Raw genomic sequence first — 54,915 nt, forward strand, 5'->3', positions numbered from 1 at the left:
AGAACGAGGTGCCGGTGGTGGCCATCGTGGGCTATACCAACGCGGGCAAGTCCACTTTGCTCAACAAGCTGACCGGCTCGGATATCCCCGCCAACAACCGGCTGTTCGATACCCTGGACACTACCACCCGTACTCTGGAGATTTCCGATACCTGCACGGTGCTTCTCAGCGACACAGTAGGCTTCATCCGCAAGCTGCCCCACCATTTGGTGGAGGCTTTCAAGGCCACCCTGGAGGAGCTGTCCTACGCCGACCTGCTGCTCCACGTCATCGACACCTCCAACCCGGAGTGGCGGGAGCAGGCCGAGGTGGTGGAGAAGCTGATCTGTGAGCTGGGGGCGGAGCAGACCCCCCGTATCGACGTGTTCAACAAAATCGACCGCTGCCCCAGCGAGATTCTGCCCCACGGGGAGGACATCGTGTCCATCTCTGCCAAAACCGGCCAGGGACTGGACGAGCTGCTCAGCAAAATCGGCGACCGGCTGGATACCGGCGCCCACCGGGTGGTGCTCCACATCCCCTATGACAAGGGGGGTATTGTGGATCTACTCCACCGGGAGGCCAAGGTGGAGCGGGTGGACTACGGCGAGTCCATCGAGGTGGAGGCCGTGTGTACCCCCATCCAGCTGGGCCGCCTGAAGGACTATATTGTGTCCGGCTGGACGCCTCCCAAGGAGTTTTGGGAAGATTAAGGAGGGCAACGCCATGAAGCCACTGGAGACTGACCGCCTGCTGCTGCGCCCCTTTACCGAGGAGGACGCGGCCGGCCTGTATGCCTATGCCAGCCACCCGGAGGTGGGTCCCTGGGCGGGATGGAAGCCCCATGCCGACGAGGCGGAGAGCCTGCGGGTGATCCGGGAGATCTTCCTGCCCTCTGACACCCTGGCGGTGCTTCAAAAGTCCGACGGGCGGCTCATCGGCTCCGCCGGGTTTGTGGGCAAGCACCGCACCGAGCTGGGCACGCCCAGCGAGGAGGTGGGCTACTCCCTGGCCCGGGACTGCTGGGGCCAGGGCCTGATCCCCGAGGCAGTGGAGGCTATCCTCCGCCATTCCTTTGTGGACCTGGGCTATGCCGCCATCTGGGCCGCTTACTACGACGGCAACCGCAAATCCAAGCGGGTGATGCAGAAGTGCGGCATGACCTACCGCCTCAGTCGGGTGGAGCCGGTGGAGCAGCTGAATGAGACCCGGTTGGCCCACTACTTTGCCATCACCAGAAGGGAGTGGGAGGCCAGATGACGGAATACTATATCCCCACCGCCCTCTCGGAGACAGAATTTGTGGAGAAGCGCTCCCGGTTCATCGGCCATGTCTGGCCGGTGGAGAGTGAGGAGGAGGCCCGGGGTTACATCGAGGCCATGAAGAAAAAATACTACGACGCCCGCCACAACTGCTGGTGCTACCGCATTAAGGAGGGTGGCGTGGAGCGCTACTCCGACGACGGGGAGCCCCAGGGCACCGCCGGTCAGCCCATGCTCAACGTGTTCCAGCGGGAGGAGGTCACCAACGTGTGCTGCGTGGTGACCCGGTACTTCGGCGGCATTTTGCTGGGAGCGGGCGGACTGACCCGGGCCTACACCAAGGGGGCCAAGGACGCCCTGGACGCGGCAGGCATCAGCTGTATGAGCCTGTGGACGCTGTGGGACGTGCCCTGTACTTATCCGCTTTACGAGCGGCTGAAGCTGGAGATCGAGTCCTGCGGCGGTGTGATCCGGAATACGGAGTACGGCGCGGATATCCGGCTGCGGGCAGCGTTTCCGGCAGGCGGAGCGGAGCGGTTTGCCCCGCGTCTGACAGAGCTCTCCGCCGGCGGACTTTCCATGGCGGCAGCCGGGGAGGAGTTTTTGCCCGGGCCGCGGCAATAAAAAACATCCGGGAGAAATTTCTCCCGGATGTTTTTTGTCAGTCTGCAGCGACCAGTGTCTGGACTGCGTTGTGGGCGGAGCCGCCGGAGAGTAAAAACACGGTGTAGCGGACGCCGGCGCGTACCTGCAAATACAGGCTGGCTACCGTGTCCAGTACGGGAGAGGCGCCCACGAAAGCGCTGTCCATGGTCTCCACGTCCTGCCACAGCGGCATGGCCTCCAGATCGGTCTGAGCCATCAGGAATTGATACCCGCCCGGATAGATCCGCTTGAAGGCGGTGGTCTGCTTGAAGGACACGTCCGCGAAAACGGTCCTGCCGTCTGCCAGCAGAACGTCCAGGGGACTGCTGTTTCTGGCCAGGTTGCTGACGCGGATGGTCCCCACGCCGCCGGTGGGAGTACAGCAGCTGTCGTGGATCTGCAGAAGATCCAGCCCGCCGGCGGTATTGATGACGGCCACGGTGGAGGGAGTGTCTGTCTCAAAGGGCAGCGTCTTTTTCAGATAAACATAGCCGTCCAGTCCTGCTACGGTGATGGTCTGGTAGCCGGAGGAGATATGTCCGTAGCCCGTCAGGGCGCCGTACCGCAGCCGGGAGACGGCCTGGCGGCCATTGACCAGAATCCGGAAGGGCGGGTAGCCGAACGCGGCATGGAGAAATCGGGTTCGGGTCGTGCGGGGATAGATGGGGAGGAAGGGGGGCGTGTTGTCCGCCACCGGACCGCCTGCCCCCAAGTCAGGCAGGGGAATGACGGGAGTGGCCCCGTCAGACGGGGGATTGTCCAGATCCGCCACCGGACCGCCTGCGCCCGGGCCGGGCAGGGGGATCACGGGAGTCGCGCGGGTTTTGTTTTCCATATGATGAACCGGCTTCAAAGCCGGTCTGCCTCCTTTCTGCGATGCTCACTCCAGCATATGCTGCTTCCGAGGTCGCTGTTCCGGAGACAGAAAAAACCGGAGCCGGGAAAACCGGCTTCCGGTTGGAACGTACATCGGGAGTAAAAAGACACCGGAGCAAAGTTTCCTTCACTCCGGTGTGGTACGCCGTGAGGGATTCGAACCCCCGGCCTTCTGGTCCGTAGCCAGACGCTCTATCCAGCTGAGCTAACGGCGCTTGTTGCTGTGTTTCTGTGCGTCTCACAGACAGCTTGATTATAATAGCATGTCTTTTGAGAAATTGCAAGCTATTTTTTAAAAATTTTCACTTTTTTTCTTGGACTTGTAAAAAGAGGGGTTCTGTGCTAAAGTGACATAAATGAAAAAGAGTGAAACCGGGGTGCAGAAAATGGAAAACAACACCTTTAAGAGCGTGGCGTTCGGCGGCTTTGCCAAGCAGGACGTCATTGACTATATTGAGAAGATGGCGCGGGAGTCCGCAGCCGCGCAGGACGACCTCCGCAGGGAAAATGAGGAGCTGAAGGCCGAAGCGGAAGCTCTGCGTGGTCAGGTGGATGGCCTGAAGGCCCAGCTGGAGGTGCTGAACACGGAGCACGATCGGCTCACGGCCGCGCTGGAGGAGGAGTCCTCCCGCTGCAAAGAGCTGGAGCCCTCCAAACCGGAAGCGGAGCGTCTTGCAAAGGAAGTGGAGCGCCTGCGGCCGGACGCAGAGGCTTACGCCCAGTTCCGGGAGCAGATCGGCGCCATTGAGTGCGAGGCACGCAAGCGCGCGGCAGATCTGGAGGAGTCCACCCACGCCAAGCTGCGGCAGCTGGTGGAGCAGTTCCGGGAGCAGTACACAGCCCTGACCGCAGCCTTCGATGCCACAGCCAGCCACGTAAACGGTGAGCTGCGGAAGGTGGAGGTCACCTTGACCCAGCTGCCCCGGGCACTGGATCACGGTGAAACCGAACTGAAGGAGCTGGCCTCCGTATTGGAGCGGCACCACGACAAATCCTGATGCTGATGCAGGAGGCCGCTTGCAGGCGGTCTCCTGCTGCTTTTTTGGCAATTTCATGCATGATGGGGCCCGGCGGCGCAAAGAATAGGGCGAACCGTGTACCGCAGATGGTTTCTATGAAAAGCAGGATATTTGGAGCGCACACGTTTGCGCTCTCTGGAAAAAAACAATGCCGACCTTTGTGCAAAAGGAAGAAAGCGGGGAGGGAGGGGAAAAATCTTCTTGCACTGACCAAGAGGTTGCCCTATACTGAAGCGTATAGGAGGGCACCGCGGCCACAAGGTGTTGCGGCTGCCTGAGAACGAATATCCAACAGGATGTTCGTAACCATCCCGAAAGAAGAATCGTCGGGAGAAATGAGGGTAAGCGAGAAAAGAGACAGGAGAGAAGGTGAGTAGGAATGTCCCTGGAAGCAATTGAAAAAGTCTCACAGGCCGAGACAAAAAACCGGGAGCGCAAGGCTGCCGCAGAAGCTGAGGCGAAGCAGAAGATCGCTGATGCGGAGCGGGAAGGGCTTGCGCTCTTACAGCAAGCGCGGGCAGATGCTGACCGGGAGGGAAAGGCGCTGATGCAGCAGGCGGAAGCGCGGGCCGCCGTCCGTACGGAGGAGATTTCCCGTCAGGCCGAAGCGGATGCCCAGGCTCTGCGGCAGGCTGCCGGGCTCCATCTGGAGCAGGCGGCGGAGTTTATTGTGGGAAGGGTTGTGAAGCACTGATATGGCCATTGTAAAAATGAAAAAGCTCTGCGTGATGGCCATGGCCGAGCAGCAGCAGCCGCTGCTGGACGGGCTTTTGCGTCTGGGATGCGTAGAGATCAGTGAACCGGACGGCAAGCTGGCCGATCCGGCGTGGGCGGCCCTGCTCAAGCGGGAGAATTCTCACTTGCTGGATAGAAAAAGCGAGATTACGGATGTCAATGCTGCGCTGGCGGCAATCAAAAAGTACGCAAAATTGAAAGACGGCTTGTTCATCCAGCGCCATCCCATTTCAGAAGCAGAATTTCTCAGCAGCGGAACAGCAGAGCACGCCAAGGCTGTAAGCCAGCGGATCGGATCGCTTTTGCAGACGCTCACCCGCCTGCAAAACGAAGAGAGCCGTCTGCGGGCCAAGCGGGCGTCGCTGGAGCCGTGGAAGGCGCTGGATCTGCCTCTGGAGGCCCAGGGAACGGCCCATGTGCTCTACCGGTTGGGGGTGTGCCCCGGCCGCACGGACACCGGCGCGGTCCGGCAGGCGCTCTCAGAGCGCGCAGCGGAGATCTTCGAGGTAGGCGCAGACAAGCAGCAGGCCTACTATCTGCTCTTGTGCCACCGGGCGGAGGAGCAGGAAACCATGGAGGCCCTGCGTCCGTTCAACTTCAGCGCTGTTACGTTCCAGGACATGACCGGGACCCCCGGCGAGAACCTGCGGGCACTGGATGCCGCTCTGGAGGAGAATGCCGAGGCGCAGAAGGCTGCTGAGACGGAGATCGTGAAAAACGGACCGGAGCGGGACGCCCTGCGCCTGTATGCCGACCGGCTGGGCGCCGAGGCCGCCCGGGAGAGCAACACAGAGCGGCTCCTTACCGACGGCACCATTGTCTTTTTTGAGGGATGGGTCCCGGCGGAGCGCATGGAGCAGGTACGCGGACTGCTGGACCGTCTGGGCTGTGCCTGGGAGGCACGGGACCCCACTGAGGAGGAGTACCCCGCCGTCCCTGTACAGCTCAAGAACAACTGGCTGACCCGTCCGCTGAACATGGTGACGGAGATGTACTCTCTGCCTGCCTATGACAACGTGGACCCCAACCCGCTGATGGCGCCGTTTTTCATTTTGTTCTACGGCATCATGATGGCGGACATGGGCTACGGACTTTTGATGATCCTGGCATCGCTGCTGGTGACGAAGAAGTACCATCCCAAGGGCACCATGGGCCATCTGTTTTCTCTGATGGGGCTGTGCGGCGCCAGCACCTTTATCATGGGTGCTATCACCGGCGGTTTCTTCGGAGACTTCCTGACCCAGGTTGTGTTGCTGACCACTGGTAAGGACTTTGCCCTGCCGTCCCTGTTCACCCCTCTGGACGACACGCTGATGATCCTGGTGGGCGCCATGTGTCTGGGCTTTATCCAGATCGTCACCGGCATGATCATCAGTTTGGTGCAGAAGGTGAAAAAGGGACAGTTCATGGATGCGGTGTGGGAGGAGATCACCTGGTTTGTGGTCTTTGCCGGCATTGCGCTCATGGTTCTGGCGGGCTCTCCCATCGTGCTGTATGTGGGCCTTGCCATGGTGGTGCTGGGCCCTGTGGTCACCGGCCATGGCCTCGGCAAGATCACAGGTATTTTCGGCTCTTTGTATAACCATGTTACCGGGTACTTCGGCGACATTTTGTCCTATTCCCGTCTGATGGCCCTGATGCTGGCCGGCAGTGTCATTGCCCAGGTATTCAACACCCTGGGCGCCATCCCCGGCAACATCGTCCTGTTCATTATTATCTCCATGGCGGGCAACGCACTCAACTTCGCGCTGAACCTGCTGGGCTGCTATGTCCACGACCTGCGTCTGCAGTGCCTGGAGTATTTCGGAAAGTTTTATGAGGACGGCGGCAAGCCGTTCCGCCCCCTGGCGATCAACACGAAATTTGTCGATATTCAAAACGACTGAGGAGGAAAAATATTATGAGCGGTTTCTTTGATGCATTCGGCGGTTTGGCTCTGGCGCTGCTGGGCGCCGGTCTTGCGGCAGCTCTGTCCGGTGTCGGCAGTGCAAAGGGTACCGGTATTGCCGGTGAGGCCGGCACGGGCCTGCTGTGCCAGGACCCCTCCAAGTTCGGTAAAGTCATGATCCTGCAGGTGATCCCCGGCACCCAGGGCCTGTACGGCCTGGTGGTGTGGTTCTTTGCCATCTTCCGCATGGGCCTGTTGGGCGGCACCGGCCTGCCTGAGCTGACCGTGCAGCAGGGCCTGCAGTACTTCGTGGCCTGCCTGCCCATGGCACTGGGCGGCCTGTTTTCTGCCATTGCCCAGGGCCGCGTGGCTGCCGGCTCCATCAACATCCTGGCCAAGAAGCCCGACGACTGGTCCAAGGGCATGGTGCTGTGCATCACCGTGGAGTTCTACGCCATCTTGTCTCTGCTGGCTTCCATGCTGATGATCATCAATATCAGCAAGTAAGCGCCGGAAGAAAGGCGAATTGCTTATGAACGGAATCGAAAGAATCACGGCCCGGATCGACGCGGAAACCCAGGCGGAGATCGACCGCATCCGGGAAAACGCGGAGGCCGAGGCGGAAAAGATCGCCCAGCGCTACTGGTCCCAGGCGGAGACAGAGGCGGCGGACCTGCGGGGACGCAGCGAACGCGCCGCCGCCGAGCGGGAGGAGCGTCTGGTGAGCTCTGCCCAGATGGATGCCCGGAAAACCGCCCTGGCGGCCCGTCAGGAGATGGTGGACAAGGCCTATGCCCTGGCACTGGAAAAACTGTGCACGCTGCCGGATGAGCAGTATATCCAGACTGTGGCAGCTTTGCTGGTACAGGCGGCGCCGGACGGCACGGGAGAGGTGATCTTCTCCAAGGAACAGCGGGAGCGGGTCGGCTCGGCCGCTGTGGCGCTGGCCAACAGCCGCCTGGGCAGCGGAAAGCTGACGGTATCCGCCCAGACCCGCCCTCTGAAGGGCGGCTTCATCCTCTCCAATGGGCGTGTGGAGGTGAACTGCTCCTTTGACACGCTGGTGCGGCTGCAGCGGACGGAAACTGCCGGCGCGGTGGCCCAGCAGCTGTTTCCCCAGACCTGACAAGGAGGAAGTGTCTTGAAAAATCCCATCAAAGACACCGATTACCTGGCAGTTTCCGCCCGGATCAAGGCCATGGAAACGGGCCTTTTGAGCCGGGAGCGCATGGAGCAGATCCTGGAGGCGCGGACGGATGACGAGGCGCTCAAGCTGCTGCAGGACGGCGGCTATCCCGAGTTGCGGGGCACGGACCCCGAGTCGCTGAACGCGGCGCTGTCCGCGGCCCGGGAGGAGAGCTTCGCCGATCTGGCGGACAGCGTCCCCGACCCCAGGTATATCGATGTATTCAAGCTGAAATACGACTATCATAATGTAAAGGTTTTGCTGAAGGCGGCTGCCGTAGGCGCGGACCCGGACCCCATGCTGGCTGATATGGGCCGCGTGAGCGTGCAGCAGCTGAAAGAGGCCCTGTCCGGCGGCGAGACGGCGGATCTTCCGCCCATGCTGGCCGCGGCGGTGCAGGAGGCCCGGGAGGTGCTGGACACCACCCGCGACCCTCAGCTCAGCGACATTGTGCTGGACCGCTGGAGCTACCGGGATATGCTGGCTGTGGCGGACGCCACCGGCAGTCAGTTCCTGCGGGGCTACGTGCAGGTGCAGATCGACGCGGCCAACCTCCGGGCACTGGTGCGGACCATCCGCATGGGCAAAAACGAGGCGTTTCTTGCCGGCGTGCTGTTTGAAGGCGGCGAGATTCCACCCTCTGCGCTGCTCCAGATCAGTGCGGACAAGGGGGCGGGGCTCAAGGAGCTCTACGAACCCACACGCTTCTGTGACGCCGCCGCGTGCGGGCAGGAGTGTTTGCAGGGCGGTGCACTGACGGACTTTGAGCGTCTTTGCGACGATGCGGTCAGCGACTATCTCTCCGGTGCCCAGTTTGTTCCCTTCGGCGAGGCGCCCCTGGTGGGTTATCTTGCCGCACGGGAAACGGAGTATACCAATTTGAGGATTCTGCTGACGGGACGGGGAACCGGGCTTGCGCCCGAGGTGATCCGCAGCCGTCTGCGGGCCGTGTAAGGCGAGGGGAGGACGCGTATGGCAACGACATATCGCATCGCCGTCATCGGCGACTGGGAGTCCGTCATGGGCTTCCGTGCCCTGGGCCTGGACACCTATCCCGTCACCACCGCAGAACAGGCGGGGGAGAAGATACGGGAACTGGCAAAGACAGACTGCGCGGTGATCTATCTGACAGAACAGCTTGCAAAGGACATGGAGGATGTGATCACCCGCTACAAGGACGAACCGCAGCCTGCAATCATTCTCATTCCCGGCCGGGAGGGCTCTCTCGGCATCGGAAAGGCGAATATCCAGCGGGCCATCGAGCGGGCCGTGGGCGCCGACATTTTGTAAGGCGCCCGGCCGAAGCCTCGGAAGAGAATTTTCCAAGGAAGAAGGTATTCTATTTTGAGCGGTAAAGTTGTGAAAGTTTCAGGACCGCTTGTGGTGGCCACGGGCCTTTCGGACGCCAACATGTCCGACGTGGTCCGCGTCGGCCCCCAGCGGCTGATCGGAGAAATTCTGACCATGAAGGGCGACTCCGCCTCCATCCAGGTCTATGAGGAGACCTCGGGCCTTGGTCCCGGCGCCGTGGTGGAGACCACCGGCGCCCCCATGAGCGTGGAGCTTGGCCCCGGCATGATTGAGGGGATTTACGACGGCATCCAGCGTCCCCTGGAGAAGATCGTGGAGAAGGTGGGCCCCTGCATCACCCGTGGCGTAGAAGTTCCCGCCATTGACCACGAGAAGAAGTGGGAGTTCACGGCGGTGGCCAAGGTGGGCGACCAGGTGATCGGCGGCGACATTCTGGGTACCGTGCCGGAGACGGCAGTAGTGCTCCATAAGATCATGGTGCCGCCGGCCCTCAAAGGCACCATCACCAGCATCCGCAGCGGTTCTTTCAACGTGACGGAGACCATCGCCACGCTGAAGACCGAGGACGGCAGGGAAGTGCCCCTGACCATGTCCCAGAAGTGGCCTGTCCGCGTGGGCCGTCCCTATCAGCACAAGTATCCCCCCAAGCGTCCCCTGTGCTCCGGCCAGCGGATCATCGACACCATGTTCCCCATCGCCAAGGGCGGCACCGCCGCCGTACCCGGCCCCTTCGGCTCCGGCAAGACCGTGGTGCAGCACCAGCTGGCCAAGTGGTCGGACGTGGACATCGTGGTCTACATCGGCTGCGGCGAGCGCGGCAACGAGATGACCGACGTTCTGCGGGAGTTCCCGGAGCTGAAGGACCCCCGTACCGGTGAGTCCCTGATGAAACGGACGGTGCTGATCGCCAACACCTCCGATATGCCCGTGGCCGCCCGTGAGGCATCCGTCTATACCGGCATCACCATCGCCGAGTATTTCCGCGACATGGGCTACGACGTGGCCGTCATCGCCGACTCCACTTCCCGTTGGGCAGAGGCCCTGCGCGAGATGTCCGGCCGGCTGGAAGAGATGCCCGGCGAAGAGGGCTACCCTGCGTACCTGGCTTCCCGCCTGGCCCAGTTCTACGAGCGTGCCGGCAGCGTGGAATGCCTTGGCTCTGACGAGCGCCGGGGCAGCCTGACCGCCGTGGGCGCTGTGTCGCCTCCCGGCGGCGATCTCTCCGAGCCCGTCTCCCAGGCCACCATGCGCATTGTCAAGGTGTTCTGGGCTCTGGATTCGTCCCTGGCCTATAAGCGGCATTTCCCGGCCATCAACTGGCTGAACTCCTATTCTTTGTATCTGGATACGCTCAAGCCCTGGTTCGACGAGAACTTCGGCGAGGAATTCATGAAAAACCGCACCAAGGCTATGGGTATTCTGCAAAATGAGTCCAGCCTCAACGAGATCGTGCAGCTGGTGGGCAAGGACGCCCTGTCTCCCGCCGACCAGCTGACGCTGGAGGTGGCCCGGATGATCCGGGAGGACTTCCTGCAGCAAAACGCCTTCACCGATATCGACGGTTATTCCAGCTACGACCGGCAGGAAAAGCTGCTGGCATTGATTCTGGATTACGAGGCGCTCTGCCGCGCTGCCATCGCCAAGGGCGCGGACGCCATGGCGCTGTTCTCCATTCCCGCCCGTGAGAAGATCGGCCGCGCCAAGAGTGTGCCCGCTGAGGAGTACGTGGACGTCTACGCCGGAATCCGGCAGGAGATGGCCCAGCAGATTGACGCGGTCAGCGCCCAGGGAGGTGAGCAGGCATGATTCGAGAATACAGAACCGTGGAGGAGATCGTCAGCCCGCTGATGATGGTCCGCATGGTAGAAAACGTCACCTATGACGAGCTGGTGGAAGTGGAGCTGCGGGACGGCTCCATCCGCCGGGGCAAGGTGCTGGAGGTCAACGGCGACACCGCTGTGGTGCAGCTGTTTGAGTCTGCTGCCGGCATCAACCTGGCGGACGCCAAGGTCCGCTTCCTGGGCCATCCGCTGCAGCTGGGCGTGTCCGGCGACATGCTGGGCCGGGTGTTCAACGGTATGGGCCAGCCCATTGACGGCGGCCCGGACATTCTGCCCGAGGAGTATCGGGACATCAACGGTCTGCCCATGAATCCGGCGGCCCGCGACTATCCCAATGAGTTTATCCAGACCGGTGTCTCCACCATTGACGGACTGAACACTCTGGTCCGCGGCCAGAAGCTGCCCATTTTCTCCGGCTCCGGCCTGCCCCACGCCAACCTGGCGGCCCAGATCGCCCGTCAGGCCAAGGTGCTGGGGGATGAGAGCGCCAACTTCGCCGTGGTGTTCGCCGCCATCGGCATCACGTTCGAGGAGTCGGAGTTCTTCGTCAGCGAGTTCCGCCGCACCGGCGCCATCGACCGCACCGTGCTGTTTTCCAACCTGGCCAACGACCCCGCCGTGGAACGTATCTCCACGCCCCGTATGGCTCTGACCGCCGCGGAGTACCTGGCCTTTGAAAAGGGCATGCACGTGCTGGTCATTATGACCGATATCACCAACTACGCCGAGGCACTGCGTGAGGTGTCCGCGGCCAAGAAGGAAGTGCCCGGTCGCCGCGGATTCCCCGGCTACCTGTACACGGACCTGGCCACGCTCTACGAGCGCGCCGGCCGTCGCCTGGGAAATCCCGGCTCCATCACCCTGATCCCCATTTTGACCATGCCCGAGGACGACAAGACCCACCCCATCCCGGACCTGACCGGCTATATCACCGAGGGGCAGATCATTCTCTCCCGCGCACTGTACCGTCAGGGCATCCACCCGCCGGTGGACGTACTGCCGTCTTTGAGCCGTCTGAAGGACAAGGGCATCGGCAAGGGCAAGACCCGGGAGGACCACGCCGATACCATGAACCAGCTCTTTGCCGCCTACGCCACCGGCAAGGACAACAAGGAGCTCATGAGCATTCTGGGCGAGGCCGCCCTGACGCCCACGGACCTGCTGTACGCCAAATTTGCCGATGAGTTTGAAAAGCGGTATGTAAACCAGGGCTATGAGGAAAACCGCTCCATTGAGGAGACGCTGAACCTGGGCTGGGAGCTGCTGTCCATTCTGCCCAAGAGCGAGCTGAAGCGAATCAAGCCCGAGTATATTGAAAAGTACTGGCCGAAGAAAGACCAGGAATAAGAGGAGGGGGTAACCAATGGCAAATATCACGGTAAGCCCCACCCGTATGGAGCTCACCCGCCTCAAGGGCAAGCTGCGGACCGCTCAGCGGGGCCACAAGCTGCTCAAGGACAAGCGGGATGAGCTGATGAAGCAGTTTCTGGACACGGTGCGGGAAGTCCGTTCTCTCCGGGCGGAGGTGGAGGAGGAGCTGATGACGGTGCACAAGTCTTTCACCGTCGCTTCCGCCATCATGAGCTCCGAAGCGCTGGAGCAGGCGCTGCTCTACCCCAAGCAGAGTGTGGAGCTGACCCAGACGTTCCAGAACATCATGTCCGTCAATGTGCCCGTGTATCACTTCCAGACCAAGACGAAGTCGGATTCGGATATCTATCCCTACGGCTTTGCGGCCACGTCCGGTGAGCTGGACACGGCGGTGGATGCCCTGGGCAAGGTGTTCATGAAAATGCTCAAGCTGGCGGAGATTGAAAAATCTGCCCAGCTGATGGCGGAGGAGATTGAAAAGACCCGCCGTCGGGTCAACGCGCTGGAGTATGTCATGATCCCCAATACCCAGGAGGCTATCCGGTATATCACCATGAAGCTGGATGAAAACGACCGTGCCACCACCACGCGTCTGATGAAGGTGAAGGATATGCTGCTGCAGGAGGCCATCGAGGAAAAGCGGGCCGCAGATCAGCGGGCCGCCGAGGCGTTTGCAAAGCAGAACACAACCCAAGAGGCATAAAGAAAAAAGCGGCCGTACCGGCCGCTTTTTCTTTTGCTGGAAAAGCCCCCATGTGCCAGGCACATGGGGGCTGACGATTACAACAGGGTAATGCCTGCCGCCTCGCACGCTTCCACGGTCTCCTGATCCCACAGGCTGGCCTGGACCTCGCCGATGTGGCAGGTGCCAATGAGCAGCATGCACAGCCGGGACTGGCCGATACCGCCGCCAATGGACTGGGGCAGTTCGCCCCGCAGCAGCATCTGATGGAAGGGGAGCTTGCGGCGGTCATCACAGTGGGCCTCCGTCAGCTGACGGTCCAGCGCGGCGGCGTCCACCCGGATGCCCATGGAGGAGAGCTCAAAGCGGCTTTCCAGCACGGGGTTCCACATGAGGATGTCGCCGTTGAGTTCCCAGTCATCGTAGTCGGGGGCGCGGCCGTCATGTTTCTGGCCGGAGCGAAGCGTCTTGCCGATCTGCATCAAAAAGACGGTGTGGTGCTCCCGGCAGATCTCCGTCTCCCGTTCGTTGGGCGTCAGATCGGGATAGCGGTCCTCCAGCTCCTGGGTGGTGATAAAGTACACCTCCCGGTCGGGCTTGAAGGTCAGAACAGGGAACACATTGCGCAGCGCCGCGGCAGTGTCGCAGACGGCACCCACAATGTCCAGCACCGTGTCCTTCAGATACTGCATGTTGCGGTTTTTGACGTCAATGTGCTTTTCCCAGTCCCACTGATCCACATAGATGGAGTGGAGGTTGTCCACTTCCTCGTCCCGGCGGATGGCGTTCATGTCGGTGTAGAGGCCGGTGCCCAGCTTGAACTCATAGCGCTTGAGGGCCAGCCGCTTCCACTTGGCCAGGGAGTGCACCACCTGACCGTCGGTGCCAACATCGGGAATGTCGAAGGTGACGGGACGCTCCACGCCGTTGAGGTCGTCGTTGAGTCCGGTCTTGCCGTCCACAAACAAAGGCGCGGACACCCGGTGCAGGTTCAGACGGACGGTGAGGCTGTGCTGGAACTCCTCGTGGATCAGCTCAATGGCCCGCTGCAGCTCATTGTTGGTCAGCGGCATCTTGTAGCCTGCGGGAATGGTCAGTTTACTCATTGCGATCATCAATCCTTTACAGTAAATATCAGGAAAACAATGCCAGAAGATAGGGCGTCACATAGGCCTCGATCACTGCGGCCACGGCCAGGAGCGGGCCCGCCACGGCCACCGTCAGAGCGCTGATGTGCTCCAGACAGCTCCACAGCGACAAGGCACCCTGGTCCCCGCGGACGCGCCGGGTGATCTGCTCACAAAGATAGAGTCCCATGGCAAAGGACAGCACCAGGGCCGGTAGCTCAAAAATGCCGTGGGGCAGCAGCGCCAGAAAATAGAGGCCCATGGACTGCCCGGAGGCCAGTGTCTGCGCACCGAGAACGCCCAGCAGCATGGCGTTCATGCCCAGAGCCAGGGCGGGCAGCCGCACATAGGGAACCAGGCCGTAGAGCATGATGAGGATGCAGGCCCGCAGGTTGTTGGCAAACAGGCCCCAGGGGGAGAGGGCGCCGCTTTCGTCGGTGACGTCCAGGCCGCCGGCCAGCTCCAGCACCTGCTGCATCAGCTGGCTGCGGAAGGCGGGCACCGCCAGGCACAGAGCGAAAAAGAGCAGGATCAGAAGGAGAAACGCAATGGCGGAACGCCGGACTTCCTTACCGTATCCGCCGTGCCAGGTGTTGTCCAGCAGGGAAAATTGGACTTGCAGGAATTTCATTGGGCCAGCAGCTCCAGACCGGTCCGCAGACGGCGCAGGGTCTCATCCTTCCCGAGGATCTGGCAGATCTCCACGGCGCCGCCGGGGGTCACCAGCTTGCCGGCCGCGGCAATGCGCACCGGCCACATGAGGGTGGCGTTCTTGACCTCCAGCGCGGCGGCCAGATCGATCAGCGCGTCGTGGATGGCGCTCTGCGTCCAGTCGTCCAGCTTCTCCAGCACCGGCAATACGGCCTCCAGCATCCGACGGGAAACCTCGGCGTTGGTCTTGGACTTCTTGTTGGTGTAGAAATCCACGCTGTACGCCGGCAGCGCGTCGAAGAAGTCCACCTTCTCCGGGATATCCGTGAGTTTTTCGCAGCGGGCCTGCAGCAGGGCGGCCACGGCCGCGGTGTCGATGGCGGGATTCTTGATGCCCTGGCGGATATAGGGCTCGGCCACCCGGGCAAAGTCCTCCGGGGACATGGCCCGCAGATACAGGGCGTTGAAATAGGTGAGCTTGTCCAGATCAAAGATGGCGGGGGACTTGGAGATGCCCGCAATATCAAAGGCATCCACCAGCTCATCCAAGGAGAATACCTCCTTTTCGGACAGCTCGCCCTTGGGAGCCCATCCCAGCAGCGCCACGTAGTTGAGCACGGCGGGAGTCAGATATCCCTGAGCGATCAGGTCCTCGTAGGAGGGGTCGCCGTGGCGCTTGGACATCTTGTTGTGCTGGTCCCGCATGACGGGGGAGCAGTGGACGTAGGTGGGGATGTCCCAGCCGAAGGCCTCATAGAGCAGATTATACTTGGGGGCGGAGGAGAGATACTCGCTGCCCCGGACCACGTGGGTGATGCCCATCAGATGGTCGTCCACCACGTTGGCGAAGTTGTAGGTGGGCAGACCGTCCCGCTTGAGCAGTACCTGGTCGTCCAGAGTCTTGTTCTCCACGGTGATATCGCCGAACGAGACGTCGTGGAAAGTGGTAGTGCCCTCATGGGGAATCCGCTGGCGGATCACATAGGGCTTGCCGGCATCCAGATTGGCCTGAATTTCTTCGGCGCTCAGATTGCGGCAGGGATCGTCTCCCCGGTCAAAATCGCCGCTGTCCTCCTCGGATTCCGCCTTTTCGCAGAAGCAGTAGTAGGCCGCGCCCTTTTCCACCAGCAGATGGGCATACTTGCCGTACAGGTCACGGCGCTCCGACTGGATATAGGGGCCCACGGGGCCGCCCACATCCGGACCTTCATCGTGTGTGAGGCCGCACTCGGCCATGGTGCGGTAGATCACATCCGTGGCACCCTCCACCAGCCGACCCTGATCGGTGTCCTCAATGCGGAGGATGAATGTGCCGTGGTTGTGCCGGGCAATGAGCCAGGTGTACAGTGCCGTGCGCAGATTGCCCACATGCATGTAGCCGGTGGGGGAGGGGGCGAATCGGGTGCGGACCTTCCCCTTGGGGATGCGGGCTTCCATCTCTTCAAAAAACGCTTTATCCAGTGTCATGAAAGTACCTCCATGCCAGAATTTTTCATAAAACAGCACTTTACATTATCGCTTTTCTTCCTGAACTTGTCAAGGCTGGAGTGGGCCTGCGGGCACCTGGAACCCCTCAGAAAACAAAAAAATCTGCCGCGCATTGTCCATGCGCGGCAGATTCCTCATCCGTCGGTGAGAACTGTGCCGTCCGGCAGGGTAAACTCATCCGTAAACGCAGGCGTCAGCTCCACAGCGGTCTCCTGCATCCGATAGACCACGCTGCCGTCCAGCAGCTTTTCGGACATGACCAGCAGGCCTGTGTCCAGGCTCACCCAGTAGCAAAGGGTGTATCCTGTCTCATCCGGCTCCGTCTCCACATAGATGCACCCGCCGTAATTATCGGCATTCCGGTAGTCCGCCAGGGCGATCTGCTCCACAGGGAGATCCAGAATATCCTCGTAGGTGGGGATGCACTGCTCCATATCCGGCGTAATCTCGTCGGCAGGCGCCTGATAGACGCGGCTTTCACTGTTGTACCAGATATAGGTCACGGAGCCGTCCGTAATGGTGTGGCGCACCCGACCGCCGGAGAGCGTGCGGTCAATCCGCTGCCACCGGCTGCTGACGCTGACAGAAGTCTCCCACTGACCGCTGCCGCCCTCCCAGAACTGCTCAATGGAGATGCTTCTGCGGTACTGAGCGGGACGCGTCAAAGTGGCGATGGCCGTCTGCACGGTCTCTGGTGTAACGGTGATCGTCTCCAGCTGGTCCTGTTCACTGTCGGAGCCGGGGAGCTGCTGCGCGTCATCCTGCTCCTGAGGCAGCACCAGGGAAGGAGGACTTCGGAAGCTGTGGGTAAGCATGACAGCCACCACCAGTACCACTGCCACCAGAAAAACGGCGGTAATCCGGTTGAGTCTGCGTCTGTCCATCGCTGCCCTCCTTTCCCGGGAATCTCCTTGGGTTACGCCTGGTAGTCAGCGGGGCGCTCACCCCGGCCAAAATGCCACAAAATGGCGTCGGCAATCCGGCGGCAGGCGTGCCCGTCGCCATAGGGATTGACCGCATGGGCCATTTTTGCATAGGCCTGCGGATCTCGGATCAGCCGCGTGGCCATGGTGACGATGTCATCCTGCACCACGCCGCACAGCTGCACCGTACCGGCGGCCACAGCCTCGGGGCGCTCCGTCTCCCGGCGCATGACCAGAACGGGCTTGCCCAGAGCGGGAGCCTCCTCCTGCAGGCCGCCGGAATCGGTCATCACCAGGTAGGACCGGGCCATGAGGTTGTGCATCTCGTCGGCGGGTAGGGGATCGATGAGGTGGACCCGGGGTGCGCCCCGCAGGTAGGTATTGACTGCCTCCTGCACTACCGGGCTCAGGTGAACCGGGTAGACCAGTTCCACGTCCTTGTTTTCCTCGGCAATCTGCCGCAGGGCCAGCATGATATGCTTCATGGGCTCGCCGTAGTTTTCCCGGCGGTGGCAGGTGACGAGGATAATTTTCTTGTCCTCATAGGGAAGATGATTCAGCGCATCGGTGGTGAAGCGGTAATCCGGTCGGACCGTGGTTTTCAGTGCGTCGATAACCGTGTTGCCGGTGACGAACAGCCCCTCGGTGATGCCCTCTTTCAGGAGATTATTCTTGTTGTTGACGGTGGGGCAGAAGTAGAGGTCCGCAATGGCGGAGACCAGCTTGCGGTTCATCTCCTCCGGGAAGGGGGAGTACTTGTCATAGGTGCGCAGTCCGGCCTCCACATGGCCCACCTTCACCTGATGGTAGAAGGCGGACAGGGCGCCGGCAAAGGTGGTGGAGGTGTCGCCGTGTACCAGAATCATGTCCGGCTTGAGGGCCTCGATGGCCTCGTCCATGCCGGTGAGGCACTTGCTGGTGATGGTGGACAGAGTCTGCCGGGGGGTCATGATGTTCAGGTCGTAATCGGGCTTCAGGGAAAAGACGTCCAGCACGGAGTCCAGCATCTGACGGTGCTGGGCGGTGACGCAGCAAAGGCTCTCTACCTCCGGGCGGGAGGCCAGCTCCTTGACCAGCGGACACATTTTTATAGCCTCCGGCCGTGTGCCGAAGACGCTCATGATACGCAGCTTGTCCATATTAAGACTCCTCATCTTGATCTTTATCCTGATCTTTTCCGGAATCCTTCCGGTGTCCGTGCTCTTTGAGCTCCTCCAGCTCCTCATGGAACTCTTCCCGAAGCTCTTCCTTGACTTCCTTGGGGAACACCACCCGGGCGGCTACCACGGCCACAATGCAAAGGGCCGCGAACAGCAGCATGGCCTTACCCTCGCCGCCGGTGGTCAGCACCACGGCGGAAAGGCCCAGAATGGCGGAGATCACATACAGCGTGGCCACTGCCTGCTTTTGGTTGAGGCCCATGTCGATCAGCCGGTGATGGATGTGGCTGCGGTCGGCGTGCATGGGGCTTTGACCATGGGCGATCCGGCGGATAAAGGCGAAAGCTGTATCAAAAATCGGCAGGCCCAGGATCAGGAAGGGGACCACGAAGGAGATGACGGCGTAGTACTTGAAAAGGCCCTGGATGGACATGGTAGCCAGAATATAGCCCAGGAACGTGGCGCCCGTGTCTCCCATGAACATCTTGGCGGGGTTGAGGTTGTAGGGCATGAAGCCCACACACGCGCCCACCAGCGCCGCCATGACCACCGCCACCTGGGCCTCGGAGGCCAGCATGGCAATGACCAGCATGGTGGTGGCGGAGATGGCGGAGACGCCGTTTGCAAGGCCGTCCAGACCGTCGATCAGGTTCACGGAGTTGGTAATGGCCACGATCCAGAGAATGGTGAAGGGAATGGACAGCCCGCCCAGGACCCAGTAGACATTCTCCGAAAAGATGTTGGGGTTGGAAAACGCCTGGATGGTGACGCCGTGGGTGGCGGGAATGGCGGCGGCAATGATCTGCACCACGAACTTGAGCATGGCGGGCAGGGCCATGATGTCGTCCACCACGCCCAGCACCACGATGATGACGGCGCCCAGCAGGATGCTCTTGATTTCCGGCGTAATGGGTACGAAGATCAGGATGCTCACCATAAAGCCGATGAAGATTGCCAGTCCGCCCAGGCGGGGGATGGGGACCTTGTGCATGCGGCGGGCGTCCTTGGGCACGTCGATTGCACCTACCTTGTAGGCAAAGGTCTTGACCACCGGCGTCATCAAAAAGCTGATGACCAAGGCCACTACCAGTGCCAATATCACGTAGACCACCAGTCGATTTTCAATATTCATGGAAGCCCTCCTCAGCGGGCCAGGAAGCCGACTTTCTTATACACCTTGGAAAGGGTGCGGTCGGCCACCCGTGCAGCCTTTTCGTCGCCGGCGCGGTATACGCTCTCCAGATACGCCTTGTCGGCAAGCAACCGCTCCGTCTCCTCCCGGATGGGGCGCAGCAGCTCCACCACGGACTCGCCCACGGCCTTTTTGAAATCGCCGTAGCCCAGGCCGTCAAACTCCCGCTCGATTTCCTCAAAGCTCTTGCCGGTGGCCACAGAGTAGATCTGCATCAGGTTGGATACGCCGGGCTTTTGCTCCTTGTCGTACCGGACGCAGGCATCAGAGTCGGTGACGGCCTTTTTGAACTTGCGCATGATGTCCTCGGGCTTGTCCAGCATGTACACGCAGCCGTTGGGGTCCTTGTCGGACTTGCTCATCTTCTTTTCCGGAGCTGCCAGGCTCATGACCCGGGCGCCCACCGGCGGGATGTACGGCTCGGGAAGGTTGAATACGTCCCCGTAGATGCCGTTGAAGCGGGTGGCAATGTCCCGGCACAGCTCCACGTGCTGCTTCTGATCTCCGCCCACGGGCACCAGATCCGCCTGGTAGAGCAGAATGTCCGCCGCCATCAAAGAGGGGTAGGTGAAAAGGCCCGCGTTGATGTTGTCGGCATTTTTGGCGGACTTGTCCTTGAACTGAGTCATGCGGGAGAGCTCACCGAACATGGTGTAGCAGTCCAGCACCCAGCCCAGCTGGGTGTGAGCGGGAACGTGGGACTGGATAAAGAGGGTGTTCTTCTCCGGGTCCAGACCGCTGGCAATATAGGCGGCCACCTGGGTCAGGGTATGGCGGCGCAGGTCTGCCGGCACCTGGCGCACCGTGATGGTGTGCAGATCTGCCAGCATGTAGAAGCAATCATATTCATCGGCCATGGCAGCCCAGTTCTTGATAGCGCCCAGATAAGAGCCGAGCGTCAGGTCACCGGAGGGCTGGATGCCGCTTAAAATCCGCTTTTTACGCATTTCGTTTTCCATTGTATTCCACCTCAAAATCAATGCCGTCCGTCCTTGCGGTCCATAACGGCAATTTAACTTATGTAGTATATCATGTGCGGGCAAAAAGTGCAATTCCCACTTCTAATAAAAAGAACGCACCCCACGCCGGTTCCGGCGTGCGGCGCGTTACAAAATCAACAAAAGTCCCAGGGCTACCAGCAGCTCTTCGTCTGCGTCCTCCCGAAACAGCAAAAACAGAAGTACCAGGATCAAAAGGTCGCCGGTGTCCACATGCTCCAGATGCAGCTGGTCCAGAACGTGGCGCAGAGTCCCGGTCAGGGTATCGGTCACCCGGCCCGCGGTGCTCTGGGAAGCAGAAGTGCTGTGGGACTCCCGGTGCCGGAACGGCTCTTCCCGGGAGGCGTCTTCCTGCCGCGCTTCCCGGGATTCTTCCGCGGAGTGGTCCTGCCTTTCACGGGCGGTCTGTCCGGATGCGGCCGCGGAGGACTCCTGGGGCGCATCCTCCTGGGGGATGCGGGTATAGGTGCCGTTGTCGTTGCGGATATAGCGGTTGTACATCCCTCATCCCTCCCGCTGGGCCAGAAGTGTTTTTCCCAGGTGGAACAGCCGTGCAAGCTGCAGCGCTCGCTCCACCTTTTCCTGCCGTTCCTCTTTCAGATAAGGCCGCAGAGCATACAGCAGTGCCCTGGCATTGCTGTCCTGCTTGCCTCCCAGTTCCCGCAGCAGCGGCACAAGTCGGGTCAGCAGCGCCGGATCTATCCCGCCTGCCAGGGAGGAGAGCAGATTGCTGTCCTGTGCCGGTTTGGGCGCGGGTGTCGGCGGCGGTGCCTGCCGGGCGGGGGAAGACTCCCCGCCCAGCGACTGGGCCAGCTGCATGATCTGGGCCATGGCACCCGGGTCGGAGAGGATCTGGTTGAGCTTTTCATCAAATTCGGCCATGGGCCAGCGCCGCCTTTCCCGCCGTTATTTCTGCATTGCCTGATTGATTCGCTCCACCAGGGCGGCGCCTTCCGCCGTACTCATGACCTGGCGCATCATCTGCATCATTTCCCCCGGATTGCCCCGGGCAGCGGACTGGGCCGCCCGCTGCAGCGCCGCGCCCCGATCCGATTTGGTCAGCATCTGCAAAAGGGCCTGCCCGTCCTGGGAGCCCATCAGCCGCTGGAGCATGGCGGGATTGCTTTTCAGCTGTTCCACCAGATGCGCAGTATTGTCGTCCATAGTGCCTCCTCGTTCCGATGGTTTGACTGTGTTCCATAGCAGTATATGCGATACACAGAAAAAAAGTGCCTGCGGAGATCCGCAGGCACCTGAGAATCAGGTGTCTTTTTTCTTGCTTTTCCGGAACGTGTCACAGTCCGCCGACAACGGGCAGCCCTCGCACTTGGGAGAGCGGGCAGTGCAGACCTCCCGGCCGAAGAGAACCATCCGATGGCAGAAATCCGAGGACTCCTTGGGCGGAATCACCAGGCGCAGCTGCCGCTCCGCCTGGAGGGGGTCCTTGGTCCCGTCCGTCAGACCCAGCCGGCCCGTAATGCGGATGCAGTGGGTGTCGCAGACATAGGCCTCCTGGCCGAAGACGTCGCCCAAAATCAGGTTGGCCGTTTTCCGGCCCACGCCGGGAAGTCCCGTCAGCTCCTCCATGGTGCCCGGCACCTTGCCGCCGTACTCCGAGAGCAGCTTTTGCGCGCAGGCCACGATATCCCGGGCCTTGCCGTTATAAAAACCGCAGGAGTGAATGTACTGGCCCACCTCCGCCGGGTCCGCCTGGGCAAAGCTCTCCAGGGTAGGGAAGCGGGCGTAGAGGGCGGGCGTTACCTGGTTGACCCGCTCGTCGGTGCACTGGGCGGACAGCCGCACGGCAAAGAGCAGCTCGTAATCTTTTTTGTATTGCAGGGAGCAAAGCGCGTCCGGATACCGGCCTTTGAGCTTGTCAATAATCCGCTTGACGGCGGCTTTGGATTTCATGGCGATCACCTCTCATGCAACACAATAGCATATCTTTCGACGAAACACCAGGGAAAAAACCATGGAAATCCCCGGCAGACTGTGGTATGATATATTACCAAATGATTGAAAAGGAGGGAGCACCATGCAGCAGCCACTGGCGGACGCCATCCGGCCCACCACGCTGGACGAGGTGGTAGGGCAGCAGCACCTGCTGGGCCCCGGCGGCGTTTTGCGCCGGCTCATCGAAAACGGCACGGAGGCCAACCTGGTGTTCTATGGTCCCTCCGGAACGGGCAAGACCACGGTGGCCAACATCATCGCCCGACGGACCCACAAAAAGCTCTATCGGCTCAATGCCACCACCGCGTCCTTGCAGGACATCAAGGACATCATCGCCGATGTGGGCACGCTGCTGGCCCCCGGCGGCGTTTTGCTGTATCTGGACGAGATCCAGTACTTCAATAAAAAGCAGCAGCAGAGCCTGTTGGAATTTATGGAGAACGGCTCGCTGACGCTGATTGCCTCCACCACGGAAAACCCCTATTTTTATATTTACAGCGCCCTGCTCTCCCGCAGTACGGTGTTCGAGTTCAAGGCCGTGACGCCGGAGGAGGCGCAGACGGCAGTGCTGCGGGCGCTGCGTCTGGAGCAGCAGCAAAGCACGCTGCCGCTCACCTGGGAGGAAGGGGTGCCGCTCCAGATCGCCACATCCTGCGGCGGCGATGTGCGCAAAGCCATCAACGCCGTGGAGCTTTTGTGCCAGGCGGCCCGCCCGGCGGACGGCAAGCTGATGCTGACAAGCGATGATGCTTTACAGTTGGCTCAGCGCAGTGCCATGCGGTATGATCGGGACGGAGATGCCCACTATGATATCCTCTCGGCGCTGCAAAAGTCCATCCGGGGCAGCGACCCAGACGCGGCGGTCCACTATCTGGGGCGGCTGCTGGAGGCCGGAGATCTGCTCTCGCCCTGCCGGCGGCTGCTGGTCATTGCGGCGGAGGATGTGGGGCTTGCCTATCCCATGGCGATCGCCATCACCAAGGCCTGTGTGGACGCGGCGGTGCAGGTGGGACTGCCGGAGGCCCGGCTGCCCCTGGCGGAGGCCGCGATTCTGCTGGCCACGGCCCCCAAGTCCAACACGGCCCACAATGCCATCATCGCCGCCATGTCAGATCTTAAAAAGGGCAAAACCGGGGACATCCCACGCCACCTGCAAAACGTCCACGCCGATACGGTGGGATTCGATCCCCAGCAGCACTACCTCTATCCCCACGATTTTCCCCACCGTTGGGTGCGGCAGCAATATCTGCCGGATGCACTCAAGGATGTAAAATACTACCAGTGGGGCGACAACAAGACGGAGCAGGCCGCCAAGGCCTACTGGGAGAAGATCAAGGGAGAGCCTCTTTGAACACCGTCTCCACCGGCGCGCCCGTATAGTTGGGCGGAGAGTACGTCCAGCGCTCCAGCACGCCGTCCGTGACCTGGTAGCGCAGAGGCGGAGGCGTGGGGTCAGGCGGCAGCCGTTCGATCAGCTGCAATTTGATCTTCATGCGCTCGGGACGGATACTTTTGACATAGACGGAAACCCGATCCCCGGGGGACAGGCCCTCCCGTGCATCCGCAAGGCCGGACAGGTTCGGGGTCAGTTCGATGAAGCTGCCGTACTCCTTGACGCTGCGGACGATCCCCGGCACGGTCTCTCCCGGGGAAAACCAGCTGGCGTTTTCCATCCAGGTTCCCAGAAGCTCCTTGTGGGTCATGGTGAGGCGATGCTTTTCCGGGTCGGTGGACAACACTGCCGCCAGGATCTTCTGCCCTACCCGGAAGCGGTCTTTCGGATGGGCGATCCGGGCCACGGAAATCTGTTCGATGGGCAGCATGGCCACCACGCCCCGGCCCACATCCAAAAAGGCACCGAAGGATGCCAGATGGGTTACCTTCGCGGTTACGACCGCACCGGGCGAGAGACGGAGCAGATGCTCCAGGGCTTCTTCCTGGGGGATTCGCCGGGACAGATAGGCTACCGGTGCGCCTTTTTCATCTGCTTCCACGGATTTTACTGTAAAGCAAATTTGCTTTCCAACTTTTGAAATAACAGAAATTTCTCGTTCTGATCCGCTGATCCAGGGCGAGAGTGCCTCAGTCCGGGGCAGGATGCCTGCCACGGGTCCCAATGTGAAATGGAGATTTTGCCGGGGGTCGCACCGCTGGGCCACCGCCTCCAGGACAGTGCCGCTTTCCATGGCGGCGCGCAGGGAAGAGAGGGAAAAGGCCGGCTGGGGCACGAGCCCCTCCGGGGGAAATAAGATATTTTCCGGCATATGCCACGCATCCTATCTGCCGCGTTGGCGGCGTTTTTGATCCTATTCTATGCGGCGGGGAAGCCGGTTTTGACAGGAGGACGAACATGGAACTGCATCTGCATGACCGTGTGGAGCTGAAAAAGGCGCATCCATGCGGCAGCACCCAGTGGGAGATCCTGCGGGTGGGAATGGACATTAAGCTCAAGTGCCTGGGCTGCGGCCATGAACTGATGGTACCCAGAAGCAAGGCGGAAAAGAGCATCAAAAAGATTTTGACCGGTGGGGAGGGAATCAAATGAACAAACTGACCAGAGCTGTGGCGCTGGTGCTGGTGGCAGTGATGATTTTGGCGCTGCTGACCTCCATGATTGTTCCGTACATCATCTGAAAACGGCAATTCCAGGGCGGACGCATTTGCGTCCGCCTTTTTTTGCGCCCCTTTTGCGACGGTTTTTCCAGGGGAAGAGCCCTATAATGTTTGCCGGAGAGGGGGCAGGCCCATGACGGTGGTATATGTGGACAGCGTATTTGTGCTCAATGGAATCATGGACTACCTGCTGCTCATGGGCACGGCCCGTCTGGCCGGAGTTCCCCTGCGGCGCAGGCGTTGCCTGCTGGGCGCGCTGCTGGGCGGAGCCTACGCGGTGGCGGTGTTTCTGCCGGGCCTGGGCTTTCTCGCCGCGGGACCGGTCAAGCTGGCCTGCGGCGTGCTGCTGTCTGTAACGGTATTCGGAGGGCAGGCGCAGCTTCTGCGGTTGACAGTGCTGCTGTTTGCGGTCTCCTGCGCCATGGCAGGCTGTGTGCTGGGGCTGGGACTGCTGACCGGCGGCGTACCGGTGGTCAACGGCATTTTTTACACGGACGTGGATGCCCATACGCTGCTTCTGGGCGCCACAGCATCCTATGCGGTTCTGGCGGTAATCTTTCGGGCTGCGGCCCGCCACGGTGTGCGCCGGGAGCTGATCCGGGCGACGGTGTGCCTGGGAGAACGGGAGGTACAGCTGACGGCGCTGCTGGACAACGGCAGCACATTGAGCGACCCCATCACGGGAGAGCCGGTTCTGGTGGCAGCACCCGGGGCGCTGAACCCGCTGCTTCCACCCCGGGTACAGAGTATTTTGACGAGGGAAGTACTGCGAAGCCCTGCCGACTGGCTGGAGGAGCTGTGCCGGGCGGCGCCGTCCCTCCGCTTTACGCTGCTGCCCTATCAAAGCGTGGGCGTGCGGGGCGGACTGCTGCTGGCGGTGCGGTGCCGGTGGGTGGAGATCGGAGGAACCCGGTATCCGGGTGTGCTGGCAGCGCTGGCCCCGGCGCCGCTGGGAAGCGGGTATCAGGCCCTTTGGGGCGGACAGGTGAGAGGAGGCCGTAATGAAAAACATACGTTTGCGGATACGGCGGCTGCTGCTCCGGCTGGGACTTCTGGCGCCGGAGAGCATCCACTACATCGGGGGCAGCGATACGCTGCCGCCGCCGCTCAAGCGGGAGCGGGAGGCGGAGCTGATCGCCCGGATCGGGGAGGAGTCCGCCCGGCAGGAACTGATCGAACACAACCTGCGGCTGGTGGTCTACATCGCCCGCCGCTTTGAAAACACCGGCGTGGGTATCGAGGATCTCATTTCCATCGGCACCATCGGCCTCATCAAGGCGGTGGGAACTTATCGGGGGGACAAAAATATCAAGCTGGCCACCTATGCCTCCCGCTGCATTGAAAATGAAATCCTGATGTTTCTTCGGAAAAACGCTGCCCGGCGTGGGGAGGTTTCCATTGACGAGCCGCTGAACACGGACTGGGACGGCAACGAGCTTCTCTTGAGCGATGTGCTGGGAACGGAGGAGGACACGGTCATGCGGCCCATCGAGGAGGATGTGGACCGCAGTCTCCTGGCCGCGGCCCTGCGGGTGCTCTCTCCCCGGGAGCGGGAGATCATTACGCTGCGCTTCGGTCTGGGCGGCCGCCGGGAACAGACCCAAAAGGAGGTGGCCGACCACCTGGGCATTTCCCAGAGCTACATCTCCCGGCTGGAAAAGCGGATCATCCAGCGCCTGAAAAAGGAGATATTGCGCTTGTCTTGACAAATGAAAGACCGTAACGTATAATATTTGCTGTTCAAATGCAGGGAAGAGGAGCAGTACAGATACGCCAAAGCAAAGAGAGAAAGCGGCAGGTGGGAGCTTTCGTGCGGTGTATGTGGAAGTCGCCTTGGAGCCGCTGTGCTGAAAGAACAGTAAGCCGGCCGGGTGCACCCGTTACAGTGCGAAGAGCGCCGCGTTGAAAAGCGCGGAATCCAGGTGGTACCACGGAACTTGTCCGCCCTGGGCCGGAAGGCCCGGGGCGTTTTTTATTGTGGGAGGTGCTGGATGGAATTTTGCTTTGACTTGCCGGGCGGATATTCCAAGGCGGATTGGGAGATTTTCTTTCGGGTGCTTTACCGCATCCACCCGGGCGTTCGGCTTCGGCACGCCTTGGTGCGTCTGCTGTCTGCCGTCATAGGCATTTTGAACTTTTTCCTGACAGTGGGGATACTGATTTCCGAAGACAGCAGCCCGGCCTCTGCCGTGCTTCCGGCGGTGCTGTGCCTCGTTACGTTGGCGTATGCGGTGGGCTTTCGCCGCCTGATTCTCTGGACCAGCCGCAAACATACCCCAGGCGCCCAGGAGCGGATGACGATCTCCATCACGGACACCGGTGTGACCGACCAGACCGGCCCGGTGACCACCCACTACGCATACAGTGCCTTTTCCGGGATATTTTACTGCCGGGATGTATATCTGCTGTTTTTGCCCGGAAAGCGCGCCCTGCTGTTGCCGGAGCGGAGCCGCACAGGCGGCAGCAGTCCGGACCTCCGGCGGTTTCTGGAGGAAAAGGCCGGCATGCCGGTCAGGACCATTCAATAATCATCACAAGAACCTCAGGTTTGAAGGATAGGAGAATCAGTGTATGAAAAAAGAACTGCCGAAGGTGTATGAACCGCAGCAGGTGGAGTCCCGCATCTATCAGATGTGGGAGGACGCCGGCTGCTTCAAGGGCGACCCCGATCCCGAGAAAAAGCCCTTTTCCATTGTGATGCCCCCGCCCAACGTCACCGGCCAGCTGCACATGGGCCACGCCCTGGACTGCACGCTGCAGGACATCCTCACTCGTTTCAAGCGGATGCAGGGCTATTCCGCCCTGTGGGTGCCCGGTACGGACCACGCCGGCATCGCCACCCAGATCAAGGTGGAGGAAGAGCTGCGGGTCAAGGAGGGCAAGACCCGCTATGACCTGGGCCGTGAGAAGTTCCTCCAGCGGGTGTGGCAGTGGAAGGAGCAGTACGGCAGCCGCATCGTCGAGCAGCAGAAAAAGATGGGCGTCTCCTGCGACTGGAGCCGTGCCCGCTTCACCATGGACGAGGGGTGCTCCAAGGCGGTTCGGGAGACCTTCTGCGAGCTCTACGACAAGGGCCTCATCTACAAGGGAAGCCGTATCATCAACTGGTGCCCCCATTGCGCCACCGCCCTTTCCGACGCGGAGGTGGAGTATGTGGACAAGCCCGGCCACCTGTGGTATATCCGCTATCCGCTGACGGACGGTTCCGGCGATCTGGTTATTGCCACCACCCGTCCTGAGACCATGATGGGCGATACGGGCGTTGCTGTGAACCCCGAGGACGAGCGGTTCAAGCACCTCATCGGAAAGACCTGCATCCTGCCCATCATGAACCGGGAGATCCCCATTGTAGGCGATGAGTACTGCGAGATCGGCTTCGGTACCGGCGCTGTGAAGATGACCCCCGCCCACGACCCCAACGACTTTGAGGTGGGCCTGCGTCACAACCTGGAGATCATTCGCTGCATCGGTGATGACGGCAAGATCAATGAAAACGGCGGCCCCTATGCGGGCATGGACCGCTATGAGTGCCGCAAGCAGATTGTCAAGGATCTGGAGGAGCAGGGGTATCTGGTCAAGACCGAGCCCTACAACCACAACGTGGGCACCTGCTATCGCTGCCACAACGACGTGGAGCCGTTGATTTCCGCCCAGTGGTTCGTGAAGATGGAGCCTTTGGCCCGCGAGGCGCTGCGCGTGGTGAAGGAGGGCGAAGTCAAGTTCGTCCCCGAGCGCTTCTCCAAAACCTATATCAACTGGATGGAGAATGTCCATGACTGGTGCATCTCCCGTCAGCTGTGGTGGGGCCACCAGATCCCTGCCTGGTACTGCGACGAGTGCGGCCATATCAATGTCTCCCGGGAGGACCCCACCAAGTGCGAGGCGTGCGGCTGCACGCATCTGACCCGGGACCCCGATGTGTTGGACACCTGGTTCTCCTCTGCACTGTGGCCCTTCTCCACTTTGGGCTGGCCGGAAAAGACGCCGGAGCTGGACTATTATTATCCCACCTCCGTCATGGTCACCGGCTATGACATCATCTTCTTCTGGGTGGCCCGGATGATTTTCTCCGGCTGCGAGCAGATGAAGAAGATCCCGTTCCACACGGTGCTCATCCACGGCCTGGTGCGGGACGACAAGGGCCGCAAGATGTCCAAGTCTCTGGGCAACGGCATTGATCCGCTGGAGATGGCGGAAAAATACGGCGCCGACGCCCTGCGCTTCAACCTCATCACCGGCAACTCTCCCGGCAACGACACCCGGTTCTACAAGGAAAAGTGCGAAGCCATGCGCAACTTCGCCAACAAGATCTGGAACGCCAGCCGGTTCGTTATGATGAACCTGACCATCGACCGCTGTGCCCTGCCGGAGCAGGACAAGCTGGCCGCAGAAGACAAGTGGGTGCTCTCCAAGCTCAACACCCTGGTCAAGGAGGTCACAGAGAATCTGGACAGCTATGAAATCGGCGTGGCGTCCTCCAAGGTCTATGACTTCCTGTGGGACACCTACTGCGACTGGTATATCGAGCTGACCAAGACCCGGCTGGGCGGTGAGGACGAGCAGGCCAAGCTGGTGGCGCAGAATGTCCTCTGCTATGTGCTCACGGAGCTTTTGAAACTGCTCCATCCCTTCATGCCTTTTATCACGGAGGAAATCTTCCAGGCGCTGCCCCGGATGGAGGGCGAAGAGAGCGCCTACCTCATGTGCGCCCGCTGGCCGGAGTACCGCTCGGAGCTGAACTTCCCTGCGGAGGAGGCTGCCATGGAGGCGGTGATGGATACGATCAAGGCCATCCGCGCCCGCCGTGCCGAGATGAACGTGCCCCCGTCCAAGAAGGCGGAAGTGCTCATTGTCACTGCCACGCCGGATATCTATGCCCAGGGCCTGCACTTCCTGGAGCGTCTGGCCTATGCCAGCGCAGTGACCTTTGCCCAGACCGCGCCTGCCGATGTCACCGGACAGGTGTCCGTGGTTACCGCCAATGCCACCGTGTACATGCCCCTTGCAGAGCTGGTGGACATTTCCGCGGAGCTGGAGCGGATCGCCAAGGAGCGGGAGAAAGCGGAGAACGGACTGCGGATCGTGGAGCAGAAGCTCTCCAACGAGAAATTCGTCTCCCGTGCCCCTGAGGCAGTGGTCAATGTGGAGCGGGAAAAAGCCGCCAAATACCGCGAGCTGATCGCCAAGCTGGACGAGTCTGCCAAGGCCATGCAGGCATAAGGCGAGATTCCGCTTTCCATCTGAAATGAAAATGCAGCCCCCGGAGAAGTTTCTCCGGGGGCTGCGTTTTTTTATGAGGTTTAACGGATGAAATTGGTCCGGGCAGCCCGCTCCTCCTGGGGAGGCTGGACGCCTGCGTCCCGCCCGGCCTGGATGCACCGCAGCAGCCAGGCCATATTCCGGCCCAGATTCCGCATGGTCTGAAGCCCCTCCGCGTCCAGAGCCACATCTCCCGGCACGGAGCCGTGCACCATGTTCCAGTAGGTAGAGGACACCACCGGCATCTGAGAAATGGTGAAATACTTATTCAATACATCCACGGATGCCACCGTACCTGCCCGGCGAGCCGAGGTGACGGCTGCCGCCGGCTTATGGGAAAACGCATCTTTTCCGGCGTAGAACACCCGGTCCAGGATAGACAGGATGCGGCCGCTGGGATGCGCGTAATAGACCGGGGAGCCGAATACAAAGCCGTCGCAGATCCGGGCCTTTTCAATGACGCAGTTGACGATATCGTCGTCAAAGACGCACCGCCCCGGCTTTTTGCCGCAGGTTCCGCAGGCGGTGCAGTCCCGCACGGGATCATTTCCCAGCCAGAGAATTTCCGAATCAATCCCGCACTCCCGCAGGGCGGCGGCCACTTCCTGCAGCGCCGCATCCGTGCAGCCGTGCGGGCGGGAGCTTCCATTGAGCATCAGAACTTTCATGGCTACATCTCCTTTTCCGATTTTGCTCCTATTATACTGCTCCGGGCGCCCCGGCGCAAGGCGAAGCGCCGCGTCCCGAAATTTCCGGAAAGGGTTGTCCGTTTCGACACAATCCAAATGGCAAACATGATATCATCACCGTAAAAGCCCGCAGCTTTGCGGTGATTTTTTTGAAAACACCGGAATATCCGGATCAAAGAGGGGAAACATATGGAAGTGCTGGCAAAAAGCGCAGACCGGAATCTGCTGCTGGAATTTGAAGGGGAACTGGACCACCATGCCGCGCGGGAGGCCATCTGTCAGATGGAGCGGGCCATTGATGCCTCGCTGCCGAAAAAGCTGGTTCTGGACCTGGAGCGCGTGACGTTCATGGACAGCTCCGGCATTGCACTGATTCTGCGGGCCCGGCAGAAGATGGAGCTTTTGGACGGAGGCCTGCTGGTGACAAACGTACCGGCCCAGGCCCGCCGCGTGCTGGACGCTGCGGGTATCGGCCGGCTGGTCAATATTCGATGAATCAGGGAGGGTACATATGAAAACAAAGGCAGTCAATGAAATGACATTGCAATTTCCAAGTCGCAGCAGCAATGAGGGATTCGCCAGAACAGCGGCCGCGTGCTTCGCGGCACAGATGGACCCCACCTTGAACGAGCTGGAGGATATCAAGACCGCCGTCAGCGAGGCGGTAACCAATGCCATCGTCCATGCCTATCCGGACAGCATCGGGCAGGTACAGATGAAAATCCGGATCTGTCCCGACCACGTGCTGGAAATTGTGGTTCGGGACCACGGACGGGGCATTCCGGACGTGGAAAAGGCCATGGAGCCCATGTATACCACCGGCGGGGAAGAGCGCAGCGGCATGGGCTTTACCATCATGGAGAGCTTCATGGACAAGCTGACCGTCCGCTCCACGGCGGGGCGCGGGACCAGCGTCACCATGCGCAAAAAGCTGGCACCCCGGGTAAAAGGGGCAAAATGAGCACTGCTGCCATGGATCTGCTGCGGGCTGCCCAGGCAGGGGACCGGGAGGCATGCGAGCAGGCGGTGCTGGAAAACAACGGACTGATCTGGAGTATCGTGCGGCGTTATTACGGCCGGGGCGTGGAGCCGGACGACCTGTATCAGCTTGGCTGTCTTGGCTTTTTGAAAGCGGTGCAGGGCTTTGACTTTTCCTACGGTACCTGCTTTTCCACCTATGCCGTGCCAAAGATCGCAGGGGAGATCCGGCGCTTCCTTCGGGACGACGGAGCAGTCAAAGTCGGACGTACCATACGGGAACAAGCGCAACTACTTTACACACAGAGAGAGCGGCTGCGCCACGATCTCGGCCGGGAACCGGTGCTCTCAGAGCTGGCGGAGGCCACGGGACTGACCGTGGAGGAAATCGCACGGACCGACACGGCCACAGAAGCACCGGAGTCGCTGCAGCAGGAGCTGGCAGACGGTCTGACACTGGAAGGAACCCTGGGAACCGATGCACCGGAGGAGGGCCTGGTGGAGCGGCTTGCCCTGCGGGAGGCCATTGACCGCCTCCCGGAAAAGGAAAAAATGGCAATTTTGCTGCGCTATTTCAAAGGGCTGACCCAGGAGCGGACAGCCCGGGTGCTTGGTGTCTCCCAGGTGCAGGTGTCCCGCCTGGAACGGCGTGGGCTGCATCGTCTGCGGGAGCTGCTGGAGCCGTGAAATAATCAGGCCCCTGAAACTCCGTCATGGTATCCCAATAGCGCATAGGCATCTGGGTCCGGCGGCAGGTGGGGTTGTACCGCTCTTCGATGGCCACCGTGTCGTAAAACCGCTTCCAGAGCAGTCGGTAATGGGCTTCCTGCTGGTCCGGCGGTGCCATCTGAAACTGCTCCAGCGGACGGATTACCGCTTTGCCGCCGCAGTGAAGCAGTACCTCCCGGTGGGTGCGGTCATACAGGAAGAAGGCGTCATCCGGATAGCGGGCACAGAAATGGCGACGCAGCAAGGGAAGGACCCGGTTTTTGGGCTGGATCTCTCCGCCCAGTACGCCGCCCAGGTCAGAAAACCGGGTGAAGCCCTTGAGCAGGTGCGCCTCCGAATTCAGATGACGCACGGCCCGCGCCACCGGGTAGAGCGTCTCATCGGAAAAATTGCGCAGGAAGCCGGGGCCCTCCTTCAGAAGCTTTGCCACCAGCCGGTAAAGGTGGATTTCCCGCTCCGGAAGACAGGTGAGAAAACCTTTCCGCACAAGATCAGATGCAAAGGAAGAACACTTTACAATTTTCTTGTAGACACGGTTTGCGTGCTCCGGATTGGCGGAAATGTTCCTGGAGGCAAACAGGGTCGGTACCAGGTCCTCATCGCAGCAGATGGCGGTGGGGACTTCTTTATTTGCGTAGCTATCAAAGATACAGCACAGGAACCCTGCAAAGCTCCCGTCGTAGTAGTAAACAAGGTCATTCATGACACGTCATCCTCAAGCGTAGACCGGTTGAAACAAAGAGAGCTGCTCCGCCTCCGGCTGGGGCAGCTGAGGCGCTTCGGCGGCAATCAGGTTTCCCAGCAGGCTCTGTTGGGAAAAGTGCAGTCCTTCGGCCCGCTTTCCGGAGGCGGTGAGAAAATACTGAGCCCGCTTCATGACCACTCCCATTTTCTGCAGGTCTTCCGGCCGCAGTCGGCGGGCCCGGCGGGCCGCAAGAATCCGGCGGGCAGAGATGACCCCCACCCCAGGGACTCTCAGTAGCGTCTCATAGTCTGCCGTGTTGACCTCTACCGGAAAAAAGTCCAGATGGGCCAGTGCCCAGCTGCACTTGGGGTCCACCAGGGGATTGAAGTCCGGATGGGCCTCGTCCAGCAGCTCCTCCGCCCGGAAGCCGTAGAAGCGCAGAAGCCAGTCTGCCTGATAGAGCCGGTGCTCCCGCAGCAGCGGCGGCTTGGTGTCCCTGGACGGGAGCAGCGCGTGCTCCACCACCGGCACATAAGCGGAATAGAACACACGTTTGAGTTTGTACCGATCATAGAGTCCCTGAGTCAATCGGAGGATGTGCAGGTCGTTGTCTCCGGTGGCGCCAACGATCAGCTGGGTGCTCTGGCCGGCCGGGGCAAATTTTGGCGCGTGACGGTATTTGACCAGCTCTTCCTTACTCTGCCGGCCTCTTTGCTGGATTTGCCGCATAGGGGAGAGAATGGCCTGCTTGGTTTTGTCAGGCGCCAGCGTCCGCAGTCCTGCCTCGGAGGGGAGCTCGATATTGACGCTCATACGATCGGCCAGAAAGCCCAGCTGCTCCACCAGCTCCGGCGCCGTACCCGGGATGGCCTTGGCGTGGATATAGCCGTTGAACCGGTATTCCTCCCGCAGAATCCGCAGAGTCCGGATCATCAGCTCTGTAGTGTAGTCCGGGCTCCGCAGCACGCCGGAGGAGAGAAACAGCCCCTCAATGTAGTTCCGGCGGTAGAAGTTGATGGTCAGATCCGCCAGCTCCCGGGGGGTGAAGGCGGTGCGGCGGGTATCGTTGCTGCGGCGGTTGACACAGTATTTGCAGTCGAACACACAGCAGTTGGTCATGAGCACCTTCAAAAGGGAGACGCACCGGCCGTCGGCAGAAAAGGTGTGGCAGCATCCTGCCACGGAGGCGGAGGTGTTGCCGATGTAGCCCTTCCGGGAGGCGCGGCTGCCGCCGCTGGAGGTGCAGGCCGCGTCATACTTGGCCGCATCCGTCAGAATTGTCAGCTTTTCCAGCACATCCATGGCAGTTTATCGAACACATGTACGTCCGTGGCGACCATCTGTGGGCCGGTCAATGTAGTTGATCAGGCGGAACAGCTGCGCCGTCATAAACACCACTCCCACAAGCACAAAAAAGAACGTCCAACCAGTCATAGCTCTCTCCTCCTTGCTTCGAACTTTTGTTCTATTCATACTATAGCTCGAACAATCGTTCGTGTCAAGAGGGGAGAAAAATCCGGTGCAGGGAAAAGCAGGAAAAAAGACGCGGCCGCAGCCGCGTCTTTTTCAAAACGATTTTTTTATTTGCAGGAGGCCAGATCCTTGAGGAACTGCTCCACCGCCTCGGCGGGGGTGGCCCAGCTGGTGACAAAGCGGACCAGGGTATGTGTCTCGTCCACAACCTCCTGGGCCTCAAAGGCGTAACCCATCTCCTCCAGCTGTTTGGCCACAGTGTTGGGCAGCACCGGGAACTGCTGGTTGGTGGGAGAGGCAACAGGGAAGGAATAGCCCAGTGCCGCCATTCCGTCCCGCAGGCGGAAAGCCATCTCGTTTGCGTGGCGGGCCATGTCAAAGTAGAGGTTGTCCTGCAGCAGTGCCTTGAACTGCACGCCCAGCAGGCGGCCCTTGGCCAGCACGGCGCCCCGCTGCTTCATGTGCCAGCGGAAGTGGGGGTTGGAAGCGGTGACCACCAGCGCCTCACCAAACAGCGCGCCGTTTTTGGTGCCACCGATGTAGAAGAGGTCCGTCAGCGCGGCAAGATCCGCAAGGGTCAGGTCATTGCCGGGAGCGGTGAGAGCAGAGCCCAGACGGGCACCGTCCAAAAACAGCAGCAGACCGTGCTTGTCGCAGCAATCCCGCAGGGCCTGCAGCTCCGCCTTGGTGTAGATGGTGCCGATCTCCGTGCTGTCGGAGACATAGACCATCTTGGGGGAGACCATGTGTTCCGTGCCGTTGTGCTCCCGGAGAACTGCTTCCACCAGGGCGGGGGTGAGCTTGCCGTCCTCGGCGCGGATGGAGCAGACCTTGTGGCCGGTGGCCTCGATGGCACCGGTCTCATGGGTGTTGATGTGGCCGGTATGGACGGCGATGACGGCCTCGTAGGAGGCCAGGAAGGCGGTGATGGCTACCAGGTTGGTCTGGGTGCCGCCCACCAGGAAGTGGACGTCGGCGTCCGGCGCAGCGCAGAGCTTGCGGATCAGGTCCGCCGCCTCCTGGCAGTGATGGTCCAGACCGTAGCCGCAGGTCTGTTCGAGGTTGGTGTCTGCCAGGGCCTGGAGTACCTTGGGGTGGGCGCCCTCGCTGTAGTCGTTGCGGAAGCTGTACATGTCAAAAACCTACTTTCTTTTTTGGTATTTCAAAAATCCTATTGAAATCATAACGCCTTTCCTGTATAAATGCAAGGAGCGGAGGGATACTTCCAGTTAAGACAAAACCTGAAAATCAGCTGGAACTTTTTTCGCTGACAAAACGTCATTAAGGTAAATGCCAATGAAAAAGGAGATTCTCATGAAAAAATGGATTGTCATGGCCCTGGCGGCCTGTATGCTCACCAGCCTGCTGGCTGGCTGCGGCTCCAAGGATGCAGCGGACAAGCAGGTCGACCTGACGGCCTTCTATACGGACCTCTCTTCCCAGTATCACTGGTCTGAGGACCCTCAGACCAGCCAGGAAGGAGATCTTCTCATGTCCTCCGTGGAGGGGGAATTACTGGAGTCCTACTACCCCGGCCTTGCGGATCTGGCGACCGAGCAGCTGATTGTCAAGGCTCCCATGATGAGCTCTGTGGTCAACGAGGTGGTATTTGCCCAGTGCAAGAGCGAGGATGATGCCGCCTCCGCTGCGGAGATCCTCCAGTCCCGGGTGGACGCCCAGGCCGAGGGCGGTGCCTGGTATCCCGAGTCCATGGAGGCCTGGGGCAAGGCCAAGGTCATCCAGAACGGCACCTACGTGGCCATGATCGCCTCCGCTGAGCATCAGACGGAGATCGAGGACGCATTCAACGCGCTGTTTGCGTAACGCGGCGCATGAACGAAGCAGGGAAACGGCCGGGACTCCGGCCGTTTTTCCTGCATGGTGGGAGGAAATCATTTGGTATTCAGCAGTCTGACCTTTTTGTTTGCCTATCTGCCCATCACCCTGCTGCTCTATTTCGTCTCTCCGCTGAAGTGGCGGAATCTGGTGCTGCTGGTGGTGAGCCTGTTTTTCTACGGCTGGGGCGAGCCGGTGTACATTGTCATCATGTTCGTCTCCATCCTCATCGACTACACCCACGGCCTGCTGGTGGAGAAGTACCGCAGCAACGACCGGAAGGCCCGGTGGTTTGTAGGGCAGTCCGTGGTGTTCAATTTGCTGCTTTTGGGCTTTTTCAAGTACTGGGACTTCCTGGCGGCCAATCTCTCGCTGATTCCCGGCGTCAGCGTGCCCCAGCTGGGGATTCCGCTGCCCATCGGCATCTCCTTTTTCACGTTCCAGACCATGAGCTACACCATCGATGTCTACCGGCAGGACGCGCCGGTCCAGCGCAGCATCGTGAAGTTCGGCACGTTCGTGACCATGTTCCCGCAGCTGATCGCCGGCCCCATTGTCCAGTATAAGACGGTAGCCAAAGAACTGGATCACCGCATCAACACCAGCGAGGACTTCGCCCTGGGCTGCCGGCGCTTTTGCGTGGGCCTTGCGAAAAAGGTACTGCTGGCCAACGCGGTGGGCAAGCTCTGGGACGCCCAGCTGGCCGCCGGGATGGACGGCACACTGACCGTGGCGGGCGGATGGATGGGGCTTCTGGCCTATGGCTTCCAGATCTACTTCGACTTTTCCGGCTACTCGGATATGGCCATCGGCCTGGGCCGCATCTTCGGCTTCCGGTTTAACGAGAACTTCAACTACCCGTACCTGGCCGCCTCCGTGACGGAGTTCTGGCGCCGCTGGCACATGTCGCTGACCGGCTGGTTCCGGGAGTACCTGTATATTCCCCTGGGCGGAAACCGGGGCGGCACTGCAAAAACCCTGCGCAATATTCTGATCGTATGGCTGTGCACCGGCTTCTGGCACGGGGCCAGCTGGAACTTCGTGCTCTGGGGACTGTACTTTGCCGCCTGGCTCGTTTTGGAGAAGTACGTGCTGCGGCGTGTGCTGGCCCGCACTCCGTCCCTCATCAAACACGTCTACACCCTGGTGGTGGTATTTGTGGGCTGGGGGCTGTTTGCCATGGAGAACCTGGGCGTATGCGGCCGGTATCTCTCCGCCTGCTTCGGCAGTGCGCCCCTTTGGAGCAGCGCCGACGGCTATACCCTGCGAACCTACGCCGTCACGTTCCTCGTTTTGATTCTGGCGTCCACCACGCTGGGACGCAAGCTCTACCAACGTCTGCCCCGGCGGGCGGAGCAGATCGTAACGCCGGTTTTGATGCTGGCTTCTTTACTGGTGTGCACGGCCTATCTGGTGGACGGCAGCTACAATCCCTTCCTGTATTTCCGGTTCTGAGAGGAGGAAGATGCAATGACAAAAGCATACAGCCGTCTTTTGACGGCCCTGTTCTGCCTCTTCCTGGGCGGCATGCTGGTGTGGTCCCTGGTCCTGCCGGACCGGGAGCGCTCGGAGGTGGAAAACCGGACACTGAGCCAGTGGCCGGAGTTTTCCTGGCAGTCCCTCAAGGACGGCAGCTTCACCAGCGCCGTGGAGGAGTACTTTGCCGACCAGTTCCCCCTGCGGGACCAGTGGATGGTGCTCAAGGCCCGGGCGGAGCAGGCCATCGGCAAGTCCGAGTTCAACGGGGTATATCTGTGCGGCGACCGCCTCATTGCCCAGGTGAAGGACCCGGAGGAGGACTTGGACGAGAAAAACCTTACCTATGTGCAGCGTCTGGGGGAGAACACGGATGTGCCCGTGTATCTGGGCCTCATCCCGTCGGCGGCGGAGATCTGGAAGGACGACCTGCCTGCCGGGGCCCCCAACTGGGACCAATCCGCCTTTTTGCAGAAGGCAGCAAGTCTGGGGCTTCCCATGGTGGACTTTGACGGTGCCCTGCGCTCCCATGCGGATGAGGATATCTTCTACCGAACGGACCACCACTGGACCAGCCTGGGTGCCTACTACGGCTACGCCGCGGTGATGGAGGCTCTGGGCCGGGGAGAGGACACGCTGCCCATGTCCGCCTTCACGCCGGAAACCGTCAGCACGGACTTCAACGGCACCCTCTACTCCCAGTCCGGCATCCACTGGCTTACCCCCGACACTATGGAGTTCTGGGCGGAGGATACGGGCCTCTCCATTACCTCCTGGCGCACCGGTGAGCCGCAGAGCGGCACGCTGTATGACCGGAGCTATCTTGAAAAGAAGGACAAATACTCCGCGTTCCTGGGCGGCAACCAGCCCCTTTGCGTCATCCGCAACGAGGCGGCAGCAGGGAAGGGCAAGCTTCTTTTGATCCGGGACTCCTACTCGGACTCCCTGGCGCCGTTCCTGGCCCAGAGCTTTGAGGAGGTGCACCTGATCGATACCCGCTATTACCGCATGTCCCCGGCTCAGTACGCTGAGGAAAACGGCATTGATGCGGTCTGCGTCCTCTTCAGCATCCCCAATTTCATCACGGAAAAGAGTCTGGTCTTCATCGGTTAATAAAAAACGCCCCGGAGCATGATGCTCCGGGGCGTTTTTTTGTTTTTACTGGACGACCACCAGAGAAACGGTCTTGTTTGTAAGATCCACGGTGTAGCGGTAGCTGCCCGCCAGATGCAGAAGCGTCTGGCCGTCCTGAGAGAGAAGCTGGTCATCAAAGGAGACGATATAGACCAGGGCGTCGTCCAAAAAGAGCATGGTGTCCGGCGGTGCGGTGGCTGCCTCCTGGGCCTGGGGCAGGGGAAGGGAAGCCTCCGTGCCGTCGGCAAAGCGCAGGAACAACTGCTTATACGCCTGCCCCATGGGGGAGACGCCCACCATATTTCCCCAGTAGGCGATGCAGCCATTCCCCTCAGTATATGCCTCCGGCCGGAAGGCAACGGATTCCTCCGTCTCCTGCCAGCCGCCCTGACACCAGGCAAGCCGCTCGTCATAGGTCATGGGGTCCTGATCCAGGGTCAGCGTCTGGCCGAAAAAAGCCACGTCGGCGGGGGAGTAGTCGCTCTGGACGGCAGCCTGCGCCGCAGCATCCACTGCGGCACGCCGTTCCACCTCGCTCAAAAGCCGTTCGTAGGCCGCCCGGCCGGCGTCTGTCAGAGCGGTGGAGTTCCACGCAAGATTCTGCAAGCCCAGCTCCAGCAGATCGCCGTCCTCCTGTCCCGCCATGGCCACGGCACAGGCTACCAGCACCTGCATGGCGTGTTCCTGCTCCTGAGCGTCATAGGTGCCGATCAAATTGAGGAAGGTGGTCTGGTTGTTGTAGAACAGGTAGTAAAGGTCCATGTCCCGGATCTGGGAGGGCGGCAGCAGATCGTTTTCCAGAATCGTCTGCGCCACGCAGGCCTCGAACACGGGAGAACTGGAGTCGACATCCCCGAGAAAGTTGCTTTCCAGCAAAGTCGGTCCGCTGCTGGTCATGGTGTGGAACACCAGATAGGGAGACGCTACATACATACCGCCCACCCAGCCGTCCTCATCCACCCAGGTGCCGCCGGCCGGCATGATCCGCTCCGGGATCGGCGTGTGGAGGGTAAAGCTCAGGGCATAGATCCGAAGCCCCAGCTCCGGATAGGCCGGAACGGTACTTACCAGCTCCAACGAGGTGATGCGCCAGTCATCCCACTCCGGAGAGGCATCAATGGCCGTGTAGTCCTCGTTCCAGGCCATATTCTGGAACTGCTGGGCGTAGGCGCGCACCTTGTCCCGGGCGGCGGAGAGCACCTCGTCGGGGACGTCGATTCCCTCCGCAACATGGTCGGTGTAGGTGGTGCTGTCCTTGTAAAGCAGCAGCTTCTCTCCGTCGAAGTACACCTGACGCCAGGCGGTGGCGGCAGTGCCGACCTCCTCGCGCCCCGCAAACGGGACACTTCCCCACAGCTCCAGACACCGGCGGCTGAAGTTCCACCAGTTGAACTCCAGGAAATCCGCCTCCGGCCAGGCCGTCTCCAGCAGCGCCGCCACGTCCGCTTCACAGATTTCCCCGTCCCGCTGGAAAAGCAGCTGCGCAGTGACGCCGGTGGCGGCAGTCAGCTCGTCGGTGCCGTCGCCGTTCAGGTCCATGGCCTGGGGTTCCTCCACGCCGTAGGCACGGAACAGGAAAGTAAGCGCACCGTCGTCGGACACGGCGTAGTAGTCGTAGTGGGTACCTTTATATCCACCGGTCTCGGCACTGCCGGTGACGTAGTCCTCATATGAGACCACCACGCCGGTGTAGCCGAAGAGGGAGAAGCTGTCTATGGTCAGACGGTCCAGCTCACAGCCCTCCGGATAGGTGAAAAAGCTCCCCGCGTCCCAAACCATCATACCGTCCCGTCCCACGGCGCTGTCGTAGATGACGGCGGCATACACATTCCCGTCCGTGGAGCGGTAGGGCCGGAAGCTATATTCCGCGCCGCCCTGCGTGGTGATGCGGATGCCATAGCCCCGGTCGGCGCAGTCGTCCTGCCGGTGCGTCACGGTCACCGGCACCGGCACGCAGGGCACCGCGTCCTCCAGGGAGAGGGTCAGCGCCGGATCGCCCTCCGGGTAGACGGTGGCGATGGCGGGCTTTTCGGAGGGCAGATTGGAGACGAACCAAAGGCTTCCGTCCTCCTGCACCGCCAGTGTCACGCACAGCCAGTCATAGTCCGGATAGCGGGAGAAATTATCCGGGTAGTACAGCCGGATGGTGTCCCCCTGCCGCTCTCCGGCGGTGATGCGGACACTGTGAAAGTAGTTGGTGTCCCCGTGGGTGTGGTAGTAGGTCTCGTATTCCGGCAGGTATTGGAAGTGTTCCATACCGATCTTGCTGGTTTTATCCAGCGTCAGTCCGGTGTTTTCCAACAGCACAGTGTCAATGTCCGCTACGGGCAGCTTATCTGTATCGCAGATCTTCGCGCCGTTTTCATCCAGACTTCCCACCAGCAGAAGCTCACCGTCACTCACTTCCTCGGAGATGCCGGTGCCGCAGTAGAACAGCTCGAAGAGGTCGATGTCCTCCGGCCGTTCATAAAGGGAGGTCAAGAACTGGTTGTGGATGTGCATACCCTTTGCATCGCTGTTGAAGAATTTCTCGTTGAAGTAAGCCAGCTCGTCGCCGGTGAGGGGCCCGTTTTGCCCGGAGGCCGCACCGGTGAAGGTAACGGCGCACACCGCCGCTGCCAGAGCGATGACCGCGAACAGCGCCGCGGCGCGGGTCTGCCGGTTTTCCGCGATGCGCACGATGCGCTCTTTCAGGTGCCGCTTGTCCGCCGTCATGGTGGTGGCGGTCAGCATGGGATTGGACGGGCCCCGGCGCACGGGAATGAGGGCCAGCAGCGTCCTGCCGTAGGCGATGCGCTCCGCCTGGCCCAGGGACGCCATGGCCGATTCGTCGCAGGCCAGCTCGCAGTCCGTCTTGGACACCGCCGCCGCGATCCACACCAGCGGGTCGAACCAATACACACTCAGGCACACGCACCGCAGCAGCGACCACAGAGGATCGCCATGGCGAGCATGGGCGCTCTCGTGGGCGATCACATGCCGCGTCCGTTCCGGCGAGGAAACTGCCTCCGGAGTAAGATAGATGGCCGGGCGGATCAGGCCGAAGAGGCAGGGAGAGGGAAGCCCCGATTCTATCAGATAGACAGGATATCTGCATCCATCTACCATGTAAGGTGTTTTTGCTTTACACAGCTTTTGCCAGAATCTCAGGTTGCAAACAAGGAACCAGAGTCCTGTCGCCGCCATACCGGCGTACCAGATGTACGGCAGCGCCGCGGCCAGGGTCAGTCTCTGCCGTACGATGACCGGAAAGGTGTAATGTTCCGCGTCTGGCGTCTGTGCCGCCGGGCCAGCCTCGTCGGGTGCGTCCGCCTCCGGCTGCTGTGCTGGGACCTCTTCGGGTGCCGTGTCCGCTTCCGACGGCGTCCAGGTAAATACCGTCCGGTCCCCGAGGGCCTCCGCCCGGTCGGCCAGCTGCCGCTCCACGGGCTGCGCCGCCGTCAGTACGGAAAAGTCCGCCCCCGGCAAACTGAAGGGCACCAGCAGCCGCACCAGTACCAGTGCCCACAGGGCGTACTGAGCCCGGCGGGTGATACGGCTGCGGAAGGCCCACCGCAGCGCCAGCAGAACCAGGATCAACACCGAGGATGTGATCAAAATCTCTTTCATGCCTGCTCACCTCCCGCACGCTCCAAAATCGCCGTCAGCTCCGCAATGTCCGCCTCTGTCAGGGAGCGGCTGTCCACCAGACTGCTGACCATCAGCCCAAGGCTCCCGCCGTAGACCTTGCTCAAAAAGCTCTCCGTCTCCGCCAGGGCAGCGTCCTCCCGGGCAACGGCGGGGAAGTACTGCTTGGCCCGGCCGCCCTCCTCATAGCGGACGGCCCCCTTGGCCTCCAGCCGGGAGAGCATGGTGATGACCGTGTTCTTGCTCCACCCGGTCTCCGGGTGCAGCGCGGCGGTCAGCTCCATGATCGTGCGGGGGGACTGCTCCCACAGCCGGTTCATCAGCTTCCACTCACTGTCGGACAAATTGACCTGCATCTCATTCACCTCCTGTTTGGTATACGAATGTCTACCTTTTCTGATTTGACTGTATCAAAGAGGTAGACATTTGTCAACCACAAATTCGTAACAAAACGGAAACGCCCGCTTTCCCGGTTGACCCGGCGGCGGTTTTGCCGTAAAATAGGCCTCGAGACTTTAGAAATCTGGTGAACATATGACTGATTTTGAGCAGCGCTACATCGTGGCCCGGCGGGCCGTCATTGCCCGGGACTTCGCCCGGCTCAACCCCATGCAGCGTCAGGCGGCCATGACCACCGAGGGGCCCCTTTTGCTGCTGGCCGGGGCCGGAAGCGGCAAGACCACGGTGCTGATCCAGCGGGTATATAACCTCTTGACCTATGGCCGGGGCAGTGATTGCGACGACGTGCCCTCCTGGGCCACGGAGGAGGACCTTGCGTTCCTGGAGTCCTACCCGGACCATCCGGACGAGGAGCAGCGGCGGCGTGCGGTGCGCCTTTGCGCCGTGGATGTGCCCCGTCCCTGGGAGATCATCGCCATCACCTTTACCAATAAGGCGGCAGGAGAGCTGAAGGACCGTCTGGCCGCCCGGCTGGGCCCCCCGGCCAATGACGTGTGGGCCTCCACGTTCCACTCCGCCTGCGTGCGCATCCTGCGGCGGGACATCGACCGCATCGGCTTTGACAAGGACTTCACCATCTACGATACGGACGACGCCAAGCGGGTCATCAAGGACATTCTGAAAGAGCTGAACCTGGACGAAAAGGCCTTCAATCCCCGCAGTGTGCTCTCCGTCATCTCCGCCGCCAAGGACGCCTATCAGGGCCCCGAAGCATTTTCCAAGGCTCACAGCGGGGAAAACGACTGGAAGATGAGCCGCATCGCTAAGATCTACGAATCCTACGAGAAAAAGCTCCGCACCGCCAACGCCCTGGACTTTGACGACATCATTTTCCATACGGTGACGCTGCTGCGCCAGGAGCCGGAGGTGCTGGCCTACTATCAAAACAAGTTCCGCTATGTGCTGGTGGACGAGTATCAGGACACCAACCACCTCCAGTATCTGCTGACCGGGCTTTTGGCTGGTGGCCGGGAGAATTTGTGCGTGGTGGGCGATGACGACCAGTCCATCTACCGCTTCCGTGGCGCCAATATTGAAAACATCTTGAATTTTGAAAAGCACTATCCCGCCGCCCGCACCATCCGGCTGGAGCAGAACTACCGCTCCACCCAGAACATCCTGGACGCGGCCAACGCTGTCATCCGGAATAATGAGGGCCGCAAGGGAAAGACCCTCTGGACGGACAACGGCAGCGGCGAGAAGGTCACCGTCAAAACCAACTTCAACGAAGGGGACGAGGCCAACTTCGTGGCCGGAGACATTCTCATGGGCATCAACCGGGGCCGCAAGTTCCGGGATACGGCGGTGCTCTACCGGATGAACGCCCAGTCCAACGCCCTGGAATACGCCATGAAGCGCAACGGCATCCCTTATAAGGTGGTAGGCGGTATGAAGTTCTTCGACCGTGCGGAGGTCAAGGACATGCTGGCCTATCTGTGCGTACTCAATAACCCCATGGATGATCTGCGTCTGCGGCGGATCATCAATGTGCCCGCCCGCAGCATCGGCGCCGCCACCGTGGACAAGGTAGCCACGCTGGCCCAGGCTCAGGGGGCGTCCCTTTACGAGATTCTCCGCAACGCCGACCTGTTCCCGGAGCTCAAAAGCGCCGCGTCCAAGCTTTTGAAGTTTGCCGACCTCATTGACGGACTGCGCCGGGCAGGCGGCGAGCTGGCATTGCCGGAGTTTTACGATGAAGTGCTGGAGCGCACGGGCTATGTCCGGGCCCTGGAGGAGAAAAACGATCTGGAGAGCCGTGGACGCATTGAAAACGTCCAGGAGCTCAAGTCCAACATCCAGGGCTTTTTGGATCAGGACCCGGAGGACCCCACCCTCGCCGGCTTTTTGAACGAGATCGCCCTCTATACGGACCTGGACAGCGTGGAAGCCGGTGACGACTGCGTTACCATGATGACTGTCCACTCTGCCAAGGGACTGGAGTTCCCCGCGGTCTACGTGGTAGGTATGGAGGAGGGGATTTTCCCCGGTGCCTCCGCCCAGTACGATCAGGAGGAGCTGGAGGAGGAGCGGCGGCTTTGCTACGTGGCCATGACCCGGGCCAAGGAAAAGCTCACCATGACCAACTGTCGGCAGCGTATGCTCTACGGCCGTACCAGCGCCAACCGGCCCTCCCGGTTTTTGGAGGAGATCCCGGAGGAGAATCGGGACTGGCTCAGCCGTCCCGTTCCCCGTGCCATGGAGCACGATGCCACGTTCGGCGGCGACCGCTGGGACGACGGCGGCTATGCCCCGGCCCGTCCTGCCCGGCCCTCCACAGGGATCTACACCTCCGGCGGCGCCCGGGAAAACAGCTCCGTCCGGTCTTACCGGGCTGCGCCCCAGCCTCAGCGCCGGCCCCTGGCCTCCGCAGGCAAAAGCGGGACTGCTCCCGCCGGTCTTTTGCAGCTGCAAAAGGGCGATATGGTGGAGCACACCGCCTTCGGCAAGGGCATGGTGCTGTCCCTGCGGCCCATGGGCGGAGACGCCCTGGTGGAAGTGGCCTTTGACCAGGTGGGCACCAAGAAGCTCATGCTCAAATCCGCCGGCGTCCATATGAAGAAGCTGTAACCAATAAAAAGACTCCCGGAACCAACCATGGTTCCGGGAGTCTTTCTTCTCTATTCGCCGGGATACAGCTCGCCCTCGTTGGCCTCCTCCTGCCGGGGTTCTGCCTGGGGCAGCGTCTCCACGAACCGCACCTGAATGACTGCCTGGGGCCAGTTGAAAGAGACTGCCGCGTGCTTGCCCTTTCGGGCGGCCTCCCGCTCCAACAGAGCCGTCAGGTCCAGCAGCACCTGACGGGTGAGATACCCGCCCCGCCAGTGGAACACAAAGGGGAGCCCCTTGCGCAGGGGCATCTGACAGCGCTTCTGCACGTCCTCCATCCGGGTCAGGGAGAGCTTAACTTCCCGATAATAGCGCAGATCCTCGCCCGCGCATGCCGGGGCGGGGTAGAGCAGTGGCTGGTGGTCCCGGAACAGATACTCGTCTGTCAGGTTGAAGTAGTCATAGCGGATGATGCCGTCCCCGGAAAGGGAGAGGTCGAAGGTAGCGTCCAGGTGCCGCCGTCCGCCCGGCAGCGTGACGATATTCCAGGCGTGGCGGTATTTGACGCCCTGGTCCGGATTTTCCCGGGAAATCGCGATGACGCAGGGAAGTCCCAGGGCGTCGCAGAGGATCTTCACGGACTTGGCAATGCCCTCGCATACGCCCACGCCCTGGCCCAGGGGGCCGATGATCTCGTGGGAGTAAGGCTTTTTCAGCTTGTCGTAGTGCACATTGGTGCAGAGAAAATCGTGGATGTACCGCTCCTTTTCCAGCGGGGAAAGGGCGCGGGCCGGACGCGCCAGCTTCTCCACCCGGGCAGTGAGGGCCTTCTGATGCTCCTGGACCTTCTTTTTGTCAAAGAGGTACTCCGGCAAGAGCTCCACATTCTCCGCCCCGTGGGCATAGCGGTAAGAAAAACCGGTCACATAAAAGATCTCCGGGCAGTCCAGCCGCAGCTTGAAAAAGATATCGCTGAGAACCGCCCCGTCCAGCCGGGGTACGGAAAACGATGGACGCAGGGCGGAGATCCCCGTTTTCATAGCGTGATAGGCAGTCTGGGCAGCCTTGTCCATCTGCCGGTAATAATAGGGTTCCAAAGTCATGCTCCTTCCTCTCAGGGTACTACCCGGATGCCCAGTACCCTAGCCACTACGGCCGCCTGCTGGGCCGAGATGGCAGCGCCCTTGAGCTCGGCGCAGGAGGCAGAAAGTGCTACGCCGTCCAGCGTGCAGCGGCTCAGATCCAGGCCCCGGAAGCTGGTTTTGAACAGCTCCGCTCCAGTGAGATTGACCGAATCGAAGCTCAATTTGGAAAGCCGGCACTCTGAGAGAGCCGACTCTGTCAGGTCACAGTTTTTCAGGGTGCATTGGTCCAGCACGGCGGCATTCCAGTTGGCGTAGCGGGCCAGCGTATCCTCCAAAGCGCATCGGCGCAGACGCACACGCCTTAGATCTGCACCGTCCAGCTTGCTGCCCTCAATCCGGCAGTCCTGAAAAAACGTGCCCGGCAGACGGCATTCCGAAAAGCAGCACCCCGAAAAGAGACACTCATAAAAGGCGGCGCCGGTAAAATCGCAGTCCGTGAACGTGCAGCTCTGGAAGCGGCTCTTTCGTACTTCCAGCTCCGACCAGTCCTGACCGGTAAACTGGGCGTGAAGCAGCTCCAGATGGGAAACACGGCCCCCGTCCTTCTGGGCACGATCCAGCCATGCCTGATCGATCATCTGCTCCGCTCCTTTTGCCCGGGCGTCCAGAGAAGCTCCTCAAAGCTTTGGATATACACATCGCAGAACTGGCGCATCTGGTCCTCGTCATGGGCAAAAAACGCATCGTACACGCCCACCACCCGCATATGGGCTGCCCGGGCCCCCCGGCAGGCAGCGATGCTGTCGTCAAAAATCGTGCAGCGCTCCGGCTCCACACCCGCCAGCCGGGCCGCTTCCAGCCAGATCTCCGGTGCCTTTTTCTCCAGCCCCAGCTCCTGGGCAAAGGTAACCCGCTCAAAGTATTTGGCGATATCCAGCCGTTCCAGCGACGCCCGGCAGTGGACCGGCAGAGCGCTGGTCACCACCGCCATACGGCGGCCCTCCGCCCGGCACTGCTTCAGATAGGCCCGCACGCCGGGTTTGAGGGGTACGTGGGAATAGGTGTCCTTGGCCAGGTCCAGCCACTCGGCCATGATCTCCTCACAGCTTTCGGAAAGGCCGCAGTAGTCCTTGGTGAACTGGGCTGCCAGGGGGAAAATGGTATGGGCCACCCCCTCATAATAGGCGTGGGTATAGGGAAGGCCCCGCCGGGCCAAAAATGCCCGGTCCACCTCTTTCCAGACGCCGTTGGAGTCGATGAGCGTCCCGTCCAGATCAAAAAACAGCATGCTGTCCATGTTCATTCCTCCGTTTCCAGCCAGAACCGCCAAGGAAAGTCCTTCGCCTCCTGGGCATAGTCGACACCGATCCGCGGGCCGGTGCAGATTCGTTCCCGGGGCAGGGCGGGGCAGGGAAGCCCCAGGTCTGCGGGGGAGTCACACAAAAAAAGCGGCCCGTCCACTGTCAGGTCCATCCGGTTCTCCGCCCGGGTGACGGCCAGGGCCCGGCACAGCTTTCCGGGGCCGTTGAGCAGGTTTTTCTGCCGGGCCGCCGTCAAAGGCTTGTCCCCATAGCGAAGGCGCGCCATGGTATTGCCGCCGGATATCGCTTGGGCGCCCCGCAGCAGCACGGCGGCGGGCTCGCCCTCCGGTTCCGTGACGATATTGAGGCAGTCGTACATGCCGTAGATCAGGTAGACATACGCCCGGCCCGGCGGCTGAAACAGAGCGTCTGTGCGGGCTGTGCGGCGGTAGTTGTAGGCGTGGCACGCCTTGTCGCACCGGCCCACATAGGCCTCCGTCTCCGTCAGACGGCACACCAGCGTCTGGCCGTCAATCCGCCGTACCAGATATTTGCCCAGCAGACGCCGGGCAATGTCCACGGTATCGCCCAGATAGAATCCCTGCGAAAGTATTGCCATTTTCTCACCCCGGTGTTACAATACCAAAATGTTGCAATAAAGAAGTATACCATGGAACCAGGAGCGGAGCAAGTCATATGAAAGTGAACCGGATTCGTCAAAATGTATTTCCTGTTCTGGCCGCGCTGATCTGGGGCACGGCGTTCGTGGCCCAGAGTGTGGGTGCGGACTACGTACAGCCCTTTACCTTCAACGCCGCCCGTGCGGCCATTGCCTTTGTTTTTCTCTTTTGCCTGTGCGCAGTGCTGCGGATGCGCCGCCGCCGGGACTTCGGCGGCCAGGCGCAGCCCCGTCCCACCGCCCGGCGGGATCTGGCCCTGGGCGGCCTCTGCTGCGGCACGGCGCTGACGGTGGCCACGAACCTCCAGCAAAAAGGACTGGAGACCACCACCTCCGGAAAGGCCGGCTTCATCACCGCCCTTTATATTGTGCTGGTGCCCATTGCCGGCATCTTTTTGAAAAAGCGTCCGCCCAAGACCATCTGGATCAGTGTGGTGCTGGCCGTGGCGGGACTCTACTGCCTGTGCGTGACGGAGGGCTTCTCCATCACCCGGGGGGACTTCTACATTCTGCTGTGCGCGTTTTGCTTTACCGCCCACATTCTGGTCATTGACCACTTTACCCAGAAGGTGGACGGGGTGGAGCTCTCCTGCGTACAGTTCCTGGTGTCGGCCATCTTGTCCTCTGCAGGCATGCTGGCCTTTGAGACGCCCTCTCTCGCGGGGCTGCGGGCGTGTATCTTCCCGCTTTTGTATGTGGGTGTGTTCTCCAGCGGCGTGGCTTACACGCTTCAGATCCTGGCCCAGAAGGATTCCGATCCCACGGTGGTGTCGCTGCTGTTGAGTCTGGAGTCCGTATTTGCCACCCTGGCGGGCGCTGTGATCTTGAAAGATCAGATGAGCGGACGGGAGTACTTCGGCTGTGTGCTGGTGCTCATCGCCGTGCTGCTGGCCCAGATTCCCGTACCCGCGAAAAAAGACGCAGCGGCCGGTACCGGCGCGGTTTAACAGGAAAAGGAGAAGCGCCTGACGCTTCTCCTTCTTTTTTGTTGGACAACGGTTGCGCTTTATGGTATACTCTTAAACTGTATGACTCTGTAATGAGGTGATTTTATGCGTATCGATGTGCTCGGTGTCGGCTTCGACAATCTGACCATGGCGGAAGCGGTGGCGGCGGGATTGCGTCTGGCAGACAGCGCCGGGACCCACTATGTGGTCACGCCCAATCCGGAAATCGTGGAGCTGTGCCGGGAGAACCTGGCCGCGAAGATCGCTGTCAACGAGGCGGATCTGGTGCTGGCGGACGGAATCGGCGTTGTCAAGGGCGCCGCCATGCTGGGCACGCCGCTGAAGGGGCGTGTGCCGGGCATTGAATTTGCCGCCGGACTCATGGCAGGCCTGGCCGGCGCCGGCAAGTCGCTGTATCTGCTGGGTGCCAAGCCCGGCGTGGCGGAGCAGGCGGCGTCCCGGCTGCAAAGCACCTACCCGGGCCTGGTGATTGCCGGTACCCACGACGGCTATTTCAAGGACGATGCCGCCGTGGCGGAGGAAATTCGGAAAACCGGCGCCGACGTGGTGTTTGTCTGCCTGGGTGCCCCCAAACAGGAGCTGTGGATGAAAAAATACGGTGCCGCCACCGGCGCGCATCTGCTGTGCGGTCTGGGCGGCAGCCTGGACGTGTTCGCCGGTGTGGTGGAGCGCGCCCCCAAGTTCTGGTCCGAACACGGACTGGAGTGGTTTTACCGGCTGTGCCACGATCCCCGCCGGATTGGCCGGATGGCCAAGCTGCCGCTGTTTTTGGTGCATGTACGGCAGGAGAAACGGAAAAAATGAAGGGAAAGCTGATTGTGTTTGAGGGCACGGACGGCTCCGGCAAGGCCACTCAGGCAGGGCTCCTGTGCCGCCGCCTGGAACAGGAGGGAATTGCCTACCGGGAAATCGACTTTCCCCGGTACGGAAACCCCTTTGCCGAGCCGGCCAGCCGCTACCTGCAGGGTGCGCTGGGTTCCCACCCCGGAGACGTGAATGCCTACGCTGCCTCCACACTTTTTGCCGTGGACCGCTACGCCTCCTACAAGGAGGACTGGGGCCGGTTTTACGAGGAGGGCGGCATTGTGGTGGCCAATCGCTATACTACCTCCAACGCCGTCCATCAGGCGTCCAAACTGCCGGACGGAGAGCGGGAGACATTTGTGGACTGGCTCTTTGATCTGGAGTATCACCGCTTGGGGCTTCCGGAGCCGGATCTGGTGATCTACCTGGATATGCCCACGGAGATCACGGAGCGCATGATGCGCCGCCGGGAGGCCCAGACCGGTACCAGCGCGGACATCCACGAGCAGGACGAGGCGTATTTACGCCGCTGCCGGGAAAATGCCCGGGAGGTAGTCCGCCGCTGCGGCTGGACGGTAATCAGCTGCGCCAGGGACGGTGCTCCCAGGACCGTGGAGGATATCCACCGCGAGGTCTGGCAGACCGTTGCACCCATGCTTTGAGCCTGTCCCCTGCAAAGGGAAAAGGAGGGGACGTGCCTGTGCACGCCCCGGTCCTTTTCAGCAGCAGCTGCCGCAGCCGTCGTTGCCGCCGCAGCTACCGCACCCACAGCACCCGCTGTTCGTGCAGCCGCCCCAAGCGCTGCCGCTGCCGCAGCAGCAGCAAATCAGGATTACAATGAGGATGATCCACAGGCAGGAACAGTCGTTGTTGCCGTTGTGAAAGCACATGATTGTCACCTCGCTTTGTGCCATTGTATGCAGCGTATCCCCTCAAGGGGGCCTGACCGGCCCGATTTTTTGAAGGGACCGCAAAAAAAGCCAACAGACCCGCCCTGGAAAGAGACCCGGCGGGAAAGACAGGAGGATTCTATGGCTGATTACAAAAATGGAGATACCGCCAGTTGGGACTCCGAACAGGTCCGTCGTTCCCAGAGCGAATCTTCGGCGCGGCGCTCCCAGGATGCCCAGCCCCCCGCACACCGGCGCCGCCGGAAAAGACGGCGCTTCAACCCGCTGACGTATATTTTATTCGTGCTGGTCACCTCGGCCATTCTGGCGGGAGTGGGCTGGCTGCTGATCAATGACCTGTGCGCGTTCAACAAAGAGGATATCACCGCCACCATTGAGGTGACTGCGGATGACTCCATCGGTTCCATTGCCGACAAGCTCCATGACGCGGGGCTGATTGAGTATAAGTGGTTCTTCCGGCTCTTTGCCACCATCGCGGACGCCAAGGACAAGATCGGTACCGGCACTTATGAGCTCAATACCGACATGGATTACCGGGCGCTGATTGTGGGCATGCACAACTCCTCCGGCAACCTCAACTCCGATACCGTTCGGGTCACCATCCCGGAGGGGTATACGGTCAGTCAGATCATCAAGCTCCTGGCTGAAAACGGTGTCAACACCGAGGAAAACCTGCTGGAGGCCGCCAAGACCGCCAACTTCGATTACGATTATATCGACAACAGCTCTGAGGACATCAGCCGCCTGGAGGGCTATCTCTTCCCGGACACCTACGATTTCTACCTGAATGAGAAGGCATCCAGTGCTCTGAACCGGCTCATCAAGAACTTCAACAGCAAGCTCGACGATGATCTGCTGGCCCAGGCGAAGGCCCGGGGCTATAGCCTGAAGGACATCATCACCATCGCCTCCCTGATTGAAAAGGAGACGGACGGCACCGATCAGGCCAAGATCGCCTCTGTGATCTACAACCGTCTGGAGGGCTCCGGTGACAAGGGCGGCACCTACGGCCTGCTGCAGATCGACGCGTCGCTGCTGTATGCGCTGCCGGATCACACAGGTCCCATCACCAACGAGGACAAGCAGGTGGACTCCAAGTACAACCTCTACAAGTACGCAGGTCTGCCGCCCACGCCCATTGCCAACCCCGGCCTTGCCTCCATTGAGGCCGCGCTGCAGCCGGAGGACACCAACTACTATTACTATGCTCTGGGCAAAGACGGAAAGCATCACTTCTCCACCACTCTGGCCGAGCACAACGCGTTTTTGAACAGTGGTGACTATGCCGGGTAAATGGAACAAGCCGGAGCTGCTGGCGCCGGCGGGAGATATGGAACGGCTGAAAATGGCCGTACTCTACGGAGCGGACGCCGTGTACCTGGCCGGCACGGATTTTGGTATGCGGGCGTTTGCCGGGAACTTTTCCCCGGAGCAGCTGCCGCAGGCGGTGGACTTTGCCCACCGCCACGGCGTCCGGGTGCACTGCACCATCAATACCATGCCCCGCAACGACGAGATTGTCCGGCTGCCGGAGCATCTGGAGCGCCTGGCGGACGCCGGGGTGGACGCCCTGATCGTGGCGGATCTGGGCGCGTTCACCATGGCGGGGAAGTATGCCCCCAAGTGCCAGCGCCATATCTCCACCCAGGCCAGCATCTGCAATTATGAGACCGCCCGGGCCTGGTATGACCTGGGCGCCTCCCGGGTGATTCTGGCCAGGGAACTGAGCCTTGCAGAGATCCGCACCATCCGGGAAAAGACGCCGGATGCGCTGGAAATCGAGGCGTTTGTCCACGGCGCCATGTGCGTGAGCTACTCCGGGCGCTGCCTGCTGTCCAACTACATGACCGGGCGGGACTCCAGCCGGGGTGCCTGTGCCCAGCCCTGCCGCTATCAGTACGCCCTGATGGAGGAAAAGCGCCCGGGCGAATATTTCCCCATTGAGGAGGATGCGCAGGGCACTTACATCTTGAATTCCCGGGACATGTGCATGATCGACCACCTGGACGATCTGATGGACGCGGGACTTTCCAGCCTGAAAATCGAGGGCCGGGCCAAGTCCGCCTATTACGCAGCCATTGTCACCGGTGCATACCGCCACTGTCTGGACGCAGCGGCGGAGGGCCTCCCTCTGCCGCAGGCCTGGCGGGATGAGGTGGAGCATGTGAGCCACCGTCCCTATTCCACCGGGTTTTACTACGGCGCGCCGGGCCAGTATTACGACAATTCCCGCTATATCAGGGAGTGGCAAGTGGTTGCACTTGTCACAGACTGCGACAGTGAGGGAAACGCCACGCTCTCTTTGCGCAATAAATTCCGGGTGGGGGACACCGTGGAGCTGGTGGGGCCGGACACGGCGCCGTTTTCCATGGAGGTTCCGCCCATGTACGACGGGGAAGGTGCGCCGCTGGAGGAGCCCCGCACCCCCCAGATGGTTTTCCGTATGAAACTGCCGCGGCCCGTGCCGGCGTTCACGCTGGTGCGTCACGCGGTGGATCTGTCCGCCAAATGAGGAGAAAGAGGTCATTATGAACGCTGATGTTGTGATTGTCGGTGCCGGCCCCGCCGGAATTTTCACCGCTCTGGAGATGATCAAAAAGGGGAGCCGCCAGAAGATCATCATGGTGGAAAAGGGGCAGAGCGTGGAAAACCGCCACTGTCCCAAGGACAAGACGAAAAAGTGCATGAACTGCAAGCCCTACTGCCACATTACCACCGGTTTTTCCGGCGCGGGTGCCTTTTCCGACGGCAAGCTCTCCCTGAGCTACGAGGTGGGCGGCGACCTGCCCACGCTGATCGGGGAGGAGCTGGCCCAGGAGACCATTCACTATGCCGATCAGATCTATCTGGAGTTCGGCGCGGATACCCACATTGAGGGGTTGGAGCACGAGGCCGAGCGCAAAGAGATCCGCAAGCGCGCCATCCAGGCGGGCCTCAAGCTGGTGGACTGCCCCATCCGTCACATGGGCACCGAGCGGGCCCAGGCCATCTATCTGGGTATTGAGCGTTTTTTGCAGGAGCACGGTGTGGAGCTGCTGTTCGGCTACGAGTGCAGCAATCTGATCCTGGAAGACGAGGTGTGTCGGGGCGTGTCCGTCTCCAACGGCAAGAAGGACCTGGAGATCTACGCCAAACACACGGTGGTGGCTACCGGCCGCCGGGGCGCGGACTGGCTGGAAAAGCTCTGCGCCGAGCACAACATTGCCCACGCCCCCGGTACCGTGGACATCGGTGTCCGGGTGGAGGTACGCAATGAAATCATGGAGACCGTCAACCGGGTGCTCTATGAATCCAAGCTGGTGGGCTATCCCAAGCCCTTCAAGAACAAGGTCCGCACCTTCTGCCAGAATCCCGGCGGCTTTGTCAGCCAGGAAA

Annotated in this window: 55 protein-coding genes, 1 tRNA gene, 1 pseudogene and 1 other annotated feature (1 of these 58 only partly in view); of the genes and pseudogenes, 32 read left to right on the top strand and 25 right to left on the bottom strand. The window is 60.9% G+C overall.

Features of this window, described 5'->3' with window-relative positions:
- From QZS13_RS01625 to QZS13_RS01635, 3 genes are all read left to right on the top strand, one after another.
- Nucleotides 1–692 (top strand): GTPase HflX (locus tag QZS13_RS01625; protein WP_295584729.1); only part of this gene is annotated, 692 nt, incomplete at its 5' end.
- 13 nt (nt 693–705) lie between these two features.
- Nucleotides 706–1,239: a GNAT family N-acetyltransferase gene (locus QZS13_RS01630; RefSeq protein WP_295584732.1), complete on the top strand. Its 534-nt coding sequence runs from the start codon at nt 706–708 to the stop codon at nt 1,237–1,239.
- A complete protein-coding gene (locus QZS13_RS01635; protein WP_295584735.1) occupies nt 1,236–1,865 on the top strand; it encodes a YigZ family protein in 630 nt (209 codons plus the stop codon). Before QZS13_RS01630 ends, QZS13_RS01635 begins: the two co-directional genes overlap by 4 nt.
- 37 nt (nt 1,866–1,902) lie before the next feature.
- Here the strand turns inward: QZS13_RS01635 and QZS13_RS01640 are convergent, their stop codons facing one another.
- Together QZS13_RS01640 and QZS13_RS01645 are read right to left on the bottom strand one after the other, a co-directional pair.
- Nucleotides 1,903–2,739 carry a DUF4397 domain-containing protein gene (locus tag QZS13_RS01640; RefSeq protein WP_295584738.1) on the bottom strand — a complete coding sequence of 279 codons (837 nt, stop codon included), beginning with the start codon at nt 2,737–2,739 and terminating at the stop codon, nt 1,903–1,905.
- A gap of 161 nt (nt 2,740–2,900) precedes the next feature.
- Nucleotides 2,901–2,977 (bottom strand) — tRNA-Arg (locus tag QZS13_RS01645).
- A 141-nt stretch (nt 2,978–3,118) separates the two neighbouring features.
- Between QZS13_RS01645 and QZS13_RS01650 the strand changes: the two genes are divergently transcribed.
- From QZS13_RS01650 to QZS13_RS01695, 10 genes are all read left to right on the top strand, one after another.
- Nucleotides 3,119–3,760, top strand: coding sequence for a hypothetical protein (locus QZS13_RS01650; protein WP_295584741.1), 642 nt, complete (start codon nt 3,119–3,121; stop codon nt 3,758–3,760).
- 400 nt (nt 3,761–4,160) lie between these two features.
- Nucleotides 4,161–4,475, top strand: a complete 315-nt coding sequence (locus QZS13_RS01655; protein WP_295584744.1) for a hypothetical protein — start codon at nt 4,161–4,163, stop codon at nt 4,473–4,475.
- A 1-nt stretch (nt 4,476) separates the two neighbouring features.
- Nucleotides 4,477–6,402 carry a V-type ATP synthase subunit I gene (locus tag QZS13_RS01660; RefSeq protein ID WP_295584747.1) on the top strand — a complete coding sequence of 642 codons (1,926 nt, stop codon included), beginning with the start codon at nt 4,477–4,479 and terminating at the stop codon, nt 6,400–6,402.
- Nucleotides 6,403–6,416: 14 nt separating this feature from the next.
- Entirely contained in the window at nt 6,417–6,911 is a 495-nt protein-coding gene (locus QZS13_RS01665; protein WP_295584748.1) for a V-type ATP synthase subunit K, read from the top strand.
- A gap of 25 nt (nt 6,912–6,936) precedes the next feature.
- On the top strand, nt 6,937–7,530 hold the full coding sequence (locus QZS13_RS01670; protein ID WP_295584750.1) for a V-type ATP synthase subunit E: 594 nt from the start codon (nt 6,937–6,939) through the stop codon (nt 7,528–7,530).
- Between the two features lie 15 nt (nt 7,531–7,545).
- Nucleotides 7,546–8,544, top strand: coding sequence for a V-type ATPase subunit (locus tag QZS13_RS01675; protein WP_295584753.1), 999 nt, complete (start codon nt 7,546–7,548; stop codon nt 8,542–8,544).
- Nucleotides 8,545–8,562: 18 nt separating this feature from the next.
- Nucleotides 8,563–8,880: a V-type ATP synthase subunit F gene (locus QZS13_RS01680; RefSeq protein ID WP_295584755.1), complete on the top strand. Its 318-nt coding sequence runs from the start codon at nt 8,563–8,565 to the stop codon at nt 8,878–8,880.
- A 51-nt stretch (nt 8,881–8,931) separates the two neighbouring features.
- Nucleotides 8,932–10,707, top strand: coding sequence for a V-type ATP synthase subunit A (locus QZS13_RS01685; RefSeq protein ID WP_295584890.1), 1,776 nt, complete (start codon nt 8,932–8,934; stop codon nt 10,705–10,707).
- Nucleotides 10,704–12,089, top strand: coding sequence for a V-type ATP synthase subunit B (locus tag QZS13_RS01690; protein ID WP_295584757.1), 1,386 nt, complete (start codon nt 10,704–10,706; stop codon nt 12,087–12,089). Before QZS13_RS01685 ends, QZS13_RS01690 begins: the two co-directional genes overlap by 4 nt.
- Before the next feature lie 16 nt (nt 12,090–12,105).
- Nucleotides 12,106–12,816 (top strand): V-type ATP synthase subunit D, encoded by a 711-nt coding sequence (locus tag QZS13_RS01695; protein ID WP_295584761.1) that lies wholly within the window; start codon nt 12,106–12,108, stop codon nt 12,814–12,816.
- A 77-nt stretch (nt 12,817–12,893) separates the two neighbouring features.
- Here the strand turns inward: QZS13_RS01695 and asnA are convergent, their stop codons facing one another.
- The 11 genes from asnA to nth form a co-directional block, all read right to left on the bottom strand.
- On the bottom strand, nt 12,894–13,901 hold the full coding sequence (asnA, locus tag QZS13_RS01700; protein WP_295584763.1) for an aspartate--ammonia ligase: 1,008 nt from the start codon (nt 13,899–13,901) through the stop codon (nt 12,894–12,896).
- A 28-nt stretch (nt 13,902–13,929) separates the two neighbouring features.
- Complete coding sequence (locus QZS13_RS01705) at nt 13,930–14,553, bottom strand: stage II sporulation protein M (protein ID WP_295584765.1); 624 nt, start codon at nt 14,551–14,553, stop codon at nt 13,930–13,932.
- Nucleotides 14,550–16,040, bottom strand: a complete 1,491-nt coding sequence (gltX, locus tag QZS13_RS01710; protein WP_295584767.1) for a glutamate--tRNA ligase — start codon at nt 16,038–16,040, stop codon at nt 14,550–14,552. The genes QZS13_RS01705 and gltX overlap by 4 nt, the downstream gene beginning before the upstream one ends.
- 155 nt (nt 16,041–16,195) lie before the next feature.
- A complete protein-coding gene (locus QZS13_RS01715) occupies nt 16,196–16,945 on the bottom strand; it encodes a hypothetical protein (protein WP_295584769.1) in 750 nt (249 codons plus the stop codon).
- A gap of 32 nt (nt 16,946–16,977) precedes the next feature.
- The gene (gene wecB, locus QZS13_RS01720) at nt 16,978–18,123 is read right to left on the bottom strand and encodes a non-hydrolyzing UDP-N-acetylglucosamine 2-epimerase (protein WP_295584773.1); all 1,146 of its coding nucleotides are present in this window, start codon (nt 18,121–18,123) and stop codon (nt 16,978–16,980) included.
- 1 nt (nt 18,124) lies between these two features.
- Complete coding sequence (locus QZS13_RS01725; protein ID WP_295584776.1) at nt 18,125–19,276, bottom strand: MraY family glycosyltransferase; 1,152 nt, start codon at nt 19,274–19,276, stop codon at nt 18,125–18,127.
- An 11-nt stretch (nt 19,277–19,287) separates the two neighbouring features.
- The gene (gene trpS / locus QZS13_RS01730) at nt 19,288–20,295 is read right to left on the bottom strand and encodes a tryptophan--tRNA ligase (RefSeq protein ID WP_295584778.1); all 1,008 of its coding nucleotides are present in this window, start codon (nt 20,293–20,295) and stop codon (nt 19,288–19,290) included.
- 147 nt (nt 20,296–20,442) lie between these two features.
- On the bottom strand, nt 20,443–20,835 hold the full coding sequence (locus tag QZS13_RS01735) for a hypothetical protein (protein ID WP_295584781.1): 393 nt from the start codon (nt 20,833–20,835) through the stop codon (nt 20,443–20,445).
- 3 nt (nt 20,836–20,838) lie between these two features.
- Nucleotides 20,839–21,216, bottom strand: coding sequence for a hypothetical protein (locus QZS13_RS01740; protein ID WP_295584783.1), 378 nt, complete (start codon nt 21,214–21,216; stop codon nt 20,839–20,841).
- A 24-nt stretch (nt 21,217–21,240) separates the two neighbouring features.
- Nucleotides 21,241–21,498, bottom strand: coding sequence for a hypothetical protein (locus QZS13_RS01745; protein ID WP_295584786.1), 258 nt, complete (start codon nt 21,496–21,498; stop codon nt 21,241–21,243).
- A 96-nt stretch (nt 21,499–21,594) separates the two neighbouring features.
- Nucleotides 21,595–22,245 carry an endonuclease III gene (nth, locus tag QZS13_RS01750; RefSeq protein ID WP_295584788.1) on the bottom strand — a complete coding sequence of 217 codons (651 nt, stop codon included), beginning with the start codon at nt 22,243–22,245 and terminating at the stop codon, nt 21,595–21,597.
- Nucleotides 22,246–22,369: 124 nt separating this feature from the next.
- On the opposite strand from nth, the gene QZS13_RS01755 reads away from it, so the two are divergent.
- Nucleotides 22,370–23,638, top strand: coding sequence for a replication-associated recombination protein A (locus QZS13_RS01755; protein WP_295584790.1), 1,269 nt, complete (start codon nt 22,370–22,372; stop codon nt 23,636–23,638).
- Here QZS13_RS01755 and QZS13_RS01760 read toward each other — a convergent pair.
- Entirely contained in the window at nt 23,619–24,281 is a 663-nt protein-coding gene (locus QZS13_RS01760) for a S1 RNA-binding domain-containing protein (protein ID WP_295584792.1), read from the bottom strand. The genes QZS13_RS01755 and QZS13_RS01760 overlap by 20 nt on opposite strands.
- A 356-nt stretch (nt 24,282–24,637) precedes the next feature.
- Between QZS13_RS01760 and QZS13_RS01765 the strand changes: the two genes are divergently transcribed.
- The 5 genes and pseudogenes from QZS13_RS01765 to QZS13_RS01785 all read left to right on the top strand — a co-directional run bounded on the left by QZS13_RS01765 (nt 24,638) and on the right by QZS13_RS01785 (nt 30,120).
- Nucleotides 24,638–24,832: a DUF951 domain-containing protein gene (locus QZS13_RS01765; RefSeq protein WP_295584795.1), complete on the top strand. Its 195-nt coding sequence runs from the start codon at nt 24,638–24,640 to the stop codon at nt 24,830–24,832.
- Between the two features lie 201 nt (nt 24,833–25,033).
- A pseudogene (locus tag QZS13_RS01770) lies at nt 25,034–25,861 on the top strand (sigma-E processing peptidase SpoIIGA); the annotation flags it as partial.
- A gap of 40 nt (nt 25,862–25,901) precedes the next feature.
- Entirely contained in the window at nt 25,902–26,606 is a 705-nt protein-coding gene (sigE, locus tag QZS13_RS01775) for an RNA polymerase sporulation sigma factor SigE (protein WP_295584797.1), read from the top strand.
- Nucleotides 26,607–26,640: 34 nt separating this feature from the next.
- Nucleotides 26,641–26,852: a binding site (T-box leader), on the top strand.
- A 39-nt stretch (nt 26,853–26,891) separates the two neighbouring features.
- Entirely contained in the window at nt 26,892–27,428 is a 537-nt protein-coding gene (locus tag QZS13_RS01780; protein WP_295584799.1) for a YcxB family protein, read from the top strand.
- A 43-nt stretch (nt 27,429–27,471) separates the two neighbouring features.
- On the top strand, nt 27,472–30,120 hold the full coding sequence (locus QZS13_RS01785; protein ID WP_295584800.1) for a valine--tRNA ligase: 2,649 nt from the start codon (nt 27,472–27,474) through the stop codon (nt 30,118–30,120).
- 80 nt (nt 30,121–30,200) lie between these two features.
- Here QZS13_RS01785 and QZS13_RS01790 read toward each other — a convergent pair whose 3' ends face one another.
- Nucleotides 30,201–30,827: a flavodoxin family protein gene (locus QZS13_RS01790; RefSeq protein ID WP_295584801.1), complete on the bottom strand. Its 627-nt coding sequence runs from the start codon at nt 30,825–30,827 to the stop codon at nt 30,201–30,203.
- A gap of 210 nt (nt 30,828–31,037) precedes the next feature.
- On the opposite strand from QZS13_RS01790, the gene QZS13_RS01795 reads away from it, so the two are divergent.
- From QZS13_RS01795 to QZS13_RS01805, 3 genes are read left to right on the top strand one after another with little or no spacing between them, the layout of a single operon-like run.
- Nucleotides 31,038–31,343 carry an anti-sigma factor antagonist gene (locus QZS13_RS01795; protein ID WP_295584803.1) on the top strand — a complete coding sequence of 102 codons (306 nt, stop codon included), beginning with the start codon at nt 31,038–31,040 and terminating at the stop codon, nt 31,341–31,343.
- A gap of 16 nt (nt 31,344–31,359) precedes the next feature.
- The gene (gene spoIIAB, locus QZS13_RS01800; RefSeq protein WP_295584805.1) at nt 31,360–31,809 is read left to right on the top strand and encodes an anti-sigma F factor; all 450 of its coding nucleotides are present in this window, start codon (nt 31,360–31,362) and stop codon (nt 31,807–31,809) included.
- Nucleotides 31,806–32,513: a sigma-70 family RNA polymerase sigma factor gene (locus QZS13_RS01805; protein WP_295584807.1), complete on the top strand. Its 708-nt coding sequence runs from the start codon at nt 31,806–31,808 to the stop codon at nt 32,511–32,513. Before spoIIAB ends, QZS13_RS01805 begins: the two co-directional genes overlap by 4 nt.
- Here the strand turns inward: QZS13_RS01805 and QZS13_RS01810 are convergent.
- The 3 genes from QZS13_RS01810 to QZS13_RS01820 all read right to left on the bottom strand — a co-directional run bounded on the left by QZS13_RS01810 (nt 32,401) and on the right by QZS13_RS01820 (nt 35,846).
- Nucleotides 32,401–33,258 carry a TIGR03915 family putative DNA repair protein gene (locus tag QZS13_RS01810; RefSeq protein ID WP_295584809.1) on the bottom strand — a complete coding sequence of 286 codons (858 nt, stop codon included), beginning with the start codon at nt 33,256–33,258 and terminating at the stop codon, nt 32,401–32,403. The genes QZS13_RS01805 and QZS13_RS01810 overlap by 113 nt on opposite strands.
- A gap of 12 nt (nt 33,259–33,270) precedes the next feature.
- Nucleotides 33,271–34,542 carry a putative DNA modification/repair radical SAM protein gene (locus tag QZS13_RS01815; protein WP_295584811.1) on the bottom strand — a complete coding sequence of 424 codons (1,272 nt, stop codon included), beginning with the start codon at nt 34,540–34,542 and terminating at the stop codon, nt 33,271–33,273.
- 278 nt (nt 34,543–34,820) lie between these two features.
- Nucleotides 34,821–35,846, bottom strand: a complete 1,026-nt coding sequence (locus tag QZS13_RS01820; protein ID WP_295584813.1) for a low specificity L-threonine aldolase — start codon at nt 35,844–35,846, stop codon at nt 34,821–34,823.
- A 181-nt stretch (nt 35,847–36,027) separates the two neighbouring features.
- Between QZS13_RS01820 and QZS13_RS01825 the strand changes: the two genes are divergently transcribed.
- From QZS13_RS01825 to QZS13_RS01835, 3 genes are all read left to right on the top strand, one after another.
- On the top strand, nt 36,028–36,537 hold the full coding sequence (locus tag QZS13_RS01825; protein WP_295584815.1) for a DUF4358 domain-containing protein: 510 nt from the start codon (nt 36,028–36,030) through the stop codon (nt 36,535–36,537).
- 72 nt (nt 36,538–36,609) lie between these two features.
- Complete coding sequence (locus tag QZS13_RS01830; RefSeq protein WP_295584817.1) at nt 36,610–38,004, top strand: MBOAT family protein; 1,395 nt, start codon at nt 36,610–36,612, stop codon at nt 38,002–38,004.
- Nucleotides 38,005–38,019: 15 nt separating this feature from the next.
- Nucleotides 38,020–39,138 (top strand): DHHW family protein, encoded by a 1,119-nt coding sequence (locus QZS13_RS01835; protein WP_295584819.1) that lies wholly within the window; start codon nt 38,020–38,022, stop codon nt 39,136–39,138.
- 45 nt (nt 39,139–39,183) lie between these two features.
- Here the strand turns inward: QZS13_RS01835 and QZS13_RS01840 are convergent, their stop codons facing one another.
- Nucleotides 39,184–42,768, bottom strand: coding sequence for a M56 family metallopeptidase (locus QZS13_RS01840; RefSeq protein ID WP_295584821.1), 3,585 nt, complete (start codon nt 42,766–42,768; stop codon nt 39,184–39,186).
- Nucleotides 42,765–43,142, bottom strand: coding sequence for a BlaI/MecI/CopY family transcriptional regulator (locus tag QZS13_RS01845; protein WP_295584824.1), 378 nt, complete (start codon nt 43,140–43,142; stop codon nt 42,765–42,767). Before QZS13_RS01845 ends, QZS13_RS01840 begins: the two co-directional genes overlap by 4 nt.
- A gap of 178 nt (nt 43,143–43,320) precedes the next feature.
- On the opposite strand from QZS13_RS01845, the gene QZS13_RS01850 reads away from it, so the two are divergent.
- The gene (locus QZS13_RS01850) at nt 43,321–45,813 is read left to right on the top strand and encodes an ATP-dependent helicase (RefSeq protein WP_295584826.1); all 2,493 of its coding nucleotides are present in this window, start codon (nt 43,321–43,323) and stop codon (nt 45,811–45,813) included.
- 50 nt (nt 45,814–45,863) lie between these two features.
- On the opposite strand, the gene QZS13_RS01855 is transcribed toward QZS13_RS01850, so the two are convergent.
- Genes QZS13_RS01855 through QZS13_RS01870 form a run of 4 tightly spaced genes read right to left on the bottom strand, consistent with a single transcriptional unit; the run spans nt 45,864 to nt 48,797 of the window.
- Nucleotides 45,864–46,895, bottom strand: a complete 1,032-nt coding sequence (locus tag QZS13_RS01855) for a transglutaminase domain-containing protein (RefSeq protein WP_366557931.1) — start codon at nt 46,893–46,895, stop codon at nt 45,864–45,866.
- 11 nt (nt 46,896–46,906) lie between these two features.
- On the bottom strand, nt 46,907–47,515 hold the full coding sequence (locus tag QZS13_RS01860; RefSeq protein ID WP_295584828.1) for a pentapeptide repeat-containing protein: 609 nt from the start codon (nt 47,513–47,515) through the stop codon (nt 46,907–46,909).
- Entirely contained in the window at nt 47,512–48,174 is a 663-nt protein-coding gene (locus tag QZS13_RS01865) for an HAD family phosphatase (RefSeq protein ID WP_295584830.1), read from the bottom strand. The genes QZS13_RS01860 and QZS13_RS01865 overlap by 4 nt, the downstream gene beginning before the upstream one ends.
- 2 nt (nt 48,175–48,176) lie before the next feature.
- Complete coding sequence (locus tag QZS13_RS01870; protein WP_295584832.1) at nt 48,177–48,797, bottom strand: DNA-3-methyladenine glycosylase; 621 nt, start codon at nt 48,795–48,797, stop codon at nt 48,177–48,179.
- Between the two features lie 77 nt (nt 48,798–48,874).
- On the opposite strand from QZS13_RS01870, the gene QZS13_RS01875 reads away from it, so the two are divergent.
- The 3 genes from QZS13_RS01875 to QZS13_RS01885 all read left to right on the top strand — a co-directional run bounded on the left by QZS13_RS01875 (nt 48,875) and on the right by QZS13_RS01885 (nt 51,291).
- Entirely contained in the window at nt 48,875–49,804 is a 930-nt protein-coding gene (locus QZS13_RS01875; RefSeq protein ID WP_295584834.1) for a DMT family transporter, read from the top strand.
- A 105-nt stretch (nt 49,805–49,909) separates the two neighbouring features.
- Nucleotides 49,910–50,629: a WecB/TagA/CpsF family glycosyltransferase gene (locus QZS13_RS01880; protein ID WP_295584836.1), complete on the top strand. Its 720-nt coding sequence runs from the start codon at nt 49,910–49,912 to the stop codon at nt 50,627–50,629.
- On the top strand, nt 50,626–51,291 hold the full coding sequence (locus QZS13_RS01885) for a thymidylate kinase (protein WP_295584838.1): 666 nt from the start codon (nt 50,626–50,628) through the stop codon (nt 51,289–51,291). Before QZS13_RS01880 ends, QZS13_RS01885 begins: the two co-directional genes overlap by 4 nt.
- Nucleotides 51,292–51,348: 57 nt before the next feature.
- Here the strand turns inward: QZS13_RS01885 and QZS13_RS01890 are convergent, their stop codons facing one another.
- Nucleotides 51,349–51,519, bottom strand: a complete 171-nt coding sequence (locus QZS13_RS01890) for a hypothetical protein (RefSeq protein WP_295584840.1) — start codon at nt 51,517–51,519, stop codon at nt 51,349–51,351.
- A 141-nt stretch (nt 51,520–51,660) separates the two neighbouring features.
- On the opposite strand from QZS13_RS01890, the gene mltG reads away from it, so the two are divergent.
- The 3 genes in view from mltG to QZS13_RS01905 are tightly spaced (at most 16 nt apart) and all read left to right on the top strand, a layout consistent with a single transcriptional unit that may run on beyond the window.
- The gene (gene mltG, locus QZS13_RS01895) at nt 51,661–52,833 is read left to right on the top strand and encodes an endolytic transglycosylase MltG (RefSeq protein ID WP_295584842.1); all 1,173 of its coding nucleotides are present in this window, start codon (nt 51,661–51,663) and stop codon (nt 52,831–52,833) included.
- The gene (locus tag QZS13_RS01900; RefSeq protein WP_295584844.1) at nt 52,823–54,052 is read left to right on the top strand and encodes a U32 family peptidase; all 1,230 of its coding nucleotides are present in this window, start codon (nt 52,823–52,825) and stop codon (nt 54,050–54,052) included. Before mltG ends, QZS13_RS01900 begins: the two co-directional genes overlap by 11 nt.
- Before the next feature lie 16 nt (nt 54,053–54,068).
- Nucleotides 54,069–54,915, top strand: partial view of an NAD(P)/FAD-dependent oxidoreductase gene (locus QZS13_RS01905; RefSeq protein ID WP_295584846.1) — the 5' portion only. The gene runs 551 nt beyond the window's last position; only the first 847 of its 1,398 coding nucleotides appear in the window; its start codon is at nt 54,069–54,071; its stop codon lies off the right edge, out of view.

Source organism: uncultured Oscillibacter sp. (genome assembly GCF_900546705.1).
In the GTDB taxonomy this organism is placed as follows: Bacteria; Bacillota; Clostridia; order Oscillospirales; family Oscillospiraceae; genus Oscillibacter.

What these genes read in the sequence shown, in the direction of transcription:
- QZS13_RS01630 (WP_295584732.1), top strand. Translation starts at nt 706, where the DNA reads ATGAAGCCACTGGAGACTGACCGCCTGCTGCTGCGCCCCTTTACCGAG.
- QZS13_RS01635 (WP_295584735.1), top strand. Translation starts at nt 1,236, where the DNA reads ATGACGGAATACTATATCCCCACCGCCCTCTCGGAGACAGAATTTGTG.
- QZS13_RS01650 (WP_295584741.1), top strand. Translation starts at nt 3,119, where the DNA reads ATGAAAAAGAGTGAAACCGGGGTGCAGAAAATGGAAAACAACACCTTT.
- QZS13_RS01655 (WP_295584744.1), top strand. Translation starts at nt 4,161, where the DNA reads ATGTCCCTGGAAGCAATTGAAAAAGTCTCACAGGCCGAGACAAAAAAC.
- QZS13_RS01660 (WP_295584747.1), top strand. Translation starts at nt 4,477, where the DNA reads ATGGCCATTGTAAAAATGAAAAAGCTCTGCGTGATGGCCATGGCCGAG.
- QZS13_RS01665 (WP_295584748.1), top strand. Translation starts at nt 6,417, where the DNA reads ATGAGCGGTTTCTTTGATGCATTCGGCGGTTTGGCTCTGGCGCTGCTG.
- QZS13_RS01670 (WP_295584750.1), top strand. Translation starts at nt 6,937, where the DNA reads ATGAACGGAATCGAAAGAATCACGGCCCGGATCGACGCGGAAACCCAG.
- QZS13_RS01680 (WP_295584755.1), top strand. Translation starts at nt 8,563, where the DNA reads ATGGCAACGACATATCGCATCGCCGTCATCGGCGACTGGGAGTCCGTC.
- QZS13_RS01690 (WP_295584757.1), top strand. Translation starts at nt 10,704, where the DNA reads ATGATTCGAGAATACAGAACCGTGGAGGAGATCGTCAGCCCGCTGATG.
- QZS13_RS01695 (WP_295584761.1), top strand. Translation starts at nt 12,106, where the DNA reads ATGGCAAATATCACGGTAAGCCCCACCCGTATGGAGCTCACCCGCCTC.
- asnA (WP_295584763.1), bottom strand. Translation starts at nt 13,901, where the DNA reads ATGAGTAAACTGACCATTCCCGCAGGCTACAAGATGCCGCTGACCAAC.
- QZS13_RS01705 (WP_295584765.1), bottom strand. Translation starts at nt 14,553, where the DNA reads ATGAAATTCCTGCAAGTCCAATTTTCCCTGCTGGACAACACCTGGCAC.
- gltX (WP_295584767.1), bottom strand. Translation starts at nt 16,040, where the DNA reads ATGACACTGGATAAAGCGTTTTTTGAAGAGATGGAAGCCCGCATCCCC.
- QZS13_RS01715 (WP_295584769.1), bottom strand. Translation starts at nt 16,945, where the DNA reads ATGGACAGACGCAGACTCAACCGGATTACCGCCGTTTTTCTGGTGGCA.
- wecB (WP_295584773.1), bottom strand. Translation starts at nt 18,123, where the DNA reads ATGGACAAGCTGCGTATCATGAGCGTCTTCGGCACACGGCCGGAGGCT.
- QZS13_RS01725 (WP_295584776.1), bottom strand. Translation starts at nt 19,276, where the DNA reads ATGAATATTGAAAATCGACTGGTGGTCTACGTGATATTGGCACTGGTA.
- trpS (WP_295584778.1), bottom strand. Translation starts at nt 20,295, where the DNA reads ATGGAAAACGAAATGCGTAAAAAGCGGATTTTAAGCGGCATCCAGCCC.
- QZS13_RS01735 (WP_295584781.1), bottom strand. Translation starts at nt 20,835, where the DNA reads ATGTACAACCGCTATATCCGCAACGACAACGGCACCTATACCCGCATC.
- QZS13_RS01740 (WP_295584783.1), bottom strand. Translation starts at nt 21,216, where the DNA reads ATGGCCGAATTTGATGAAAAGCTCAACCAGATCCTCTCCGACCCGGGT.
- QZS13_RS01745 (WP_295584786.1), bottom strand. Translation starts at nt 21,498, where the DNA reads ATGGACGACAATACTGCGCATCTGGTGGAACAGCTGAAAAGCAATCCC.
- nth (WP_295584788.1), bottom strand. Translation starts at nt 22,245, where the DNA reads ATGAAATCCAAAGCCGCCGTCAAGCGGATTATTGACAAGCTCAAAGGC.
- QZS13_RS01755 (WP_295584790.1), top strand. Translation starts at nt 22,370, where the DNA reads ATGCAGCAGCCACTGGCGGACGCCATCCGGCCCACCACGCTGGACGAG.
- QZS13_RS01765 (WP_295584795.1), top strand. Translation starts at nt 24,638, where the DNA reads ATGGAACTGCATCTGCATGACCGTGTGGAGCTGAAAAAGGCGCATCCA.
- sigE (WP_295584797.1), top strand. Translation starts at nt 25,902, where the DNA reads ATGAAAAACATACGTTTGCGGATACGGCGGCTGCTGCTCCGGCTGGGA.
- QZS13_RS01780 (WP_295584799.1), top strand. Translation starts at nt 26,892, where the DNA reads ATGGAATTTTGCTTTGACTTGCCGGGCGGATATTCCAAGGCGGATTGG.
- QZS13_RS01785 (WP_295584800.1), top strand. Translation starts at nt 27,472, where the DNA reads ATGAAAAAAGAACTGCCGAAGGTGTATGAACCGCAGCAGGTGGAGTCC.
- QZS13_RS01790 (WP_295584801.1), bottom strand. Translation starts at nt 30,827, where the DNA reads ATGAAAGTTCTGATGCTCAATGGAAGCTCCCGCCCGCACGGCTGCACG.
- QZS13_RS01795 (WP_295584803.1), top strand. Translation starts at nt 31,038, where the DNA reads ATGGAAGTGCTGGCAAAAAGCGCAGACCGGAATCTGCTGCTGGAATTT.
- spoIIAB (WP_295584805.1), top strand. Translation starts at nt 31,360, where the DNA reads ATGAAAACAAAGGCAGTCAATGAAATGACATTGCAATTTCCAAGTCGC.
- QZS13_RS01805 (WP_295584807.1), top strand. Translation starts at nt 31,806, where the DNA reads ATGAGCACTGCTGCCATGGATCTGCTGCGGGCTGCCCAGGCAGGGGAC.
- QZS13_RS01810 (WP_295584809.1), bottom strand. Translation starts at nt 33,258, where the DNA reads ATGAATGACCTTGTTTACTACTACGACGGGAGCTTTGCAGGGTTCCTG.
- QZS13_RS01815 (WP_295584811.1), bottom strand. Translation starts at nt 34,542, where the DNA reads ATGGATGTGCTGGAAAAGCTGACAATTCTGACGGATGCGGCCAAGTAT.
- QZS13_RS01820 (WP_295584813.1), bottom strand. Translation starts at nt 35,846, where the DNA reads ATGTACAGCTTCCGCAACGACTACAGCGAGGGCGCCCACCCCAAGGTA.
- QZS13_RS01825 (WP_295584815.1), top strand. Translation starts at nt 36,028, where the DNA reads ATGAAAAAATGGATTGTCATGGCCCTGGCGGCCTGTATGCTCACCAGC.
- QZS13_RS01835 (WP_295584819.1), top strand. Translation starts at nt 38,020, where the DNA reads ATGACAAAAGCATACAGCCGTCTTTTGACGGCCCTGTTCTGCCTCTTC.
- QZS13_RS01840 (WP_295584821.1), bottom strand. Translation starts at nt 42,768, where the DNA reads ATGAAAGAGATTTTGATCACATCCTCGGTGTTGATCCTGGTTCTGCTG.
- QZS13_RS01845 (WP_295584824.1), bottom strand. Translation starts at nt 43,142, where the DNA reads ATGCAGGTCAATTTGTCCGACAGTGAGTGGAAGCTGATGAACCGGCTG.
- QZS13_RS01850 (WP_295584826.1), top strand. Translation starts at nt 43,321, where the DNA reads ATGACTGATTTTGAGCAGCGCTACATCGTGGCCCGGCGGGCCGTCATT.
- QZS13_RS01855 (WP_366557931.1), bottom strand. Translation starts at nt 46,895, where the DNA reads ATGACTTTGGAACCCTATTATTACCGGCAGATGGACAAGGCTGCCCAG.
- QZS13_RS01860 (WP_295584828.1), bottom strand. Translation starts at nt 47,515, where the DNA reads ATGATCGATCAGGCATGGCTGGATCGTGCCCAGAAGGACGGGGGCCGT.
- QZS13_RS01865 (WP_295584830.1), bottom strand. Translation starts at nt 48,174, where the DNA reads ATGGACAGCATGCTGTTTTTTGATCTGGACGGGACGCTCATCGACTCC.
- QZS13_RS01870 (WP_295584832.1), bottom strand. Translation starts at nt 48,797, where the DNA reads ATGGCAATACTTTCGCAGGGATTCTATCTGGGCGATACCGTGGACATT.
- QZS13_RS01875 (WP_295584834.1), top strand. Translation starts at nt 48,875, where the DNA reads ATGAAAGTGAACCGGATTCGTCAAAATGTATTTCCTGTTCTGGCCGCG.
- QZS13_RS01880 (WP_295584836.1), top strand. Translation starts at nt 49,910, where the DNA reads ATGCGTATCGATGTGCTCGGTGTCGGCTTCGACAATCTGACCATGGCG.
- QZS13_RS01885 (WP_295584838.1), top strand. Translation starts at nt 50,626, where the DNA reads ATGAAGGGAAAGCTGATTGTGTTTGAGGGCACGGACGGCTCCGGCAAG.
- QZS13_RS01890 (WP_295584840.1), bottom strand. Translation starts at nt 51,519, where the DNA reads ATGTGCTTTCACAACGGCAACAACGACTGTTCCTGCCTGTGGATCATC.
- mltG (WP_295584842.1), top strand. Translation starts at nt 51,661, where the DNA reads ATGGCTGATTACAAAAATGGAGATACCGCCAGTTGGGACTCCGAACAG.
- QZS13_RS01900 (WP_295584844.1), top strand. Translation starts at nt 52,823, where the DNA reads ATGCCGGGTAAATGGAACAAGCCGGAGCTGCTGGCGCCGGCGGGAGAT.